Origin of the sequence: Burkholderia sp. BKH01, from assembly GCF_025685725.1 — a bacterium.
In the GTDB taxonomy this organism is placed as follows: domain Bacteria; phylum Pseudomonadota; class Gammaproteobacteria; order Burkholderiales; family Burkholderiaceae; genus Burkholderia; species Burkholderia pyrrocinia_C.
Window position 1 is genome coordinate 56,656 of record NZ_JAOTQT010000003.1, and the last position, 54,550, is coordinate 111,205.

Below are 54,550 nucleotides of genomic sequence, written 5' to 3' on the forward strand. Positions count from 1 at the left end.
CGGCGCCGGCCGTCGACGACGCGGCGAGCCCGGCCGTGCCGTTGCCGCCGCCGAGGAATTTGTCCGCAAAGATCAGCGGCACCCCCGTCACGACGATCACCGCGAGCCCGAGCGCGATGCCCGGCAGCCCGCTTTTCGCGATCACGTTGAGATCGATGCCGTTGCCGAGCGCGAAGCCGAAGAACGGAATCAGCGGATGCACGCAGCGCCCGAACAGCTCGCGCAGGTCCGCATCGAGATTGCCGAGCGTGAAGCCGATCAGGAACGGCAGCACCGCGCCGACGAACAGCCGCGTCTCGAACACCGCGACACCGGCCGCGCCGAGAATCAGCATGCTGACGAGCGGCCCCGATTCGATCGACATCAGCACGAACGCGCCGGCTTCCTCCTTGCTGCCGTACTGCTGCATCACGGCCGCATAGAGGCCGCCGTTGGTCATGTCCATCGACGTCGTGATCGCGAGCAGCGACAGGCCCGCGAACAGGCCAGTCCGGATGCCGTCGTCGGGGATGAACCGCGCGGCGATCAACGTCGCGAGCCACGCGACCACGATCTTGGTCGCGAGCAGCGTGCCCGATTTGCGCAGCACGACGCCCGTCGCGCGCAGGTTGATCGTCGCGCCCATGCAGAAGAACCACACGGCGAGGATCGGCACCGTGCCCGCGATCAGGCCGTTGGTGAACGAGCCGAAATACTTCCCGGCGTTCGGTGCGAACGTATGCACGCACGCGCCGAGCAGCATCGGGACCAGCATGAGCCCGCCGGGAATGCGGTCGATGGCCTGTTTCAGCTTCACGTCTCCTCCGTGGACGTCGATGCGTCCTGTTGTCGAATGATGTCTGCCGACTGACTATAGGACATGATTCGGAACGTCGGTCCGTTTTTATGATTTTGTCGGGTAGTCGTATACCCGTAACTTCATAAATTGCTGATCAGAATGGGATTAATGGTCCCGCAGCGCGATGCAAAGAATTCGGTTCGTCGTTCCGAATCTGAAAAATTTGTGCTTCAATTCATCGTATGACCACCGGCCGCACAGGCATCGGCGGCGTGTCCATCCCCCATGGAGAAGCGGCATGGAAGTGCGGCAAGGCATCCACAGCGAACACGCGAAAGCGCTCGACACCGCCGGCCTGCGCCGGCATTTCCTGGTGGAGAACGTATTCGTACCGGACGCGCTGTCGCTCACCTACAGCCATATCGACCGCATCATCGTCGGCGGCGCGTGGCCGGCCGCGCGGCCGGTCGAGGTGCCCGCATCGCTCGGCGCCGCGATGGGCGTGAGCCATCTGCTGGAGCGGCGCGAACTGGGCGCGATCAACATCGGCGGGCCCGGCTGGGTCGAGGTCGACGGGCAGCGTCACGTGGTAGGTACCGAGGAGGCGATCTACATCGGGCAAGGCGGGCAGGGCGTCGTGTTCGGCAGTGACGATCGCGCGCATCCCGCGAAGTTCTACGTGAACTGCGCGCCTGCACACACCGCCTATCCGACGCGCACCGTCACGCTCGCGCAGGCGTCGCCCGAAACGCTCGGCGATGCGTCGACGAGCAACCGCCGCACGATCTACAAGTTCATCGTGCCCGACGTGCTGCCCACGTGCCAGCTGTCGATGGGGATGACGAAGCTCGAGCCGGGCAGCTTGTGGAACACGATGCCGTGCCATACGCACGAGCGCCGGATGGAGGTGTATTTCTACTTCAACCTTGCCGACGATGCGGCCGTGTTCCACATGCTCGGCGAGCCGCAGGAAACGCGCCACGTGGTCGTGCACAACGAGCAGGCGGTGATCTCGCCGAGCTGGTCGATCCACTCGGGTGTCGGCACGAAGGCGTACACGTTCATCTGGGGGATGGTCGGCGAGAACCAGGTGTTCAAGGACATGGACCACATCGCCGTCGCCGATCTGCGCTGACACCATGAAACGCGACAACCCCGATCTTCCTTCCGCCGACGCGCGTTCCGCGCTCGCTGCCTTGTTCGACCTGACCGGCAAGGTCGCGATCGTCACCGGTTGCAACACGGGGCTCGGCGCGGCGATGGCTGTCGCGCTCGCGTCGGCCGGCTGCGACATCGTCGGCGCGAACCGCTCGGCGCCGGATGCGACGTCGGCACGTGTCGCCGCGGCCGGGCGGCGCTTCGTCGACGTGCGCGCGGACCTGTCGACGCTCGAGCCGGTCGAGCGGATCGTCGGCGGCGCGGTCGATGCGTTCGGTCACGTCGACATCCTCGTCAACAACGCGGGCATGATCCGCCGCTGCGATGCGCTCGACTTCACCGAGGCCGACTGGGATTCTGTCGTCGACGTGAACCTGAAGAGCGTGTTCTTCCTGTCGCAGGCGGTTGGGCGGCAAATGGTGCGGCAGGGGCGCGGCGGCAAGATCGTGAACATCGCGTCGATGCTGTCGTTCCAGGGCGGCATTCGTGTACCGTCGTACACGGCGTCGAAGAGTGGCGTGCTCGGCCTCACGCGCTTGCTCGCGAACGAATGGGCGGCGCGCGGCATCAACGTGAACGCGATCGCGCCCGGCTACATGGAGACCGACAACACCGCGCAGTTGCGCGAGGACACTCGGCGCAGCGACGAAATCCTCGGCCGCATCCCGGCCGGCCGCTGGGGCGTGCCCGACGATCTCGCGGGCGCGGCCGTGTTCCTCGCATCGCGTGCGTCGGACTACGTGCACGGCCACACGCTTGCCGTCGACGGCGGGTGGCTCGCGCGCTGACCGTATCGCGTGGCGGACGCGTTATGCTCTCCCGTTTCGCATCTCATGGGTTCACGGACATGACAGCAACGCCCAGGCAGCGCAAGCGCGATCAGGCGAACATGGCACCGCAGGCCGACCCGTCGGCGGCCGGCACCGCGGAGAAGGCCGATTCGGTCGCGGCCGTCGGGAAGGTCTTCACGATCCTCGCGGCGCTCGGCGATCGCCGCGAGATCGGCATCAGCGAGCTGTCGCAGCAGCTCGGCATGTCGAAGACGACGGTCCATCGCTTCCTGCAGACGCTCAAGACGCTCGGTTATGTCGCGCAGGAAGGCGAGACCGACCGCTACCGGCTGACGATCCGGCTGTTCGAGCTCGGCAGCAAGGCGCTGGAGAGCGTGGACCTCGTGCGCGAGGCCGATCTCGAGATGCGCCGCATCGGGCAGCTGACGCGCGAAGCCGTGCACCTCGGCGCGTTCGACGAGGACGCGATCATCTACATCCACAAGATCGACGCCGAATACGGGCTTCGCATGCAGTCGCGGATCGGCCGGCGCAATCCGCTCTACAGCACGGCGATCGGCAAGGTGCTGCTCGCGTGGATGTCGCCCGACGACGCGCGCGCGGTGCTGGCCGGCATCGAGTTCAGGAAGTCGACCGCGAAGACGCTGTCGTCGGCGGACGCGGTGATGAGCATCCTGCCGCACGTGCGGCAGCAGGGCTACGGCGAGGACAACGAAGAACAGGAGGACGGCCTGATGTGTCTCGCCGTGCCCGTGTTCGATCGTTTCGGCCGCGTGATCGCGGGGCTGTCGATTTCGTTTCCGACGATGCGCTGCGGCGCGGATACGAAGGCGCATTACATCGCACTGCTGAAGGGGGCCGGGCGAGCCCTTTCGGAACGACTCGGGCATCGCCCGGAAGCGGCCGACATCGAGCCGGCGGCGGTCGCGCGGGATTGAGCGTTCGAGGTGCGCGCGAGATGGCCGCACACCCCGGCGGCAACGCCGCTACACCCACGCGCAATCGCGCCTCAGGTTCTCTGCCCGCTGCGGCCACTGATACAGGTAGCCTTGCGCATACTGAATTCCGATCGCCTCCAGCGCGCAATGCTGCGCTTCGGTCTCCACGCCTTCGGCGATGATCTTCAAGCCGTAGTAATGCGCGACGGCGGCGATACCCTCGATCAGCCCTGCGCCGCCATCGCTCAGTCGGGCGATGAACTGGCGATCGATCTTCACGTAGTCGAACGGAAAGCGCGACAGCATGTCGAGATTGCTGTGATTGGTGCCGAAATCGTCGATCGCGAACTTCACGCCTTTCGACCGGAGTGCATGGAATATCGCGGTGGTCCGTGCGTTTTTTTCGAGCAGGACGCGCTCGGTGACTTCGAGCACCAGCGTAAAGCCGGGCGGCAGCGAACGGATTGCTTCGTCGACGACGGACACGAACCGCGTGCGTTCGAGATCCCTTGGCGAGACGTTCACGGCGATGCGCAGCGGCACGGACGGCGTCAGCGCGGTCAATTCGGACACGGCCGTGCGCAGCACGAATTCGGTCACCTTCGGCAGGATCGTGCTCGATTCCACCTGCGGGACGAACACGGCCGGACTGATTGGCCCCCATTTCGGATGGTGCCAGCGCAGCAATGCCTCGACGCCGACCGTCCTGCACGTCCGGACATCGACGATCGGCTGGTATACGACATGGAACTCGTTGCGCCTGAGCGCATGGCGAACGGCCTTCAGCAGCAGCCGCCGCGGCGCCATCGCCAGCAGGTAGGCGGCTATCACGAGGCCATCCGCGAGCAGCGCGATCGTCATGCAGATCAGCCAATAGCGGCGCTGAACCTGCGACGCGTATTGCGTCGACGCGGCGACCGACACCGCGAAAGGCCAGCGGTGCGATGCGATCGCGCTGCCGCCTGCGGGGCCCGGCTCCGATTCCGGCGTGAACCTCCCGTGCTCGTCGAGACGGCCCGAACCCGCGATCGACAGCGTGGCGGTTTCCGCGCCGAATCGGGCGCTGTGCGCGAGCGCGTCGGCCACGTAGTCGCCCTCGATCAGGTAGAGGACGCCCGCGCCGCGCGCGGTGGCGCGAAACACGGACAGCACTGGAATGCCGTGCTGAAACGGCGTCTGGCGCAGCAGCGTGACGATCGTCGATCCCGGCTCCGGCTCGCGCGTGTACGCGTCGAGCGGCACGTCGATCGCGCCGAGCGCCGACGAACACGTGACGCGGCCGTGGTTCACCAACCCGACGGCACGCAGGTAGCGCAGGCGAGTGCCCACTTCGGCCAGCGTCCGGAAGATCGTCGAGCATCGCCGCCCGACGAGCGCGGTCAGCTCGTCCGCGTGTCGCTGCTGAACGCCATCCAGGATGCGGTCCACCGATGCGACGATGTCGTTCGCGACGACGCGTTCATGCGCGGTGACGGCGTCGCGTGCATAGCGATCGGCGAGCACCATCGCGAATCCGGGCACGAGTACGCAAACGATTACCGCAACGAAAAAGGCAACCCGCGGCCACGCACCGCTGCGCTGGAAAACTGGCTTCGAGTCTGGCGTGAGCGCCGACATTCCCGCGGTTGCCTTTGGTGTTGTTCGCATGGAGAGGCAAGTCGAACCGGTCGATGCGCAAACGGCGAGCATGCGTCATGCCTGGTTCGGCAATACGGCGCGCGCGCCGATATCGCGATGCCAATCGATTCAACGGTCGCGACGGTCATGGGCGGCACCGTCGCGATCGGCCATTCATCCGGAGGCTCGCTTTCATAACATGTGCATGTTGCGCATGTATTTAGGCGTAGCACACCAAAAAAAACCCCAGCCGCAGGGTCGTGCGGCCGGGATGAAAGACACCTTCTCTTGGCACGAGGATGGTGCGCGGCAAGTATAAGGTGTGATGCTGGATTACGAAATATTGTTATTTAACGATTGGTGCAGTTTTGTGATTGCATCTCGACAGGAAATATTTTTGCAAGGTACCGCTTTCGGCGATTCGCGGCTGGTGCGCGGGCGGCCGCTGCACGGTCCGGTTGCACGTCATGCTGGAGTTTCGCGATGGAAGAAGAATCCGTGCCGACGGTCATCGTGATCGATGGCGCAGCGGTGGCTGACGGCGGCTCGCTGTGGATCCAGATTTCAGTGAACGGACAGATCTGCAACTACGGGCTCGATCGCGCACTCGCGTCGCGCGGCACGCCGCGCTATGACGCGATCAGCGGGGCAAACGGACTGCTTTCGAAAGGAGAACGACAGGAATTGCTGTCGCTGCTGGAGCGCATTACCGACTCCGGTGCGTGGGCCGGTATCGCGGGCACGTTCATGCAGGTGCTGAAGCAGTCTGCCGTTGAATGATCGATGTGGCGCCGATACGTCGCACCGGCCGCGATTCAGAAATCGTTGCGCATCTTGTGAAGCAGGTCGCCGGGCGACTGGTGCGTGTCGACCGCGTTGAGCACATCGGTCAGGAACCATGGCAGGTTCAGTTGCGTATCGGAATCGCCGACGCACACGCGGATCGGCGGCGCCTTTGACGGGGAGCGGGCGTCATGCGTGGCGTCCCGCGACGGGACGCAATTTTTCGCATGCGCTTGAACTGGAACCGGCGCGTCGGCGCCGGATGACGGTGCACCGGCGGCTGCCGGCAAGCTGACGGCGGCAAGCAGGGTCAGGACAGCGAAAGCGGCAACGCGTTTCATGGGAATCTCCGGCGATGCAGGTTCGACCGCGCGAGCGGGCGCGAGTTCGTTGATGCCATGGCGACTCATCCGCTCATCCGCCCGCGCCGGTTGCCGGTTGTGCCATTGCGGTGGCGGATTCTCCCGGCGGTTGATGGTTTGCGACGACGGCACGCGGCAACACGCATCCGGCGTCGGCCGGCGAAATCGGCCTGCTGACGTTCAAACGCAGGAACACCGGGAAGGGCAAGGAGCGGATCGAGGTGTTGCTGCTCGAGCCGCAAGCTGCCGGCAGGCATCCGGGCGCGCGGCTTGCGTGATCCGCGCCGCGCGTCACGTCACTGATACCCGTAACACCGCTTCAATCCCGCGTAGTCATAGAAGTGGCTCGCCGGCGCGATTTTCGCGCTGTCGCACGCAGCCTGGAAATCCGTCTCGCGCTCGTTGTACAGCATCTTCACGATGAGCCGCGACCCGTTGCGATAGACATCCCACTGCATGTTCGCGGCCATCGGCGACACCTGGTCGCCGCGCCACGGGTTGTTCGCATACGTGTAGGTCTGCGCCTGCGGCGTCGGCACGAACACGTTCTTCAGGTTCATGATCGACGCGAACGGAATCACGATCTCCGCATGCGTGAAGCGCAGCTTCGCGGCGCGGGTCAGGTCGCCGCGCGCGATCGCGTCGACTTCGCCGAAGAAGTCGTCCTGCAGCACTTTCGCCATCCGGTACGTGACGGGGTTCGCCTCCTGGATGCCGGGCCCCTTCTGATAGTAGTCCTCGGCATCCTGCAGGTAGGCCAGATACTGCGCCTGCTCCGCGCCGATGTATTTCTCCATCGTGACGCCGCCGGTTTCCGCCGTCATCGCGGGCGCGACCTGCAGCAGGTTGTACAGCACGTTCACCGCATCGACGGCCGTCGCGATCTTCGTCTTGCCGTCGCCCTTCAGCGTGTTGGTGAACTTGCCGTCCGCCGACGTGAACGCATAGGTTCCCGTGTTCGCGAACGTGTAGCCGTCGGCGCCGAGCTTCGCGATGAAGGCCGGCGACACGAGCGCGGACAGCACCGTTTGCGCGACGTCGGCCGTCTGCGGTGCGCCCTTGATTGCCTTCAGCTTCGCGGCCACCGTCGCGTCGTTCGCGTAGGCCTGGTAGGTTTGGCTCGCCTGATAGGTCGCGTAGTACGGATCGCTCGTATCGGTCACGAGATCGGTGGCCGGCTTCAGCGAATGGAAATACAGCAGGAAGCGGTTGGTGCCGGCCGGCTGTGCGGCCGGTGCGTTCGCCGGATAGCCGGACGGTGCGGCCGGCAGCGTGATCGCCGAGGCCACCGCCGGCTGCGCGGCGACGAGCGCCGCTGAGAAATATGTCGAGCTGTCGACCGCGCGATCCTGGCCCGAGTTGACGACGACGACCTGCCGGTTGCTCGCCGAGAACAGCGCGGGCAGCCGCTGTGCGAGCCGTGCGGCGAGCTGCTGATGCTCGCGGATGCCGGTTTGCGTGAGGTTGCCGTATCCGGGCGTCGAGATGCCAGGCACACCGTAACCGAGCAGTGCATTGGCTTTCATCATCGCGTACGTATCGGCCTTGAGCTGCGCGCCGAGCGCGGTCAGCGCACCGTCGGCCTCGGCCTTGACCAGCATCGCGTAGATTGCGCCGTCGTACTTGAAGCCCGACAGCCCGCGCGAGCCGTGGCGTGCGACGAGTTCGGCATAGACGGGTGTGTAGCCGGCAGGCGGCGCTTCGTACGTCGCGGCGTCCTGCTGCGGACGGTACGGCGTCTTCGTCTGGTAGTAGGTCGCGGGAGCTGGTGTCGGCGTAGGCTGAGGTTGCGGTTGCGGTGCGGGCGTCGAGCCGCTGTTGTCGGCCGACGTGGCGGGCGGCGTCGAGGTTTCCCCGCCGCAGGCGGCAAGCAGCAGGCAGGCGATCGCGAGGGCGGCGGTGTGGGTCGGGCGTGTCATCGTGGCGTGCAACGGGCGGAACGATGCGGTATCGCGTCGTCCCGCCTCCGGGAGAGATGGGTCAAGCCCGGAAGTGTTGCAAGCGACTTTGACAGCAGAATGTCAGGATTCGGTCGGGCATTCGTCGGAATGCGGCCCGATCGAGGCTGGCCGGCCGCCGCCGGCCCGCGTACCGGCGTTCAGTGCAGGCCGGCCGATGCGATCGAGCGCACCGTATCGGTGATGTTCACGCAGCGCGACAGGCCGAAATGCTCGGCTTCGCGGCGTTCCGGTTCGCTGCTTGCAATCGCCACTGCACGTTCGCGCGGCACGCCGAGCGCTTGAAGCGCAACGTCGAACGGATGCCGGTTTGATCCGGAGTCCTGCTGATTTGAGTCCGTGACCACGACCGAGAAGCGGTCGAGGTTCGCGCGGCCGAACTGGCCTTCGAACATGTCGCTGAGCCGTGCGGCCGGCAGCGTCGTGACGAGACCGAGCCGATATCCTTCTTCCGACGCACGGTCGAGCCACTGGATGATCGCGTCGCGCTGATGGCGCGCTTCGTGCGAATCCGGTGTTGCTTCGATCTGCGCGAATGCAGCGTCGAGACGTGTGACGATGGCTTCGATAACCACGGTGATTCCTCTTCAGAAACGTGATGATCCGTTCGCCGACGGGAATGCCACCCACCTTAGCGTCGATCCGGAAAACGCGACAAATTAATATTTTTATCAGACTCATACGATTCGACTAATGAATCGGGTTGTGAGCCAGCGTGGGCGCGGGATGCGTATCGCGCAATGTTTTTTTACGCAATGCATCGTATCGACGGCTTTCAATGTGATGCACCAAACTCGCGCACGTTGCGCATGCACCGATCATATGCATGTGAAAAAAACGGCGTATCGGGCGATGCGCGCCCGATACGCCGTCTTGCGACGCTGCGTGTCGGCCGTCGATCAGTGCAGCTTGATCGACGGCTGGTTGCGGCTTTGCAGCCAGTGGCTCAGCGACTGGAACAGCGCGCGCTTCACGCCGTACACGCTGAACAGGTGCTTGCGGTACAGGAACTTGTACAGGCCGATCGCGGCGAGCCCGTCGACGATCAGCGAGCGCGAACGCACGCCGAGGTCGGCCTGGTACACGGCACCGGTGTGCCCGAGCGACACGACGGTGCCCGCATCGCGGAACGTGAAGCCGGCCACCGGCTTGCCGGCGACGCGGCGCGCGAATGCGTGGACCAGATACACGGCCTGCTGGTGCGCGACCTGCGCGCGCGGCGGCAGGAAGCCGCTCGCACCGGCGGACGGGCACGCGGCGCAATCGCCGAACGCATACACGTGCGGATCGTCGGGCGTCTGCAGCGTGTCGGTCACGATCACCTGGTTCGAGCGATTGAGCGCGATGTCGCCGATCTCCCGCAGGATCGCGGGGCCCGCGACGCCGGCCGCCCAGATCGTGATGTCGCTCGCGAGCCGTTCGCCCGTCGCGGTCGTCACGGCATCGGCGCTCACTTCCGCCACGCGTGTATCGGTCAGCACGTCGACGTTCAGCGTGCGAAGCTGCGCATGCATCTTCGCGGACAGCCGCGCGTCGAGCGCCGGCAGGATGCGCGGACCGCCTTCGATCAGCCGGATGTGCACGTCGCGCGCGGACACCAGCGCCTTGAAGCGGTACGTCGTCAGTTGCTGGATCGCGTGCCGCAGCGCGGCGGCCAGCTCGACGCCCGTTGCGCCCGCACCGATCACGTTGATGCAGATCGGCGCCGCGCGCTTCGCCGGATGCTGCTCGGCCTGATGATTCGCCTTCGTGCAGGCTGCGAGAAACTTGCGGCGGAAATCCTCGGCCTGATCGAGGTTTTCGAGCGGCAGCGCATGGCGTGCCGCGCCCGGCACGTTGAAGAAGTTCGTCACGCTGCCGACCGCCAGCACGAGATCGTCATAACCGAGCTCGCGCTGCGGCAGGATTTCCGTGCCGTCCGCGTCCTGCACGGCGGCGATCGTCGCCGTGCGTGCGGCGCGGTCGACCTGCTGCAGCGCGCCCTGCACGAAGCGGAAGCCGTGGCGCTTCGCCTGCGCCGCGTATTCGATCGTGTGGGATGCCGGGTCGCGATGGCCCGACGCGGCTTCGTGAAGCAGCGGCTTCCAGAAGTGCGTCGGGTAGCGGTCGACGAGCACGACTTCGGCTTGCCCGCGCCGTCCGACCGTATCGCCGAGACGCGTGGCGAGCTGCAGGCCGCCGGCGCCGCCGCCGACGATCACGATGCGCGGCATGCGCGGCGCGCGGTCCGTTGCAAGGTTGGGCGTGATGTTGTCCATGTTGGGCTCCCGCTGATGACGATTCGGATGACATTGCTCAAGAACCGACGATATAGTTTCGAACCCACTCGAACAATTTAATGTTTATAAGCGACTCATATGTATTCACTTATAGGAAAGACCGCGACGTTCCGGCAGCTGAAGGCGCTGGACATGATTGCGCGGCTCGGCAGCGTGTCGCGCGCGGCCGAGGAGCTGAACCTGACGCAGCCGGCCGTGTCGCTGCAGGTTCGCCTGCTCGAGGAGGCCGTGGGCGCCGCGTTGCTGCAGCGAGTGGGGCGCGGCGTGCAGTTGACCGCGGCCGGCGAGATCGTGTCGCGCTATGCGCGCGAGATCCTGCATCTGTGGAGCGAGGCCGGCGACGAAGTGGCCGCGCTGACGGGCGATCTCGGCGGCACGCTGCGGATCGGCGCGATCACGACGGCCGAATACCTGATCCCGCCGCTGCTCGTCAAATTCACCGCGACGCGCCCGCATGTGAAGACGTATTTCAAGGTCGGCAACCGCGACGACATCATCCGTATGCTCGCGACACATGAAATCGATCTCGCGGTGATGGGCAGCGCGCCGAAGGAGCTGCGCACGCACGCGGTCGAGTTCGCGAAGCATCCGATGGTGTTCGTCGCGGCGCCCGGCCATCCGCTGATGCAGCGCAAGCGCGTCGCGCTGAAGGATCTCGAATCCGCGCACCTGCTTGTGCGCGAACGCGGCGCGGGCACGCGCTCGACCGTCGAGAGCCTGTTCAAGACGGCCGGCTTCCGCTTCCATGTGGGGTCCGAATTGTCGAGCAACGAGGCGATCAAGCAGATGGCCGAAGCGGGGCTCGGCATCGCGTTCCTGTCGTTGCACGCGTGTGCGCTCGAACTGCGCACGGGACTGCTCGGGCAGCTGCCGTTCCCCGGCAACCCGATCGAGCGCGAATGGTATGTCGTCACGCTCGCCGACCGGCGGATCTCGCAGGTGACGGGGCTGTTTCGCGACTTCCTGATCAAGCAGGGCGCGCCGGTGATCGACGGCGCGACGGCGGCGCCGCACGAGCGGCGGCGCAAGTAGGTGGATGACGTCGGCCGGGCGATTAGAGGAGCCCGAAGTCGTCGTTGCTGTCGGGAATCGACGCGAGCAGCCGTTCGAGCCGATACCAGCCGACGATGCGCAGGCACCACGCGGCGACGGTGATCCGGTCGTTGCGAGCGTCGGGGCGGGACGGAAGGCCGGCGGCGCGGGACGGCGAGCGGGCGACGAACGCCGCGCATTGCGGGCAGTAATGGGGCATGACGGGCTCCGTAGGTGTCGGATGGGGCGATCGTAAGCGGCGGGGTGCCCGCCGGCGCTCACGTAAGGATCGGCTTGAGCAGAAACGGATGATCTTTTTCTGTCGGCCCGGATACGGCCTCCGCAGGCCCGGCACGCCGCCCGAAAACGCGTCACAATGCGCGTTCGACACACGATCTGGTGGAGCCAAGCCATGAGCGATCCGATTCTCGCCGCGCCGCCGGACAACGGCGTGCCGGTCAGCCTGCGTTCCAGCCGCGGGCTCGGCTGGCGGGGTTTCGGCGCGGCGCTGCTCGACATTCGCGCCGGCACGTACCGGATTCCGGCGGCCGACCATCACCGCATCGGCGTGCATATCGGCGGCCCCGTTCGTGCGGACTGCGTGTGCGACGGCGAGCGCGTGTCGCGCATCCAGGCGCATGGCGACGTCGACGTGATTCCGGCCGGCCTGCCCGGCCAGTGGACCGACAGCGCCGACTGCCGGATCCTGCACATCATGCTCAGCGACACGTTCGTGCGGCGGACCTTCGAGCATCTGGAGCTGAAGCCGTCGCAGGCGCAGATCCGCCGCCGGCTGCAAGTGCGCGACCCGCGCCTGCAGCACATCGCGTGGGCGATGGCCGCGGAACTCGAAGCGGAAGACGCGTCGGATCCGCTTTATGCGGAAAGCCTGTGCACGGCGCTCGTCACGCGGCTGGTCGACAGCCAGCCGGCGTTCCGCGAGCGCCGGCGTACGCTCGCACCGAAGGCGGCAGCGCGCGTGATCGATTATGTCGAAGCGAACCTCGACCGACGCCTGACGCTTGCCGAACTCGCGGCGCTCGTCGCGATCAGCGTGCCGCATTTCAAGGTGCTGTTCCGCGAAACGCTCGGGATGCCTGTGCACCAGTACGTCGTGCGGCGCCGGGTCGAGCGTGCGAAGGCGCTGCTGCTCGAAGGCCGGCTCAGCATCAGCCAGATTGCGCTCGAAGCGGGGTTCGCGCACCAGAGCCACATGGCGAACTGGATGAACCGCGTGCTTGGTGCGACGCCGACGGAGATCGCGCGATCGGGGGCGCGTGGGGGGCTGCGGCTGGCTTTCGACGGCGACGGAAATCAGGCATAACGAAGCCGTTGAGCGCAGGCAAGGCGCTGCTCAGGCTGCTTCAATTCGAGCAGCGACACCAGGTTATGGCCCCGGGGCAATTGTCCAACTGCTTGTTGGACGATTGCCGCGTCCGGCCAGGCGTCGGCGAATGAGCGCATGGACATCAGGTCGGCGCGGGAAGATCCCTTCATACCCGGAAGGGCCGTCTTGAGCGCGTGCGCCAGTCGCTCGATAACCTTGCTCTGCCTGCCGCCACCGGCTGTCACGGCCGGTCTGCCAGTAGAGCAGTACCAGTTCGCGATTGATGGCCCGTGCGGCACGTTGCCGGGCACTAGTTGAATCGTTCATCCTTTCCTGTCCGAATCATCCGTCCGTGCGCGCCGTCACGGCCGCGCATGCCGACAATCACCACACCATCATCCCCCCAGGAGCAGATCGTGTTCGTGATCTTCGGTGCATCAGGCAACGTCGGCCTGTCGACCGTAACAACCTTGCGCAACGCAGGCCATCCCGTGCGCGCGGTGCTGCGCGACGCACGCCATCGTGAACGCTTCGCGCAGCTCGGGTGCGACGTGGCGATCGCGCCGCTGACGGACGCGAGCGCGATCGCGTCGGCGATCGACGGCGCGCGGGCCGTGCAGATCCTGTGCCCGGTGCCCGTCGCCGACCCCGATCCGGCCGCGACGATGGAGCGGACGATCGACGTCGCGACCGCCGCGCTCGCCGCGAACCCGCCGCCGGCGCTGCTCGCGCTGTCGGACTACGGCGCGGAGCTCGACGGCAATACGGGTATCACGCGTCTCTTTCATCACTTGGAGGAACGGCTCAAGACGATCCCGACGCAGCTGACGCTGCTGCGTTCGGCCGAGCATCTGCAGAACTGGATGCGGGTCCTGCCGGTCGCGCTCGGCACTGGTGTGCTGCCGAGCTTTCATCATCCGGTGGCCAAGGTGTTTCCGACGGTCTGGGCGCCCGATGTGGGCGTCGTCGCGGCGCGGCTGCTGCTCGATGCGCCCGAAGGCGGTAACGGGCCTCGCATCGTCAGCATCGAAGGGCCGCGGCGGGTGAGCGTGACGGCGATCGCGGATACGCTCGGCGCGGCGGCCGGCCGCGCGATCGTCGCGCACGAGCTGCCGCGCGACACGTGGAATGCGACGCTGCTGCGCGCGGGACTCAGCGAACGCCATGCACAATTGATCGTCGATCTGTATGACGTGCACAACGCCGGGCAGATCGACGTCGAGGCGGGTGTGTCGGAGCGGCTTTACGGCACCACGACGCTGGTGGACGCGCTCGCGCAACTGGTGCGCCAGCACGCGCGGTGATCGACGCGGCGGCGAGCGGTGTGCACGACGGGCGCAACGTGCATCACGCTTGCCGCCGCACCTTGTTCAGCATCGCATACGAAAGCGATCCGATCACGATCCCCCAGAACGCGGATCCGAGCCCGAGCCACGTCATCCCCGATGCGGTTGCGAGGAACGTGATCACCGATGCTTCGCGGTGGTTCTCGTCCTCGAAGATCCCGTGCACGTTCGCGCCGATCGCACCGATCAGCGCGAGCCCCGCGAGGATCGCGACGAACGCCTTCGGCAACGCGAAGAACACCGTGACGATCGTGCCCGCGAAGAGCCCGCCGATCAGGTAGAACGCGCCGTTCGCGAGCCCGGCGATGTATCGCCGGTCCGGATCCTCGTGCGCGTCCTTGCCCGTGCAGAGCGCCGCGGTGATCGCCGCGACGACGATCGTGATCCCGCCGAAGCATGCGACGACGAGCGACACCACGCTGGTCGCGGTGATGATCGGGCGCGCGGGCGTGTGGTATCCCGACACGCGCAGGATCGTCATCCCCGGCAGGAACTGGCCGGTGAGGCTGACGACGACGAGCGGCAGCGCGAGGCTGAGCGTCGTGCCGAGCGTCCATTCGGGCGCGATGAAGATCGGCTGCGCGATGCTCGGCGACACGTTGCCGAGATGCGTCATGCCGAGCAGCGTTGCGAGCGCGGCGCCGGTGAGCAGCACGAGCACGATGCTGTAGCGCGGCAGCAGGCGCTTGAAGATCACGTAGGCCGCGATCATCCCGAACGCGAGCGCGGGCTGCTCGGATGCCGCGGCGAACGCATGCGTGCCGAACGGCAGCAGGATGCCGGCCATCATCCCGCACGCGATGCCGCGCGGAATGTGGCGCACGAGCCGGTCGAAATAGCCGGTGACGCCGATCAGCAGGATGATCAGCGCGGCCGTGATGTACGCGCCGACGGCCTGGTTGAGCGTCAGTTGCGGAAACAGTCCGACGAGCAGCGCGGTGCCGGGCGCCGACCACGCGGTGATGACCGGCACCTTCAGCTTCCAGCTCGCGAACAGGCCCGATACGCCCGCGCCGATCGAGATCGCCCAGACCCACGACGACACCATCGCATTGGACGCGTGAGCCGCCTGCGCAGCCTGGAAGAAGATCGCGAGCGGGCCCGCGTAGGAAATCAGCACCGCGAGAAAGCCCGCGGTGATCGCGGAAACGGACCAGTCGTTGCCGATCGCGCGGATCGCGCCGGGCGGGGTGTTCGGTTGCATCGTCGTCGGAAAGTGGGGTGCCCGGCCACGGGCGGAGCCGGGGCGAATGGCTTGTTTTGCGAACCCCGGATGACCCGCCATTCTGGGCATTGCCTACGCGATTGGCAATTCGCCGACGCGCCTCTGCCTTGTCGGCATTTCGTAAGAAATCCGCGCCGACGCGAGCGGATCGGCATGGCGTGCGGCCTTGCGCCTGCATCGTCGAATCGGGCGGCTTCACGACAAAGTGCACCTTTGTCGAACGTTACGTGCTGATCTGCAGAACCTTGTCGACCACCGCCACCTTCACCCCGCCACCCGTCGACAGCGACGCCGTGCCCTGATCGAACGGATGCACGGGCGCATCGGTCGGCGTCCACGCATGGCGCGCCAGCAGCTCGCGATATCCGCCGCGGATCACGAAGCCGCCGCATTTCTCTGCATACGCGTCGCGCCGCATCCGGTACGCGCGCGGCAGGTCGTACCACGGCAGCTTCGGCAGATCGTGATGGACGAGATGGTAGTTGTTGTTCAGGTACAGCAGCCGCATCGCGAAGCCGGCTTCGTTGATCGCGATGCGCGCCTTCGGATGTCGCGCGACGCGGTGTTCGTACAGCGAGCGGATCATCGCGAGCGATAGCGCAGGCCACGTGACCGCGAGCAGGTAATACCACCACGGCACGCCGATCGCCCATTGCAGCCACGCGAGCAGCGCGGCCACGCATGCAGCGTGCGTCGCCCACATCGGCAAGTAGCGGAAGTCGCCGCGCCGGAACGCGGCGAACGCATCGGCGAACATCGCAGCGATGGCGAGCGGCGGCCCGACGACGATCCGACCGGCGACGGTCATGCGCGCGACCGTCAGCGCGCGACGCCAGCGCGGCAGCCGCGCCCAGCGTTCGCGCGATACGTAGTTCGTTTCGGGATCGACGCCGGGCACGGTCAGGTCTTCGTCGCGATGATGGTCGAGGTGCGTGTCGCGATACAGCGTGTATGGATACCAGACCGTTAGCGGCGGATAAGCGAGCAGCTTGTTCACGAACGCGGAACGTGTCGGATGGCCGTGCAGCAGCTCGTGCTGCAGCGACAGGTGCCACGCGCCGAGCAGGATCAGCGGCGGCGTCGCGGCCGCGAGCGACAGGTGCTGCGCGCGCACGAGCAGCAGCACGGCGAGCCCGCCGCCGTAGATCGCGGCGATCAGCAGCCAGGTCGGCCACTCGGTGCGGGCGGTGAAGCGCGCGTCGAGTGCGGCAATCGCGCGCGCGTGGTCGACGTCGAAGTATTCGGCCATGGTGCTGAAGCGGGATGGAACGGGGGGCGCAGAGCCGGCCCGGATGCTCGGGTGTCTCGCAGATCACGGTCGGCTTGCCCGGCATTCGCGCGGTAGCGATGCGTGAGCAGGCATGGGGACGTTACCGGGATGGCGCGGCACGACCAACCAATCGATTCGCATTTGCTTATCGTCGCGTGGTCGATAAGCTTTCAGGGCGCGGTGGCGCGTCCGGTACCCGTTTGGGTGCGATCGAACCGGGTTCCACCGCGCCGGCGCCGATGCGTAGAATGCGCGCATGACCCAATGGATCGCAGCACTCCCGATGTACAACGTGACGCCGCGCCACGCCGCGCTGTGGCGCGCGCTGCTGCGCGACGCGCTCGATGCGTTCGAGAACGCAGGCGGGCCGGCGCACGTCGCGCTGCCCGACGAGCCGTTCGACGACCTGCACGCGCTGTGGCGGCGCGACGATCTGCTGCTGTCGCAGACCTGCGGCTATCCGTATCGGATGCTCGGATTGCGCGAGACGGTGCATCTGATCGCGACACCCGTGTTCGATGCCGAAGGCTGCGATGGCGCGCGCTATCGCAGCGTGCTGATCGTGTCGGCGCGCGTGCATGCGGGCGGCGCGACGACGCTCGCCGCCTGTCGCGGACTGCGGGCCGCATTCAACGGCGGGGATTCGCACAGCGGAATGAACGCGTTACGGCATGCGGTTGCGCCGCACGCGCATAACGGAAGATTCTTCGGATCGGTCACGGCGTTCGGCTCGCACCTGAACGTGCTGCGTGCGCTGGCTTCCGGCGATGCCGATTGCGCGGCGATCGACTGCGTGACGTTCGCGTATGTGCGCGATGCGCTGCCCGACTTGCTGGAGGAGATCCGGATCATCGGCACGACGGCATCCGCGCCGGGGTTGCCGTTCATCGCCACGCGGGCGCTGGAAGAAACGCAGGTGGCCGCGTTGCGGGACGCGCTCGATCGCGCGGTCGCGGCCGATGCGGAACGCTCGCGCGTGCTGAGACTGAAGGGATTCGAACGGCTGTTGCCGGACGACTATGAAACGATTGCCCGGTTTGCGTGGAAAGCCGCTGCGCACGGGTATCCGGAACTGGCATGAGGTGCGGGTAGTACAGGGCGGCGCGAAACGGTGAGACCGTCCGCGCCGCTCCCCGTCACTCTTCGTCCATCAACCGGACCTTGACCCGCTTGCCCTTGATCTTCCCAGCATTGAGCTTGCGCAGCGCGTCGTGTGCGACGCCGCGTTCGATCGCGACATAGGTCGAGAACTCGGTCACGTTGATCTTGCCGATCTGCTTGCCGTCGAACCCTGCATCGCCGGTCAGCGCGCCGAGCACGTCGCCCGGGCGGATCTTGTCCTTGCGTCCGCCGAGGATCTGCAGCGTTTCCATCGGCGGCAGCAGCGTGTCGTCGCCGGCCGGCTTCAGCTCGGCGAGCGGATGCCATTCGACGTCGCGCTTCTGCGCCTGCTCGATCGCGCCGACGCGGCCCATCTCGTCCATGCTCGCGAGGCTCAGCGCCCAGCCGTCCTGATCGGCGCGGCCGGTGCGGCCGATGCGGTGCACGTGCACTTCCGGGTCGGGTGTCACGTCGACGTTGATCACCGCTTCGAGCTGCGCGATGTCGAGCCCGCGCGCGGCGACGTCGGTCGCCACCAGCACCGAGCAGCTGCGGTTCGCGAACTGGATCAGCACCTGGTCGCGCTCGCGCTGGTCGAGCTCGCCGTGCAGCGCGAGCGCGTGGAAGCCCTGCGCATGCAGCACGTCGAGCAGGTCGCGGCACTGCTGCTTGGTGTTGCAGAACGCGATCGTGCTCACGGGCCGGTAGTGGTTCAGCAACTGGCCGACCGCGTGCAGCCGCTCGTTCTCGGTCACTTCATAGAAGCGCTGGCGGATCTTGCTGTTGTCGTGACGCTCCTCGAGCTTCACTTCCTTCGGATTGCGCAGGAACTGCTGGCTCAGCTTCACGATGCCGTCCGGATAGGTCGCGGAGAACAGCAGCGTCTGGCGCGTCGCTGGGCACATCCGCGCGACCTTCGCGATGTCGTCGAAGAAGCCCATGTCGAGCATCCGGTCGGCTTCGTCGAGCACCAGCGTGTTCAGCGCGTCGAGCTTCAGGTTGCCGCGATCGAGGTGATCCATGATGCGGCCCGGCGTGCCGACGACGATGTGCGCGCCGTGCTCGAGGCTCTGCGCCTGCGGACGCATCGGCGTGCCGCCGCACAGCGTCAGCACCTTCACGTTTTCCTCGGCGCGCGCGAGGCGGCGGACTTCCTGCGCGACCTGGTCGGCGAGCTCGCGCGTCGGGCACAGGATCATCGCCTGCACGTCGAAGCGGCGCGCGTCGAGGCGCGACAGCAGCGCGAGCGAGAACGCGGCGGTCTTGCCGCTGCCCGTCTTCGCCTGCGCGATCAGGTCCTGGCCGGCCAGTGCGATCGGCAGGCTCGCGGCCTGGATCGGCGTCATGTCGACATAACCGAGCTGCGCGAGGTTGGCGAGCGTGGCAGGCGTCAGCGGCAGCGCGCTGAAGGGCGCTGCGGTCGGTTGGGTCATTCCAGGTCTCCGAGGTAAGGACGGCCTTCCATCTGCTCGTAGACGATCGTGCCGTCGTCGGCTTCGAAGCGTTCGAGATAGTTGCGCGCGCCGCACAGCGGGCAGCGGAACAGCAGCCCCTGGCCTTCGTCCTTGATGACGACGTCGGACGTTTCCCACTGCGTGCCGCAGCTCTGGTTTCTGCAGGTAAACACGGTCTTTCTCCAGCTGAATTCGGTTGGTGGCGCGCCCGGGCGGGCGCGGCAACGGTGTGCGGCGCTCGCGCGGCTCGGGCGCGGGCCGCACCGGCGGTCGCTTGGACTGCGTCGATGCGGATGATGGATCGGGCGGCGACGGGGTCGCGCGTGCCGCAATTCTAGCGGAAGCGGGCGACCGGCAGTGGGCGACGGCTGCGGGCGGCCGGGGTGGGCGACCGGCGTGGGCGACCGGCGTGGGCTGACGGCGTGGACGGCTGGCGCGGGCGTTGCCTCCGGCGCGCGCCATGAAAAATGGCCGCCCCGGAGGGCGGCCATGTCGTGCGGCGAAACGGCACCGCGCGGCGGTCGTACGCGTTACAGCGCCATGTCGGCCGACGCCTTCGCCGGGCGGGCCGGTGCGGCGCCCGTCGCCTGCGACGGCACGTTGACGTCGATCTTCGGCGGCGGCGAGAGCTGCAGCACGTCGCTCGTGTAGGTCCATTCCTCGACGACCTTCGCCGGGCTGTCGTTCAGCTTCGTGCCGTAGCTCGGCACGATCTGGCGGATCTTCTGCTGCCACTCGGGCGTCGCGACCTTGTCCTTGAACACCTTCTTCATCAGGTTCAGCATGATCGGCGCGGCCGTCGACGCGCCCGGCGACGCGCCGAGCAGGCCCGCGATGCTGCCGTCCTGCGAGCTGACGATCTCGGTGCCGAGCTTCAGCACGCCGCCCTTCACCGGGTCGCGCTTGATGATCTGCACGCGCTGGCCGGCCTGCCACAGGCGCCAGTCTTCCTTCTTCGCGTTCGGGAAGTATTCCTTCAGCGCGTTGTAGCGGTCGTCGTCGGTCAGCATCAGTTGGCCGGCGAGGTACTGGACGAGCGGGAATTCGTCGACGCCCACGCGCATCATCGGCGCGACGTTGTGCGTGTTGGTGCTCGTGAGCAGGTCGAAATACGAGCCGTTCTTCAGGAACTTGGTCGAGAACGTCGCGAACGGCCCGAACAGGATGATCTTCTTGCCGTCGATGATTCGCGTGTCGAGGTGCGGCACCGACATCGGCGGCGAGCCGACCGACGCCTTGCCGTATGCCTTCGCGAGGTGCTGCTTCACGACGTCGGGGTTGTCGGTCACGAGGAACGAGCCGCCGACCGGGAACGCGCCGTAGTCCTTCGCTTCGGGGATGCCCGACGCCTGCAGCAGGTGCAGCGCGCCGCCGCCCGCGCCGATGAACACGAACTTCGCGTCGACGGCTTGCGGCGGTTCATCCGAATGCAGCTTGACCCACGACACGTGCCACGTGCCGTCGGCGTTGCGCGAGATCTCGCGCACTTCGCTCGACAGCGACAGCGTGAAGTTCGGCTGCGTCTTCAGGTAGCCGACGAACTGGCGCGTGATCTCGCCGAAGTTCACGTCGGTGCCGATCGGCGTCCACGTCGCGGCAACCTTCTGCTTGCGGTCGCGGCCTTCCATCATCAGCGGCACCCACTGCTTGATCTGGTCGTAGTCTTCCGAATACTGCATGCCGCGGAACAGCGGGCTCGCCTGCAGCGCTTCGTAGCGCTTCTTCAGGAAGCGGACGTTGTCGTCGCCCCACACGAAGCTCATGTGCGGCGTCGAGTTGATGAACGAATGCGGGTTCTTCAGCACGCCCTGCCTGACCTGCCACGCCCAGAACTGGCGCGAGATCTGGAACGACTCGTTGATCTCGACGGCCTTCGAGATGTCGATCTTGCCGTCCGCCTTCTCCGGCGTGTAGTTCAGTTCGGCGAGCGCCGAGTGGCCGGTGCCGGCGTTGTTCCAGCCGTTCGAACTTTCCAGCGCGACGCCGTCGAGTCGCTCGACCATCGTCATCGACCAGTCAGGCTGAAGCTCGTGCAGCCAGACGCCGAGCGTCGAGCTCATGATGCCGCCGCCCACCAGCAGGACGTCGACCTTCTTCGTATCGGCCGCGTGCGCGGACGACGCGGCGACGCACAGCGCGAGCGCCGACAGTATTACCCGTAACGTTTTGATCACAGCAGATCCCTTCTTCAACTTGGATGCATCGGTTTGCCATGCCGCCCGACGAGCGTTTCGATCGCGGCCGATACGCGCATCCGGAGATCCGGATCGCGAATCCGGAATTCCGGATCGGCGCTGCCCGCCGTTGCATTTGCGCACGCGAAGCCGTTGAGGAGGACACCTTCGGATCGGCTTCTTGCGGGCGGGCAATCACCTGCGTCGCGGTGGCGCGCAACGCGCCCGGGCCCCTGCGGCAAGCCTGCGCGGACGACGCTTCAGGCTGCGTGGAAAGAGGCCGCGCGCGACGCGTGTGGCGGGAGCGGGGTGGCAAGGGGCGCGTAATATAACCGATGTCGATTGCCGTGTCGCACGCGAAAAATGTCCTTGTTTTTGTGGGGTTTTTCGCGTGTCCGGGTTTCCGGAATCGGGTTGCGCGACGCCGGAAAACCGGCGGAAATTTGATGGCGTGGCGCGCGCGATTGGCGCGTCGCGTGCCGATGTGAAACGTCGGAATGTCGGTATGTCGATGTGCCGATGCAATGCGCGAGCGCTCGCGCAGCGCTTCGCGCCGACACGTCATTGCATCGCGGCATTGCGCCGCGATCCGCTCACTTCGCCGAAGTGTTCCTGCAGAACTGCTCGTATGCCTGCGCCGAATTCGCGAAGCCCTGTTGCTTCGCAAGTTCCCACGGGCGCTCGCATTGCTGCGTCTGTTCGCACCATGCGTAGCCGGCCGAGCCGATGCAGCCGTGCGCATCGCGATCGCCGCCGACCATCGGCGGTGCGGCCGGCGCCGACGAATCGGCAGGCGCCGACGATTGCGCCGCACAGGCGCTCAATGCGAATGCGCATGCAAGCGCGGCGGCAACCGAGGCGGAGGAAGTGAAACGCTTCATAGGGTAGTGCTCCATGGGATGAGGTTGAGGAAACGGAATGATGGCCCGCGTATTCATCACGCCATTCACGCGTCCGGCACCGGCACGCGCGACGAGAACTTCACCTCGCGCAACGCGAGGCTCGACTGGATCGCCGACACGCCGGCCTGCTTCCTCAGCACACGCTCGACGAATTCCGCATACGCGTCGAGATCGGCCGCGACGACCTGCAGGATGTAGTCGGCCGCGCCGGTGATCTTGTGGCACGACAGCACCTCGTCATGCCGCCGCATCACATCCTCGAAGTGATCCGAATCCTGGCCCGAGTGCATGTTGAACGTCACTTGCACGAACGCGAACACGTTCATTCCGAGCGCGCGCCGGTCGAGATTCGCCTGGTAGCCGGTGATCACCCGTTCGTCCTCGAGCCGCTTGCGGCGGCGCCAGCACGGCGTGACGCTCAGCGACAGCTTTTCGCCGAGCGTCGCGTTCGACAGCGCGCCGTCTTCCTGCAGCAGGCGGAGCATCGCGCGATCGACGCCATCCAGTTCAACCGAAGCGCGATTTTTGCTCATATCCGTGATTCCGTAGACAGTTTTCTCAAAATTGTACGAAACGGGAATGCGAAAAGCAAAGTTATTGCCGGCCGGCGTCAATAGACTGTTGCCACCCCCTCACTGCCATCTCTGCAACGGTCAACCATGCTCACGGTCTACAGCAGCGATCACCACCTGCATCGCGGCGTCGAACTGAAGGACGGCGCGATCACCGAGTCCTTCGAAAACCCCCTGCGCGCCGAAACGGTGCTCGCGCAGGTCCGCGCGGCCGGCCTCGGCGACGTGATCGCGCCGCGCGCGTTCGACCGCGCCAGCTATGCCGGCGCGCACAGCGCGCGCTACGTCGAGTTCCTCGCCGGCGCATGGGGCGAATGGGCCGCGACCGGCCGCACCTGCCAGGCGCTGCCGCTCGTGTGGCCGGTGCGCGCGATGCCGGCGGCCGCGACGTTGCCCGATTTCATCGACGGCAAGCTCGGCTTTTTCGCGATGGACGCCGGCGCGCCGATCAATGCGGGCACGTGGGACGCGGTGAGCGCGAGCGCGAATTCGGCGCTGACCGGCGCCGACCTGCTGTCGAACGGCGGTGCGCGCGCGGCCTTCGCGCTGTGCCGCCCGCCCGGCCACCACGCGGGCCGCGAGTACATGGGCGGCTACTGCTACTTGAACAATGCGGCGATCGCGGCGCAGCACGGCATCGCGAGCGGCGCCGCGCGCGTCGCGGTGCTCGACGTCGATTTTCATCACGGCAACGGCACGCAGGACATCTTCTACGAACGCGCGGACGTGCTGTTCGCGTCGATCCACGGCGAGCCGCACGTGTCGTATCCGTACTTCTCCGGCTACGCGGACGAGCGCGGCGCGGGCGCCGGCGAAGGCTTCAACCTGAACCTGCCGCTGCCGAAGGGCACGCAATGGGACACCTACGCAACCGCGCTCGGCCATGCGGCGGCCGAGATCGTTGCGCATGCACCCGATCTGCTCGTCGTGTCGCTCGGCGTCGACACGTTCGAGCACGATCCGATCAGCCATTTCCGCCTTCGCTCGCCCGACTACCTGCGCATCGGCGAGGCGCTCGCGCGCCTGAACCTGCCGACGCTGTTCGTGATGGAAGGCGGCTACATGGTCGACGAGATCGGCATCAACGCGGTGAACGTACTGCTGGGTTTCGAAGGGCGCGCGTAAGCGCGTGGCATTGCCTTCAACGAACGACGTATCCGAATACGAACGAAGTGCGACAAGGAAGGAGACAAACCATGAATCGATATCACAAGACGGCATTTGCCGCTGCGGCTGCACTGACGTGCGCGGTTGCCGCGTTCCCCGCGCACGCGGACGAGATCGTGCGCATCGGCCACGTCGCGCCGCTGACCGGCGCGATCGCGCACCTCGGCAAGGACAGCGAGAACGGCGCGCGGCTCGCGGTCGAGGAAATCAACGCAAAGGGGCTCGTGATCGACGGCAGGAAAGTCACGCTGCGGCTCGACGCGCAGGACGACGCGGGCGATCCGCGCACCGCGACGCAGGTCGCGCAGCGGCTCGTCGACGACAAGGTCGTCGGCGTCGTCGGCCATCACAACTCGGGCACGTCGATTCCGGCGTCGCGCGTGTACCGCGACGGCGGCGTCGTGCAGATCTCGCAGGCGGCGACCAATCCGACGTACACGCAGCAGGGCTTCAAGACGACGTATCGCGTCGTCGCGACCGATGCGCAGCAGGGGCCGGCGCTCGCGATGTACGCGGCAAAGAACATGGGCATCAGGACGGTGGCCGTGGTCGACGATTCGACCGCGTACGGGCAGGGCCTCGCGACCGAGTTCGAGAAGGCCGCGAAGGCGGCCGGCATGAAGGTCGTGTCGCGCGATGCGACGAACGACAAGGCAATCGACTTTCGCGCGATCCTCACGAAGATCAAGGGCGCGAACCCGGACGCGATCATGTACGGCGGGATGGACGCGACGGGCGGGCCGCTCGCGAAGCAGGCGCGCCAGCTCGGCATGCGCGCGAAGATCCTCGCCGGCGACGGCGTGTGCTCGACCGACCTGCCGAAGCTCGCGGGCCCGGCGTCCGACAACGTCGTGTGCTCCGAAGCCGGCATCGCGCTCGAGAAAATGCCGGGCGGCGCGGCGTTCGCGAAGCGCTACGAAGCGCGTTACCACCAGCCGATGCAGGTGTATGCGCCGTTCTCGTACGACGCGGTGTACATCATCGTCGACGCGATGAAGCGCGCGAACTCGACCGATCCGGCGAAGGTGCTGGCCGCGATGCCGGCCACCGACTATCGCGGCGTGATTGGCGAAACGAGCTTCACGCCGCAGGGCGACTTGAAGCACGGCGCGATCTCGGTGTTCACGTACAGGAGCGGCAAGAAGGCGCTGCTCGATATCGTGAAGATGTGACGACGCAGCCGGGGCGCGCCGCGCGTGATGCGCGGCAACGCGCCCCGACGTCGTTCCGAGTTACGACGCCCGCACGCGCACGCTGTCCGCGCGACGTTCCGCGTCGTGCACGATGTGCAGCTCGCGCGTGCGGATCGGCAGTGCGCAGTCCGCATCGGCGAGCGCCTTGCGCACCTGGCGCGCGAGACGCCAGCGCATCGCCCAGAACTTGTCGGTATGCGTCCAGACACGCATGTTCGCGACGGCCGTGCTGTCGTCGAAGCGCATCACCATCACGTCCGGCGCCGGATCCTGCAGCACGTCGGGATCGGCTTCGGCCAGCGCGCGCAGCGCGTCGAGCGCGCGATCGATATCGTCATGCACGGACACTTCCACTTCGAGATCGAGGCGGCGCGTCGGATTGCGCGTGTAGTTGCGGATCGAGCTGCCCCACAGTGCGCTGTTCGGCACGTATTCGCAGATGCCGTCCGGCTTCGTCAGCCGCGTCATGAACAGGCCGACCTCGTCGACGGTGCCCGCGACGCCCGTGCCGCCGTCGATATAGTCGCCGACCTTGAACGGCCGCAGCAGCAGAAGCATGATGCCGGCCGCGATGTTCTGCATCGTGCCCTGCAGCGCGAGACCGATCGCGAGGCCGGCCGCGCCGAGCACCGCGACGATGCTCGCGGTTTCGATGCCGAGCTGCGACAGCGCGCCGACGATCGCGACGATGCGGACGCCCCACACGGCGACGTCGCAGAGAATCGGCCGCAGCGTGTCGTCGACGCGCTCCTTGTTCGAGAGCAGCCGGTTCAGCCAGTTGCCGATGCGTTTCGACAGCCACCAACCCGCGACGAGTAGCGCAAGGCCCGCGCACAGCTTGATGGAAAGGGTGGACAGCGCGTTCCACAGGAACGTCCAGCGTTCTGGATGAAGATGATCGAGAAACATGACGGGATTCCGGGTTGAAGACACATGGCGCGAGCGCGCCCGCCGTTGTCGGGCAGACTCGCGCTCGCGCCGGCAACCCTCGACTGTACACGGCATGCGATGTTTCGCGCGAATGCATGGGGGCGGACTGCCCCGCGGTCGGACGGTGAAATCGAGATTTCGTTCTAGTACTAATAGGCGCTTCAATAAAATAGGACGTGTCCTATTCAGCCGTTTCAAGCACGCCGATACAATCGGTTTCACGTTGCCGGATCGCGACGCTAGTTCCTCCGCGATACCCGGTTTTTTCCCGATTTTTCATAGATAGCGAGTGACGACGTCATGCGGTTGAACCTGCGTTTCCGTCTCGCACGCGAACAAGGTCAACCCGCCCGACGCGGCGTTCGCTGTTTCCCGATTCGCCGCGCGCTGCTGCGCGGCGTCGTTGCGGCGGCCTGTGCGGCCGGTACGCAGGGTGCGACAGCGCACGCGTTTCACGACGCCGCGCCGTTTACGCCCGTGATGCCGGAAACGGCAGACCTTGTCGACGTGCCTTTTTTCAGTTCCGCCCGGACGACGTGGGGCGGCTTGCGTGCATCGGCGGCAGCGCCGCTCGACGTTGCGTATGCATCGCATGCGTCGAACGTGCCGATGGGCACGGATCGCGACGATCCCGTTACCCGTTTCGGCGCATGCGTGGCTTACCGCGTGCTCTGCGACGCGGCGCGCGGTGCGATCGAACGTGGCTACGCGACGCGGTTCGCCTACGGCATTGCATCGCCGTTGCCGTCGATCGGCGCACAGCCGGCATTCGAGCGGAGCGCCGTCGATCTGGCGTCGGCCGAGCCGTTCATGCTCGCGCAGCCGGATCGCGGCACGCGCGCCGGTGCAATTGCCGGCAGCCTGCGTGCGTCGCTGGCGCGCGCCGAATTGCCGGCCGGCGTCGCGGCGCAGGTCATCCGCCTGCTGGCCGGGCGCATCGACCCGAAGCAGCGCGGCGAGATCGGCGATACCTTCCGCGTGGCATTCGAACCGGACGGCGACGCGGCGCTGCCGAACGGCGTGCGCGTGACGGCGCTCGATATCCGCTTTCGTGGCCAGCAGGTGGCGGGCGTGTGGTTCGCGCCCGACACAGGCTCGCCGGGCGCGTACTACGACCTCGACGGCGTGCCGCTCTTCGGTGCGCGATTCTCGATGCCAGTCGCCGCGACGCGGATCAGCTCGCAGTTCGGCGCGCGCGTGCATCCGGTGACAGGGGTGCGCCACGTGCATTCCGGCGTCGATCTCGCCGCGCCGACCGGGCGCGCCGTTCATGCATCGGAGCGCGGCGTCGTGTCGTTCATCGGCACCGAGCCGAGCGGCTACGGCAAGTATGTGGTGATTCGTCACGACGGCGGCTATGCGTCGTACTACGCGCACCTGTCGGCGTTCGAGCCGACGCTGCGAACCGGCGCGCGCGTCGAGCGCGGCCAGCGTGTCGGTGCCGTCGGCAGTACGGGGACCGCGACCGGCCCGCATCTGCACTTCGAGGTCCGGCGGCAGAACCGTATCGTCGATCCGGTCGCGCTTGTGCAGGCGGCCAAGGCGGCGACGCTGAAGGGTGACCGGCGTGTGGCGTTCAACCGCGTGGCCGTTGACGCGCGTACGCGCCTGGCGTCGGCTGCCTGGTCGCAGCCGGTCGCTATTGCGACGCCCGTCGCGCCGCATGCCGGCTGACCGCTGACCGGATGCCGGCCACGCCGGCCGGCATCGTTGCAGGCGCGCATCGTCGCGGCCGATCGGCATACGCATAGGCAACTAACTCACGCGGATTTTTCTACAGGCAACCAGATTTCAAGCACCCCGGTACCCGCAACCGGATCGTAGTCCTCGCTGTAGCGTTCGAACTCGGGTGCGTCCACCGCGCTGAACCCCGACGTCGGCAGCCAGCCGTTCCAGATGCTGTAGAAGGTCTGGTGAAGCGTGGAGATGTGTCCGCTGTGTTCGAAGACCGCATAACGTTGCGGTTCAAGTTCGATGCAACGAAATGGAGCGGGCAACCGGTCGCGGCTCTCGACCTCCACGCCCGCGATGTATTCGAAGCTGCCGTCCGCATCCGGGTTGCAGCACACGCCATAAGTCACGTCGCCGACCTGGCCGGGGATGTTGCCGATGTACGGGATAAAGGCTTGCCAGAGCGCCGGAATCCCTTCGTTGGTTTCGAAGGTATACCGGCTGCTCATACCAGCGATTAGCTGCCTTTCGGCGACTTCGAAGCGTGATGGCGTAACGGCGATGATTTTCAGCTCTTTCATGCGAAGCGGCTCCACAAGAGACAACCCGTCGAGAGTGCGCCGTGCCCGCACTTCCTCCGGCGTGACGCCGAAGAGATCGCGGAAGGCGCGCGTAAACGCCTCATGGGAGCCATATCCGGCATCGAGCGCCACGTGAAGGATGTCCGGCGCGCCTTGCGCCAATGCTCGCGCCGCACGCGTCAGCCGCCTCGACCGGACATAGCGCATCGCCGGCCAACCGGTATTCATCGAGAACAGGCGCGAAAAACCGAAGCGCGTCATGTCGCAACCGGCGGAAATGCGGTCGAGTGTCAGTTCCCTGTCCAGTTCGGTTTCGATCAACCAGAGTGCTTTTCCAACCGGGTTCATAGCAAGCCAATGAGGGTGTCGGGCGGACTATATGGTATCGGTGGCGGGGGCATTTGATCGTTCTTGCGACAAGCGGCCTGGCCTGGCGGCTGCGCCAAAGCAAATCGCCACGCCGGGCGGCGTGGCGAGGGGCGGAGGGATTGCGCTGCTTAACCGAGCGGCCAGTTCAGGAACACGATGCCGTCGTTGTAATCGTCGTCCGTGCCGTCTTCCGACCCGACGATCCCGAAGAACGATTTCTTGAAGATGTCGACCTGTCGCGAGCCGAGCCGCGACGGCTTGCCGTTCACCGTCACGATCACGCGCACGCGACCCTTGCCGGAGTCGAGCACCTTCGTGCCGAGGTTCTGGTCCTGCACGCCCGCACCCTTGAACGTGGCGGCCGGTTTCGGGTTGTCGTCGATGTAGATGTCGATCGTCTGGTCGTTCGACGCGTTGGTGAGCGCGGTGACGCCGAACTTGATGTTGGCCGGGAGATTGAACGTGCCGTCGCGTTCGCCGCCGCCGCCGATGTTGCCGGCACCGCCGGTTCCGCCGCCCTGATTCCCGCCGGATTGCGACGACGATTGCGCAGCCGTTTCACCGATCGCGGAAAGGCTCGCGAACGAATCGATATGCATTGCGCTGCCGCGCACGCTTTTCCACTGGCCTTTCACGAACGTGTGGCCGTCGGCGACGTCGATGGCGACGACGAGCGTGAACGGCGTGCGGCTGGGATTCTCCGGCACTTTGGAGAAATACGAGAAGGCGCCGTCCGCGACGATCCCCTTGTTGGTCGTAATGACGAAGTAGATGCCGGGGAAATTGTTGCCGGTTGCGTACGGCGTCGGCACGTTGAGCGTGACCAGCAGCTTGCCGTCGCGAATGTTTTCTTTCGCGAGATCGAGATAGAGGCCGGGGATGTCGACGTAAGTCTCGGACGTGACGACGGGCGCGCTGTTGATCGATGCCGAAATGATGGGCATGGCAGTTTCCTGAAGGCGAAACGGGGTTGGATTGAGTTGCTTCGCGTTTTCGATGCAGAACCGCCGGGCCTCCTTGCAGTCGGCCCGGCGGTCATCGGTCAATCGGCGGGCGGTTGATCAGCCGATCGGCCACTGCAGCACGACGATGCCGTCGTTGTAGTCGCTGTCGTGCCCGTCTTCCGACACGACGATCCCGAAGTTGACCGTGAACGGCGAGCCGTCCGACTTCTTGCCGTTGATCGGTGCGAGGCGTGCGTCGGTGGCCGACGGCTTGCCGTTTACCGACACCTCGAAACGGATCTTGCCGTTGCCGGAATTCAGCGTGGTTTCGCGCGGGCCGTCGCGCGTGGTCAGCTTGTGATAAGCGGCGGGTTCCTTGCTGTCGCCGATAAACAGCTTGATGTGCTGTTGTTCGGCGGCATTCGCGAAGAAAATCGCGCGAAAATCGGTATTCGGCGGAATCGAAAATTCGCCGGCGCGATTGGATGACGTTTGAGAATCGGCCATGCTTTCCTCCTGAAGAACAGTGGTAAGGCGTCTCGCCGCGTCGTGCAAACGTTTTATGTTTGAAACGCGGTTTTGAAAGCATGTCGAAAAATAAATAAAAAAATATTCCGCGCGCAATGGTTATTGTTCAGAAAATCGAAAATGAGCGAGATTTGATTTAATGGGATGGATTTAATTGGCGATGTTTCGATATATTCTGGAAATTATATCGACGCATGTATCGTTTTTCTGAACGGTGCGCGATCGCACGGGCAGAACGAGAGAGGCGGGGAGGCAATCGGGCTTCGGGGCGGGCGCTCGGTGTTCGCATATGGCAGCGTTCGTTTCAACATCAGCATCTCTGTCATGGCCGCGCCCACCGGCCACCACCGAACGCCCACGCCGAAGCCCGATCGCAAAGGGAAGGGGTGCGGCGACCGGCGAAGAGGATGGACCGACTCACTCCGAACATGAATAGGACCTCACCGGCGCCGCACCCGTGAAGCATAGCGACGGGCGCGGCCGCCGCCTATCGGACAGGACTGATTTTGCAGGCACAATAGCCGAGCGATTCGCGAGCGCCCCGTTGACAGCCCCCTCCGCCTTGTGATCTGATTCCGGCCATGCAAGCCGCCCAGCCCCTCTTCTCGCTACGACTACTAGCCCGTTGTTCCGGGCTGGGTCTGCGGCTGCGCGCTTTCCATCTGCTTCGTTCCTGAAGCGCCAGATTTCCCCCGTATCACCGACCTGGCCCCGGTTGTCGACCGGCGCCTGAGCTCGTCTTTTTTCCGTTTCGCTCCGCTCCGTCCCGGTCGCCCAACCGCCAAGGCTGTCGTTCGCCGTACCGCTTTGCCGTTGTGCCGATTTTTTACCGCTTTCACCGCTGCGCGTGCAGCCGGCCTCCAAGGCCGATGGCCGCCGCACCGCGGTTTCCCGACAAACCGACCGAGGACCGAACATCATGATGCTGAAGAACCCTGCGACGAAGTACCGGCCGTTCACGCCCGTCAACCTGCCGAACCGCACGTGGCCGTCGCGCACGATCACGCGCGCGCCGATCTGGATGAGCACCGACCTGCGCGACGGCAACCAGGCGCTGTTCGAGCCGATGGACGCGGCGCGCAAGATGCGGATGTTCAAGACGCTGGTCGCGATCGGTTTCAAGGAGATCGAGGTGGCGTTCCCGTCCGCGTCGGAGACCGACTTCAACTTCGTGCGCGAACTGATCGAAGGCGGCCACATTCCCGACGACGTGACGATCGAGGTACTGACGCAGGCGCGCGACGACCTGATCGAGCGCACCTTCGAATCGCTGCGCGGCGCGAAGCGCGCGATCGTGCACCTGTACAACGCGACCGCGCCGGAATTCCGCAAGATCGTGTTCGGGCTCGACCGCGACGGCGTGAAACGGCTCGCGGTGAATGCGGCGCGCACGATCAAGCGCTGCGCCGATGCCGCGACCGATACGCAGTTCACGCTGCAATACAGCCCCGAAACCTTCACGGCGACCGAGCTCGACTTCGCGAAGGAAGTCTGCGACGCGGTATTCGACGTATGGCAACCGACACCCGAGCGCAAGGCGATCGTGAACCTGCCGGCCACCGTCGAAGTCGGCACGCCGAACTTCTATGCGGACCAGATCGAATGGATGCACCGCAACCTCGCGCGTCGCGACGCGCTGATCCTGTCCGTGCATCCGCACAACGACCGCGGCACCGCGGTCGCGGCGGCCGAGCTCGCGGTGATGGCCGGCGCGGACCGCATCGAGGGCTGCCTGTTCGGCAACGGCGAGCGCACCGGCAACGTCGATCTCGTGACGCTCGCGCTGAACCTGTACACGCAGGGCGTCGATCCGGGCCTCGATTTCTCGCAGATCAACGAAGTGGCGCGCACGGCCGAGGAATGCACGCAGCTGCCGATCCATCCGCGTCATCCGTATGTCGGCGACCTGGTGTTCACCGCGTTCTCCGGCTCGCACCAGGACGCGATCAAGAAGGGCTTCGCGGTGCAGCGCGCCGACGCCGTGTGGGAAATACCGTATCTGCCGATCGATCCGAGCGACCTCGGCCGCACGTACGATTCGATCATTCGCGTGAACAGCCAGTCGGGCAAGGGCGGCATCGCGTACCTGCTCGAACAGGGTTATGGCGTCGCGCTGCCGCGTCGCCTGCAGGTCGATTTCAGCGCGGCCGTGCAGCGCCTGACCGACGACAGCGGGCACGAGGTGACGAGCGCGCAGATCTGGTCGCTGTTCCAGCAGGAATACGTGGAAGGCGACGCGCCGCTGCGTTATGTCGGCCATGAACTTAGCGAACGCGACGGCCGCGAGACGATCGTGCTGACCGCCGACGTGCACGGCGAGCGCCGCGTGCTGCGCGGCGAAGGCAACGGCCCGCTCGACGCGCTGATGCATGCGCTGCGCACGCCGCTGCGGATCCAGCACTACGAGGAACGCGCGTTGTCGCAGGGCGCCGACGCGAAGGCGATCGCGATTGCGGAACTGGCCGGTTCGGGCGTGCGCGGCAGCGCGTTCGGCGTGGGCATCGACGCGAACCTGACGACCGCGTCGATCCGCGCGGTGATCAGCGGCGTCAACCGCGCGTATGCGCGGGCCGATGAAGCGGCGCAGGCGACGTTTTTCGACGTGCGGCACGCGGTGAAGGCTGTCGCGTAAGCGGGGCGATGGCGGCCGCGCCGGCGGCGCGGCCTGACAAACCTGACAGGCGATCACTTCGCACAACGGGCGTATCGTGCTAGCGGCGCGCGCGGGGCCATTTTCCCGCGCCCATCACCATGAGGAATGCGTCATGTCGAAGCTCGATGCCCTGCGGGGCGACATCAAGGGGCAGGCCCGGGAAGCGGATCGCCACAACCTGGTTCGGCCGGACGTGAACGGTGCGCTGTGGGCGCGCGGCCTGACGACGAAGCGGGTCGCCGACCTGTTCCTGACCCTGCCGGGTTTGCCGGGTCACTGGATGCAGCTGCAGAACGAAGTCAATGCCGGGAATCGCCATTTCTACGGCGGCATCCAGAACGGCAGCGTGACGACCGAGGAAGGGAAGGCGCTGATCCGCTGGATCGCCGATGCGGTCGTGAGCGCCGCCGAGAAGGCCTCGTTCGACTTCCCGCTGCAGCAACTGCGCTTTACCGCCGACATGGGCTGGCTCAAGGTGCAGCGCGTGTCGGGGCGCGTGATGGTGTTCTCGCGGCCGTGAAGCCGTGCGTCGAGCCCGATGCTGACGGCCGAGTAGTACATGGGGAAGCGCATCGGGAAGCGCGCGACGCGTAGTTGAAGGCCGGGCTGTCGCCGGGCGCAGGGTTCGTCCGCTGGCGCAGTCGTTTTGTGTGTCACCGTTTGTTGGCCACCGCTTCATCTCGAGGGGTGGCTTCTCGGAATTCGATATTTCGACTATTATTGAAAAATGGAAACGAACCAGACCATCGCCGCCCTGTCGGCCCTCGCGCACGAATCCCGGCTCGCCGTCTTCCGCGCGCTCGTGCAGGCGGGGCCGCAGGGCCTGCCTGCCGGGCAGATCGCCACGCTGCTGGATGTGCCGCCTTCATCGCTGTCCTTCCATCTGAAGGAGCTGGCGCATGCGGCGCTCGTCACGAGCCGGCAGGAGGGCCGCTTCGTCATCTATGGCGCGAACTTCGCGACGATGAACGGGCTGCTGGCCTATCTCACGGAGAACTGCTGCGGCGGCAATCCGTGCTCGCCGGTGTCCGCGTGTTCGACGACCGGCCCGCAACCTTCCTGAAGCGCCTTCGCATACCTCGCCCATGACCACGAACGTCCTGATCCTCTGCACCCACAACTCCGCGCGCAGCGTGCTCGCGGAGGGCATGCTCAATCATTGGGCCGCGAAGCTCGGCAAGGACGTGCGCGCGTACAGCGCCGGCAGTGCGCCGAGCGGCCGGCTCAATCCGTTCGCGCTGGAAGCGTTGACGGGCGCCGGTGTCGACGTAAGCGGCTACCGCAGCAAGAGCTGGGACGAATTCACGGGCGATGGCGCGCCTGAAATACGCATTGTCATCACGGTGTGCGACAGCGCGGCCGCGGAGACGTGCCCGTACTGGCCCGGCAGCCCGGTCAAAGTGCATTGGGGTTATGCCGATCCGTCGAACGCGGTGGGCGGCGACGAAGGCAAGCGGCTCGCGTTCGAACTCACGCGCCAGGCGATCGGCTATCGGATGGTGCAGTTGCTGGCGCTGCCGCTCGATCGCATGAGCAACGCCGAACTCCAGGCGGCACTGACCGAGATTTCCCGGAGCTGATCGTTCGCATGGCGGCCGGGCGAATCCACCGGCCGCCGGCGACTTCGAGACCGACACCCATCCAATGAACACGTCCAACGCCGCTCCGCCGAAACAGGCTGTCGCCAAGCCTTCCATCAATTTCTTCGAACGTTATCTGACCGTCTGGGTCGCGCTGTGCATCGTCGCCGGCATCGCGCTCGGCCAGGTGCTGCCCGGCCTGTTCCAGCAGATCGGCCGGATGGAATACGCACAGGTCAATCTGCCGGTCGGGCTGCTGATCTGGGTGATGATCATCCCGATGCTCGTCAAGGTCGACTTCGGCGCGTTGCATGAAGTGCGTCAGCACGTGAAAGGCATCGGCGTCACGCTCGTCGTGAACTGGCTCGTCAAACCGTTTTCGATGGCGTTCCTCGGCTGGCTGTTCATCCGGCATCTGTTCGCGCCGCTGCTGCCGGCCGAGCAACTCGACAGCTACATCGCCGGCCTGATCCTCTTGGCCGCCGCGCCGTGCACGGCGATGGTATTCGTGTGGAGCCGGCTGACGGGCGGCGATCCGCTGTTCACGCTGTCGCAGGTCGCGCTGAACGACAGCATCATGGTGATCGCGTTCGCGCCGCTGGTCGGCCTGCTGCTGGGGATGTCGGCGATTACGGTGCCGTGGGCGACGCTGCTTACGTCGGTCGTGCTCTACATCGTGATTCCGGTGATCCTCGCGCAGCTCTGGCGCAAGCGGCTGCTCGCGAACGGGCAGGCGGCGTTCGATGCCGCGATGGCGAAAATCGGCCCGTGGTCGATCGCGGCATTGCTGGCCACGCTCGTGCTGCTGTTCGCGTTCCAGGGCGAAGCGATCCTGATGCAGCCGCTGGTGATCGCGCTGCTCGCGGTGCCGATCCTGATCCAGGTGTTTTTCAACTCGGCGCTCGCTTACTGGCTCAATCGCGCCGTGGGCGAGAAGCACAACATCGCGTGCCCGTCGGCGCTGATCGGCGCGTCCAATTTCTTCGAGCTGGCGGTCGCGGCCGCGATCAGCCTGTTCGGTTTTCATTCCGGCGCGGCGCTGGCCACCGTCGTCGGCGTGCTGATCGAAGTGCCGGTCATGCTGCTGGTGGTGCGCATCGTCAACCGGTCGAAGGGCTGGTACGAACGTGCTTGAGCAAACAGGAGAACCTATCTGCATGACCCACGTTACGACTCATCGCAACCACGCGGAGGGCGCGCATGTCTGACCGTCCGGATGACCTGCCGCAACTCGACATCGAATCGTTCCGCGTGCCGGATGCCGGCCAGTTGCGGCCGGCGGTGCCGTCGATGCATCCGCCCCGGTTCCTGCTGCTGTACGGCTCGCTGCGCGAGCGCTCGTTCAGCCGACTGCTGATCGAGGAAGCCGCGCGCCTGCTCATGGCGATGGGCGCCGAAGTGCGCGTATTCAATCCGAGCGGCCTGCCGCTGCCGGACGATGCGCCCGAGAGTCATCCGAAGGTCGTCGAGTTGCGCGAGCTCGTGCAGTGGTCGGAAGGCATGGTGTGGTGCTCGCCGGAGCGGCATGGCGCGATGACCGGCATCATGAAAGCGCAGATCGACTGGATTCCGCTGTCGATCGGCGCCGTTCGGCCGACGCAGGGCAAGACGCTCGCCGTGATGCAGGTCAGCGGCGGATCGCAATCGTTCAATGCGGTGAACCAGATGCGCGTGCTCGGGCGCTGGATGCGCATGCTGACCATTCCGAACCAGTCGTCGGTGGCGAAGGCGTTCGCGGAATTCGACGAGGCCGGGCGGATGAAGCCGTCGGCTTATTTCGATCGTGTCGTGGATGTGCTGGAAGAACTGGTCAAGTTCACGTTGCTGACGCGGGATGTCGGACCTTATCTCGTCGATCGATATAGCGAGCGGAAGGAGAGCGCGGAGGAACTGTCGAAGCGCGTCAATCAGCGCAGTATCTGACGTGCCTCGGTGCGACATGTCGGCCACCGGCACCTCGATCCAGGCCATACGCGCCCGCGAATCGCTGCCGACTGCAAAGCTTCCACCCTCCGACGAGCGACGCCATGCAACTTCGCGCTGCCGCAGTATCCGATCTGATCGTGGCTGGTGCGATGCTGCCGATCGCCTGACGCCGGCACGTGCTCACGCGCACGATCGGCGTGCCGGCGGGTTGATCTGATCGGGAAGGGCGGGCGCAAGCCCGGGGTTCGATCACCGTGCAAATCACCCGCCATCGACGCTTGCCGGCATGTCCGCGTCGTGTTCCGCCAGCGATACTCCAGAACCTCAACGGCTGAAGCGGGTATTCACCGTGTCCTTGAGCCGCGCGGCGGTGATCTCGCCCATGTGCGACTCGACCAGCTTGCCTCTTTCGTCGAAGAACAGCGTCGTCGGCAACCCGCGCGAACCGTAGGTCCGCATCGCGCCGAGCGAGCGATCGAGCAGCACGTGGTCGAAGCGCAGCCCTTCGCGTTCCAGAAACGCGCGCACGGTCTGCACATCCTCGCCTTGATTGATCATCAGGAAACTGACGCCCGGGTAATCCTGCTGCGCCTGCGCCAGGATCGGCATTTCGCGTTGGCACGGCGGGCACCAGGTTGCCCACAGGTTCACGACGACGGGTTTGCCCGCGTAGCTGTTCGGTGCGACGGGCGTCGCATCGAGCGTCTCCACCCGCAGCGCGGACAACGGCGCCGCCGTGCGGTCGAACGTCGCCAGCACACCCTGCGCCGCGCCCCATGCCAGCATGCCGGCGGCGATGCCGGCGAGCGCGGGGCGCGCCAGCCCGGGCAGGCGGCGCGAGCGCCAGCCGATATAGGCGAGCGCGACCGGCAACCCGATCCACCAGGTAAATCCGCCGTCGCCGAGCGCGACGATGGATTTCGGCGCGGCGAAGTAGTCGGACCACCAGCGTGCGATATAGCCGACGCGCGCGGCGATCAGCCCGATCAGCAGCGCGTCGAGCAGCAGGCTGGCGGATGTCTTGTGCTGGCCAGCGGGCCGGTTGCGCTGCGCGAAGCGTGCGACGAGCCACGCGATCAGGGCGGCGATCGCTACGGCCACGACCCTTACGGAAAAGGGGCCGATGCTCAGCATGAGAAAGCGTTCATTGTCGTTAATCGAGTGACGAATGCGTTGATGATTGGCGGTCGGGCGTGCGCTGCGTTGCTCCGGCGGTCGCATCGTCGCGTTGCTTCGATGTACACGCGCCGCAATGCGGACAGACCGTTGCACCGGCGTCGCCGGACGATGCCTGCTGCGCCCGTCCGCGTTCGAGCGCGGACGCGACGAGTTCGGCACCCATGATACCGGTCGGGAACGCGATGATGCCGTAACCGAGCAGGATCGCGCACGACGTAATCAGCCGGCCGAGCGGCGTGTGCGGCGTCAAGTCGCCGTAGCCGGTCGTGCTCATCGTCACGGCGGCCCAGTACACGCCCACCGGAATGCTCGTGATGCCGTTCTCGGGGCCTTCGACGAGAAAGATCACCGTGCCGAGGATCACGACGATCACGAACATCCCGCCGATGAACACGAAGATCTTGCGGCGTGCGCGCGTGAGCGCGCGGATCAGCATCTGGCCTTCCTCCAGGTAGATCGCGAGCCCGAGAATGCGGAACACGCGCAGCAGCCTGAGCAGGCGCACGTCGATCAGCGCATGCAGGCCGGGGAAGAAAAACGCGAGATAGGTCGGCAGGATCGACACGAGATCGACAATGCCGAAGAAGCTGCGCGCATAGGCGGCGGGCTTGCGCGCGGTGAACAGCCGCACCGCGTATTCGGCGGTGAACAGCAGCGTGAACGCCCATTCGGCCGCGTACAGCGCGTTGCCGTACTGCGCGTGCAATTCCTGCACGCTGTCGATCATCACGACGAAGACGCTCGCGACGATCAGCGCGAGCACCGCGATGTCGAGGCTGCGGAGGAAGCGGGGGCGACGGATCGCGTCGCGGATCGTATGGGCGAGGGGGGAGGTCGAGAGGTTCACGGGGCGGAGTTTACGATCCGCTCGATGCCAATCCTATCGGACCTGTCTGAATTCTCGGAGGGCTTTCTTGCACTCGAAAATCAGACCGGGCTGATTCCCGGATGCGGGGCACTCGTCAACAATGGATCTACCGGACGGCGTGGTGGCCGGACGGTGTCTCCGTGCGAACACGGAAGACCTCTCCTTTACGGCTGCTTCAGGGCGGCGGTTTTTTGCCGCCTTGCGTACGACGCCGACCGCCGGCACAACGAAGACACGGACGGGCGCATGTCGAATCAGAATGCGGCAATCGAAGCCGCGACGCGTGCCTGTTGCTGAGGGGCATGCTCAAAGGAGAATCTGCTCGATGAGGATCGTTGCGGTCGCGACCCGCAGCCTAGCCGTTGGGTGAGCGCGGCGGCTGCCGCCCGACGGCCGTGAATCCGCGGTCCATCGGGCGTCGGACATTACAGCTTCTTCGCGTGATTCGCGTCCGCTTGTTGCGCGTCGGCCGACGGGTCGAGCGTCGACAGCGTCTTCTCGGTGAATTTCTCGTACAGCCAGTCCATACGTGTCCCGTCCATACCGGCGATGCCGCCGAGTGCGTACGATGCCGACACCTTGAAGCGGTCGAGCTGACGATTGTCGGTGCCGACGAGCGTCACGGTGCCGTCGACATAATCGCTGCCCGCCATGAAGCCGAACATGACCGCGGAGAAACTCGAGCGCACCCGAATGCCGGTCACTTCAACGTTCAGTTGCATCGCATCGGTTGAATCGGCCTTTGCCAGAAGCTTGCGTGCGTCCAGCGCGTTTTCGATTTGCTCCTGCAGTTTCTTGGGGCTGAACTTCAGATTGTCTTTCAACGCTTCCTGGGCAGCCGCGTCCAGCGTAACTTTCACGATAACCGGCTTGGTGCCGAATTTGGACGTCGACGCAGTCGCGGTGGCCCCCGCCTGATTGCCTGCGTCGCGTGTCACGCTGCTTGCGCAGCCCGACAGGAAGCCGATCGTCACCAGTGCCAGAGCGGCATGACGGATAACAGATTTCATGATTTGGTCTATGGATTGAGGTTATTTGAGATGGCTCTGTGGCCGGGGGAAATCTATCACGGGGCGATCTGATTCAAATGGTCGAATTGATAGAAAACACCCCGGCATTTATTCGCCACGGACTTTTCCGCGGATCGAGGATATGAGCACGCCGTGCGGCGATCCCGTTTCGTTCTACCCGAACCCGAACGAGGAGAAGCGGTGATGCAGGCGTGGTAAACAGGCATCCGCTGCCGCGCCGCCGATCATTTGCGTACGGTCACTGGCCGTTGCCGGATGCCGCACCGCCGAGCCTGTAGGCCGTGAAGAATTCGTACCACGGCGACCCTTCCGCGATCGGTACGCCGAGCGCCGATGTGCGTTGTTTCAGTGCCGTGAATACGTCGTTGATGCGTGCAGCCTGCGCGGCATCGTTGAACGGATAAGGTCTCGACCGTCCCGCCGCGAACGCGCCATACGCGATCGCGAGCAGGCGTGCGCTGTCGTCGGTACCCGCGATCGCCGCGTCGATCGCTTCGACGAAGCGCGGCCGGTCTTCGGCGCGCGACCCTGACAGGCACAGGAACACGATTGCCGACAGTTCATGCAGGTCGTTCACCTGCAGCAAGGCGGGCAGCCGCGCGACGATCCGTTCCACCGGCTCTTCACGCAGCGCGTCGCCGAAGTCGAGCACGGCGGCCATCGGATTCCTGTCGCGCTGTATGCGATCGAGCGCCGACGCATCGGCCGGCCCGGTCGACCGGGTGCTGTTCCCGGACGCGGACCCGAGCACATCCACCACGTGCTGCGTCCACTCCGGAAAAATCATCCTGACCGCGCCGAACTGCTCGCCGCCTTCGGCCGCCGGATTCCATCGATAAACGATCGTGCCGCCGCGAATGAACGGCGAATACAGGTGCTCGGGCGTTTGCGGCAGCGGCCGCCGGTTGATCGGCAGCCACGCGAGCGTCAGCCAGTCGTAGTGGCCGGTCGCGGGCACCGACGGGCTCGAACTCGCGACGACCTGCCACGTGCCGCGATTCGCATAACGGCGGCGTGCGTCGGGCACCGGGACGGTCCGGCCTTTCGCGGTGTCGAAATAGGTCGAGCCGGTCACGTTCGCGCCGCTGTCCGCGGCCGGCGTGACGATCGAGATGACCCACGACGAACCGTCCGCCGAACGGTAGTCGGACGGCTTCAGCGTGGCGACGTCGTGAACCATGCGCGTTTCCGCCGCGACGGGGCTCGGGGGGAGATTGGCGGGAGCGGCGACGATACTCGGCATGGGCTTTCCTCGGAATCGGGAGCGTATCGTCGAACGGGACGACGCACGGCGGCGCAGGTTGTTTTCTGTAACTGTAGAACGTCGCCGCAGGAAACGGAAACCGCCGGATGGGGCGCAACCTGCCCATGCCTTCCTCCGCTTCGGCCTACCATGCGTAACCCGAGCCACGGATGACGAACCCCGATCCGGAGCGCTCATGACCGACACGAAACCCACCGCCGTCCACTGGACACAGATGGCCGGCCAATGGAACGACTGGGCCGGCAGGCCCGGCCACGATGCCTTCTGGAAATACCGCACGGGGCTCGCGGCCTACATCGGCCGCGGGCTGGCCGCGGCCACTCAGTTGACCACCCGCCCCGCCGCGCTCAGCGCGGCAACACCTTTCTATAAACCACGCCCCCCGTTTTTCCCGCGACGGTGTCGTAGAGCCGCATCGCCGTGTGATTCGTTTCGTGCGTCTGCCAGTACACGCGTTCGGCACGATGCCGGCGCGCGGCGTCGTATACGGCCTCGATCAGCGCGCGGCCGACGCCCTTGCCGCGCTCGCCGTCCAGCGTGAACAGATCCTGCAGATAGCAGCTCGGCCCGGCGTGCGTCGTGCTGCGGTGATACAGGAAATGCACGAGCCCGACGAGCCTGCCGTCACGTTCCGCGACGAAGGCATGCACGGGTTCGTAGCCGTCGAAGAAGCGCGACCATGTGAGCTGCGTAATCTCCAGCGGCAGCGCAGTGTCGTCGAAGCGGCCGTAGAAGCGGTTATAGCCGTCCCACAGCGGCAGCCAGTGGTCATAGTCGTCTTCCCGGACCGCGCGTACGGTCAGGTCGGCGTCAGCAGCGTTCATGTTTGCGAACCCTTTCGATGAGGAGTGGATGTGTTGCCGGCTCGGCCGACAACGACGCAGACCTACACGATAGGAAGTTCGCGGCGCGCCGGGTAGACCCATGACGGTCGCGGTTTCTGGTGCCACGGCGTGTGGTGTCGTGCCGACCTGCCAACTGCCGTCGCGCCGGGTCGGCCGTCGCCGCTTACCCGCGCATCGGCGGATTGAGCCGCGCGAACGCCTGTTGCCGGCGATACGGGAAGTACGGATACGGCGCTTCCACCGCGCTCGCCGCGTCGAGTTTCGCGACCTGCGCATCGGTCAGCGACCAGCCGACCGCGCCGAGGTTCTGGCGCAGTTGTTCCTCGTTGCGCGCGCCGATGATCACCGACGACACGGTCGGCCGCTGCAGCAGCCAGTTCAGCGCGATCTGCGGCACGGTCTTGCCGGTTTCCTCTGCGATCGCGTCGAGCGCATCGACCACGTCGTACAGGCGTGCGTCGTCGACCGGCGGCCCGTAGCTGGCCGTTTCATGCAGGCGGCTGCCTTCTGGCAGCGGCGCGTTGCGACGGATCTTGCCGGTGAGCCGGCCCCAGCCGAGCGGGCTCCACACGAGCGCGCCGAGGCCCTGGTCCGCGCCGAGCGGCATCAGGTCCCACTCGTAGTCGCGGCCGACGAGCGAGTAGTAGACCTGGTTCGCCACGTAGCGCGACCAGCCGTAGCGATCGGCTGCCGCGAGCGACTTCATGATCTGCCAGCCGGCGAAATTCGATACGCCGATATAGCGCAGCTTGCCCGCGCGCACGAGATCGTCCAGCGTCGACATCACTTCCTCGACCGGCGTGCCCGCATCGAACGCATGCAGTTGCAGCAGGTCGATGTAGTCGGTGTCGAGGCGGCGCAGCGCGTCGTCGACGGCGCGCACGAGCCGGGCGCGCGACGTGCCCGCATCGTTCGGGCCGTCGCCGGTCGGCAGGCCCGTCTTCGTCGAGATCAGCACGCGGTCGCGACGTCCGTTGATCGCCGCGCCGAGCACGCGTTCGGATTCGCCGTCCGAATACACGTCGGCGGTGTCGAACAGGTTGACGCCGGCTTCCAGGCAGATGTCGACCAGGCGGCGCGCTTCGTCGACGCCCGTGTTGCCCCATGCGCCGAACAACGGGCCGGTGCCGCCGAACGTGCCGGCACCGAAGCTCAGGACGGGGACCTTGAGGCCGGAGCGGCCGAGCGTACGGAATTCCATGTGCATTTCCTTTGAATGGTCGATGCCCGGCGCGTGCCGGACGGGCGCTCGTCGGCGGACTCACACTGTATCGCTTGCGGGTATTTCAGATAATTGGGCAGACTTCGAAAATATCCTTCGGAGGAAGCGAATAATGCTGCTCGATAACCTCGCGCTGTTCCTGCGCATCGTGGAAAAGGGCGGGCTGGCCGCGGCCGGTCGGGAGGTCGGCCTGTCGCCGGCCACGGTGTCCGAGCGGCTGGCGGCGCTCGAGCGCCACTACGGCGCGGCGCTGCTCACGCGCACGACGCGCGCGATCAGCCTGACCGACGAGGGCCGCACGCTCGTCGTCGGCGCGCGGCGCCTGCTGGCCGAGGCCGACGAACTCGAAAGCCGCGTGCGGGTGGGGACGCAGACGCTGTCGGGGCCCGTGCGCCTGAGCGCGCCGGCCGATCTCGGGCGCGAGCGTGTCGTGCCCGTCGTCGACGCGTTCCTGGCCGAGCACCCGGGTGTCACGGTCGACCTGCATCTCGGCGACGGTTATGTCGATCTCGTCGGGCAGGGGCTCGATTTCGCGATCCGCCGCGGCACGCTGGCGGACAGTTCGCTGCACAGCCGTTCGCTCGGCCGTGCACGGCGCGTAGTGTGCGCGTCGCCCGCGTATCTCGCCGCGCACGGCACGCCACGGCATCCGGACGATCTCGCCGTGCACGACTGCATCGTGATGCGTTTCGGGCCGGACCTGTATGCCGAATGGCCGTTCCGCATCGATGGCGAACTGACGCGCGTGATGGTGCGTGGCCGGCGCGTAGCCAATGATGGCGCGCTCGTCCGTGCGTGGTGTGTCGCGGGGCACGGCGTCGCGCTGAAGTCGCTGGTCGACGTCGAACGGGATCTGGCGTCCGGCTCGCTCGTCGAGGTCCTGCATGACTTCTCGCCGGGCGACGTCGATTTGCAGATCGTCTACCCGGGCAGCGCCGTGCAGCCGCGGCGCGTGCGCGCGCTGATCGAGCGGCTGGCACAGGCATTGGCGGCGGTGTAACGGCGCGTTGCTCACGCTGCCTGCCGGACGTTGTGGCAGCTAGCTGTGTTGCCGCGATCGCATCGAATGCCGATGTCGCGATCCCGAACGTGACATGACAGCCTGAAATCGAATCTTGAGCAGATTGCCCACGTTTCGTCATTTAGCTAATATGCGAAACGTTAATCGAAGGCTTCCAACCCCATGGACGACGTCACCCGCATCAGCGCACTGGCCAACGAAAGCCGCTTGGCCGTGATGCGCTGGCTCAAGCAGCCGCGCAAGCATTTCCCGCCGCAGCCGCACGGCGATTTCGACGAACTCGGCGTGTGCTGCACGTACATCACCGAGAAGCTCGGCATCGCACCGGCCACGACCACGCGCCACATGCGCATCCTCGCGGATGCCGGGCTGGTGCGTGCGACGCGCGTCGGCAAGTTCACGTACTACAAGCGGATCGATGGCGCGCTGCAGCAGCTCGGCCGCGATCTCTCGCAACTCTGATTCGACCGATCTCCACCGATCCCCTCCGAGGCAACCGACATGGACGAACTCGCATTGCTGGCCGACGCCGACCGCCGCGCGCACGCGTATCTCGCAACGACGAACGAACGGCGCGCGTTTCCCGACGCGGCCGCGCTGGCCGGCCTCGCCGCATTCGACGAGCCGCTGCCCGATAAGGGCCGCCCGGCCGGCGATGTGCTGCGCCTGCTCGACGAGCGGGGCTCGCCGGCGACCGTCGCGTCGAACGGTCCGAACTACTTCGGCTTCGTGATCGGCGCCGCGCTGCCGGCCGCGGCGGCGGCCGAGCGGCTGATGCTCGCGTGGGACCAGTGCGCGTCGTCATACGCGAATTCGCCGGTGGCCGCGACGCTCGAGCGCCAGGCCGCGCGCTGGGTCGTCGACGCGCTTGCGCTGCCCGAAGGCAGCGCGGTCGGTTTCGGCACGAGCGCGACGGCCTGCACGCTGGTCGCGCTGGTGGCCGCGCGGCGCGCGCTGCTTGCGCACAAGGGCTGGGACGTCGACGAGGACGGCCTGATCGGCGCGCCCGAGGTGAAGGTCGTGATCTCCGAACTCGCGCACATCACGGTGAAGAAGGCGCTGCGCGTGCTCGGCTTCGGGATGAAGCGCATCGTCGTCGCGCCGGTCGATGCGCACGGCCGCATCGACCCCGCGCAGTTGCCGCCGCTCGACGACATGACGATCCTCTGCGTGCAGGCCGGCGAAGTGAACACCGGCGAATTCGATCCGTTCGCGGCGCTGATTCCGCCCGCGAAGGCGGCCGGCGCATGGGTGCACGTGGACGGTGCGTTCGGCCTGTGGGCGCGCGCGTCGTCGAAACGCGCGCTGACGGATGGCATCGACGGCGCGGATAGCTGGACGACCGACGGCCACAAGTGGCTCAACACGCCGTACGACGGCGCGATGGTGATCTGCCGCGATGCGGACGCGCTCGCGACCGCGATGAACAGCGACGCCGTCTACCTGAGCGGCGCGAAGGACGCGCAGAAGAACCTGAACCTCGAGTTCTCTCGGCGCGCGCGCGGCATTCCCGTGTGGGCCGCGCTGCGCTCGCTCGGCCGCGCCGGGCTGGCGACGATGGTCGAGCGGCATTGTGCGCAGGCGTCGCGTGTCGCGGACGGCCTGCGTGCGGCCGGCTACGACGTGCTGAACCGCGTCGTGCTGAACCAGGTGCTGGTGCGCGCCGGCACCGACGACGAGACTGTCGCGATCCGCGAGGCCGCGCAGGATTCGGGCGACGTGTGGTTCGGCGCGACCGTGTGGCAGGGGCGTCCGGCGTTCCGGATCAGCGTGTCGTCGTGGCGCACGGAAGACGCGCATATCGATCGGCTCGTGGCGCTGCTGACCGGACTGCGCGGCACGCCCGTGCGCTGAATGGTGGCGGAGGCCGGAGCGGAGGCGAACCGACGTCGCGATGCGATGCCGTGTCTCCACGCGGCCGGAAATGTCGGACAATGCCGGGGCGCGCCCATGCGCCGCGTCGCCCGTTCGCCGGCTGTCCGTTCGCCGGCCCCGGGTGGCGCGTCCAACCGATGCAGTCACGCTAACGAGAGCCCCCCATGTCGATCACCCCTCCCCGGGAATTGCTGAAGGCCGCCGATATCGCGAAGATGGAACCGACGCGCGCCGTGCATTCGCTGAATCCCAATGCCGTTCGTCTCAAAAGACCGCTCAGCGACCTGGCCGGCCTGACGCAGTTCGGCTTCCACCTGCTCACGCTGATGCCCGGTCACGAATCGGCCGAATACCACCGTCACCTGTACGAGGAAGAATGCGTGTACGTGCTGTCCGGCACGGGCACGGTCACGATCGGCGAACGCCCGTACGACGTCGGGCCCGGCGATTTCCTCGGCTTTGCGCGCGGCGGCGAAGCGCACACGCTGCAGAACACGGGTGACGTGCCGCTCGAACTGATCGTCGCCGGGCAGCGTCTCGAGCACGACGTGTGCGAATACCCGAGGATCGGCAAGCGGCTGTACGTGGCCGGCGAGCTCGAGGATTTTGTCGATCTGCCGAAGCAGCGCTGAGCCGATTCGCGATGCCCTGATGCAGGCTGCAGGTCATCGCGCCCGGCGATCGCTGGGCCAAGCGGTCGAGACGCACAGCGCGCTCGATTTCGTGATGGGTTCGACGCCGAACGATGTATGGGTCAACCAGTGGAACGGGCAGGGTCCCAATAGCGCGCTCGCGCCGTCGTCGCTGGCGTTGGCCGGCAAGTAGCGGCAAGCCGCCGCAAGCGGCCCGCTTCGATGCGGCCGAACATCCCCTTACTCCGCAGCGTCGGTCTCGACCGCGAGGCCGGCCGCTTTCCACTCCGGAAACCCGTCTTCCAGCCGCGCGGCCTTGAAACCGCGCGCGCGCAATGCGGCCACGGCCTCGAACGCGAGCACGCAGTAAGGGCCGCGGCAATACGCGACGATCTCCGTGTCGGCCGGCAGCTCGCCGAGGCGCGCTTCGAGGTTGCCCAGCGGAATGTTCACCGCGCCGGGCAGGTGCCCGAGCGCGAATTCGTCGTGCGGACGCACGTCCAGCAGCGTGACGAGCCCGTCGGCCAACCGCGCGGTCAACTCGTCGCGCGACACCGGCTCCAGCGCATCGCGCGCATGGAAATAATCGCCCAGCACCTGGTTGACCTCGGCGACATTGCGCTCGCCGACGCGGCCGAGTGCCTTCATCAGCACGACGACCTCGCTGTCGCCGGCGAGGCGGTACACGATGTGCTTGCCGCGCCGCTCGGTATCGACGAGGCGCGCGCGCCGCAGGATCTGCAGGTGCCGCGACGTGTTCGCGAACGTCATCCCCGACAGCGCCGTCAGTTCCTCGACCGACCGCTCGCGCTGCGCGAGGTGTTCGAGCAACTCGAGCCGGTTCGGGTGGCCGATCGCCTGCGCGACCTCCGCGAGGCTCGCATAGATCGCTTGCTTGGGTCCCGTGCTTGACACGTGGCCTCTCCTTGATCAATCATTCATCAAATTGATTGAATGTTACCGCATTCGCGGGACGGGAGCAATCCGATGATCCTCAGACAATTCCTGCATCCCGATACGGGGGGCATTTCATACCTGTTCGGCTGCGGCGGCAAGGCGACCGGCGCGGTCGTCGACCCGGTCGACGATCCGGCCGACTACCTGCGCGCGGCCGAGGCAGCCGGCATGAAGATCGCGTACGTGATCGATACGCATGTCCATGCGGACCATCTGTCGACCGGCCGTGCGCTGGCCGACGCGGCCGGGGCGTCGTATGTGCTGTCCGCGCGGGCCGAGGTCGCGCTGCCGTTTTCCGGCGTAGAGGATGGCGACCGGATCGCGCTCGGCAACGTCGTCGTCGACGTGCTGCACACGCCGGGCCACACACCCGAGCACGTCAGCCTGCTGGTGACGGACCGCACGCGCTCCGACGAACCGTGGTTCGTGCTGACCGGCCACACGCTGATGATCGGGGACGTCGGCCGCACCGAGCTGGCCGTCAGCGCCGAAGCGGGCGCGCGCGACCTGTTCCGCAGCGTCCGGCGGCTCGCCGCGCTGCCCGATCATGTCGAAGTGCTGCCCGGCGCGTTCTCGGGTTCCGTGTGCGGACGCGGACTCAGCGGGAAGCCGGCGTCGACGATCGGCTTCGAGAAGCGCTACAACGCGGCGCTGCGCATCGACCGCGAAGACGCATTCGTCCGCTTCATGCTGACCGACGTGCCGCCCGTGCCGCCGGCCGCCGCGCAACTGCGCGCGGCCAACGCGGGGCACGATGCGGCGGGAGGCTAGCGCGATGGCGAACCCGGCAGTGGCGCGCGGCGAACGCGCGGTGACGCTCGGCCTGCGCGCGAACTGGCGGCAGTTCGCGCTGCTCGTGCTGGTCAACGCGTTCGTCGGCGGGATGGTCGGCATCGAGCGCACCGTCGTGCCGCTGATCGGTTCCGAACAGTTCCATCTCGAATCGACCGCGCTCATCACGTCGTTCATCGTCAGCTTCGGGCTGGTCAAGGCGTTCGCGAATCTCGTGTCGGGCCAACTGGCCGACACGTGGGGGCGCAAGCGCGTGCTCGTCGTCGGCTGGCTGCTGGGCCTGCCCGTGCCGTTCATGATCATCGCGGCGCCGAACTGGGGATGGGTGATCGCCGCGAACGTGCTGCTCGGGCTGAGCCAGGGGTTCGCGTGGTCGATGACGGTGATCATGAAGGTCGATCTCGTCGGGCCGAAGAGCCGCGGCCTCGCGGTCGGCCTCAACGAATTCGCCGGCTATTTCGCGGTGGGCGTGACCGCGTTCCTGACAGGCTACCTCGCGAGCCGCTACGGGCTGCGGCCGACGCCGATCTATCTCGGCGTGTTCTACGCGATCGCAGGCCTGCTGCTGTCGATCCTCGTCGTGCGCGACACGCGCGAGCATGTGCGGCTGGAAAGCGGCAGGCCGGCCGGCGCGTCCGCGCTGTCCTTCCGCGAAGTATTCATGCTGACGTCGTTCCGGGATCGCAACCTCTTCGCGGCGTCGCAGGCCGGCATGATCAACAACCTCAACGACGGGATGAGCTGGGGCATCTTCCCGTTGTTCTTCACGACGCTCGGGCTCGGCATCGAGCGGATCGGTATCCTGAAGGCCGTCTATCCGATCGTGTGGGGAGGCTGTCAGATCGTCACCGGGCCGTTGAGCGATCGCTGGGGGCGCAAGGGGCTGATCGTCGCCGGGATGTGGGTGCAGGCGGCCGGGCTCGTGCTGACCGCGCTGACCGGACAGTTCCGCTGGTGGCTCGTCGCGAGTGTGCTGCTCGGCCTCGGCACGGCGATGGTCTATCCGAGCCTGATCGCGGCCGTGTCCGATGCGTCCGAGCCCGGCTGGCGCGCGCGTTCGCTGAGCGTGTACCGGTTCTGGCGCGATCTCGGCTATGCGATCGGCGCGCTGTCGGCCGGCCTCATGGCCGACCGTTTCGGCTTTGCCGATGCAATTCTGGCGGTGGCCGGCGTCACGTTCGCGTCCGGGTGCGTCGTCGCGCTTATGATGCAGGAACGCCACTGACAGGGTTCCCCGATATGGACGCGCCGCTCCCGCCGATGCATGCCCCGATTTCCGAAACGGAACCTGAAACCGAAGCCGCCGCCGAACCGCGCACGTCGCGCCTGCATCGGCCTGTCGCGCTCGTCACCGGCTCGACGTCGGGGATCGGCGCGGCCATCGCGCGCCGCCTGACGGCGGACGGCTATGCGGTGATCCTGCATTCCCGCAGTTCGGCCGACACCGGGCGCGCGATGGCGCGCGAACTCGGCGCGGCCTACGTGCAGGCCGATCTCGCCGACGATGCCGAGCGCGTGCGGCTGATCCGCGACGCGCTCGCCGTGCACGGGCGGCTCGACGTGCTCGTCAACAATGCGGGGATCAGCCACGTGATTCCGCATGAGGACCTCGCGGCGGCGACGCCCGACGTGTGGCGCGAGATACACGAGATCAACGTGATCGCGCCGTTCCGGCTCGTCGCCGAAGCGCAGCCCGCGCTGCTCGAGGCGGCGTCGCGCGGGCGGGCCGGATGCGTCGTGAACGTCAGCTCGCATGCGGGCGTGCGGCCGAAAGGCGCGTCGATTCCGTATGCGGCGGCGAAGGCCGCGCTCAATCACACGACGCGGCTGCTGGCGCGCACGCTCGCGCCGGCGATTCGCGTCAATGCGGTCGCGCCGGGGCTGGTCGATACGCCGCTGACCGCCGACTGGACCGAAGCGCAGCAGCTCTGGCGCGAACGCGCGCCGATGCGCCGCGCGGCGACGCCGGACGACATCGCGCAGACGGTCGCGATGCTCGTCGCGTCCGATTACGTGACGGGCGAGATCGTGATGCTCGACGGGGGATTGAACCTGACTTGATGCAGTGCGGGCGGTTACGCGCGATATTGCGCGCCGACGCGACCGGGCAATCGGGCCGCCGCGCGCAGGCGCCGAAGCTGCCGCCCGACCAACCCGGCCAACCCGGCCAACCCGGCCAACCCGGCCAACCCGGCCAACCCGGCCAACCCGTTCAACCCGGCCAACTCGGCCAACTCGGCCAACTCGGTCAATCCGGCCAACCCGTTCAACCCGCTCAACCCGCTCAACCCGCTCAACCGAGATTCGACCGCAGCCGCGCGAGCGCGCCGTCGTGCGTGCGCTCGAACTTCAGCGGCGTGACGGCGATATACCTTTCGCCGAGCGCGACCGTTTCCGAATCCGCATCGTCGTCGCGCGGCGCGCGTGCGAGCTTCAGCCAGTGATAGTCGATCTCGCGCGGATCGCGGCCCGATACGATCTCGACGCCCTGCAGCGTGCCGGCGCCCTGGTTCGTCACCTTCAGCCCGCGCACGTCCTGCGCGGGGCAGGCGGGAAAATTCACGTTGAGGCACGCGTCGCTGTCCCAGCCGGCGGCGGCGAGCCTGCGAATGACGTTCGGCGCATGCGCGAGCGCCGTGTTCCACGGCACCGCGTTGCGATCGGTGAACGCCTGGCTCAGCGCGATGGCCGGCACGCCGACCAGCATGCTCGTCATCGCGGCGCCGACCGTGCCGGAAAACACCGTTTCGGTGCCGAGATTCGCACCGCGGTTCACGCCGGACAGCACGACGTCGGGCCGCGCGTCCTTCATCAGGTGGCTGACCGCGATCGCGACGCAATCGCCGGGCGTGCCGCGCACCGCGAAGCGGCGTTCGCCCTTGCGATGCACGCGCAGCGGTTCGTGCAGGCTCAGCGAATGCGACGTGCCGCTCTGGTCTTCCGCCGGCGCGACGATCCACACTTCGCGCGCCAGTTGCATGGCGACCTGTTCGAGTACTTCAAGTCCGGGGGCGTCGAATCCGTCGTCGTTGGTCAGCAGGACGCGGTCGAAAAGCGGGCGGGTTTCTTGCATCGGGACGATCCTCGCGGAGATGGGCGATGAGGGGGAAGGGCGGCGTGGCGCAAGCCACAAGGCTAGCATCCCGGCGCGAGAATCGTCGTATTGCGCCGTCGGTGCAGGTCGGCGCGGAAGTGAAAACGGGCGCATCTCGCGCCCGTTCGTCGGTGGAGGTGCCGCGTACGCGGCGAGTCGGAACCTGGAGCCTGTTCCCGCTATCAGCGGGAACAGGCCCTATCCGATCAGGTGCCGCAGCAGCCCCGCCGACACGACGCCGACGATGACGGTCGGCAGGATCGACAGGCGCGTTGCCGCGAGCAGCGTGATCGCGAGCGCGAGCAGGTCGGCCGGGCGCGTCGACACGAAGGCCGGCGCGATCACCGAGATCAGCACGCAGCCGGGCACGTTCTCCATTACCGATGCCATCCGCGGGCTGAGCGTGCGGTTGCGCAGCAGCACGTAGCCGAGGATGCGCGACAGGTAGGTCGTCGAGGCCATCAGCACGATCGTCGCGACGGTGCTGAAATCCGGAAGCTCAGGCATCGCGCGGCTCCCACAGCAGTGCGGCGATCAGCCCCGCGCACGCACCGGCCGCGACGTACCACGCACCGGGCACGGCCAGGTGCGTGGCCGCCGCGACGACGAGGCTCACGAACCACGGGCGGCTCGCGCGCATCCCTTTCCACATCCCGCGCAGCAGCACCAGGAATACCGCCGTGAACGCCATGTCGAAGCCGTACTGCTCGACGTTGCCGATCGTCGGGCCGACCGCCGCGCCGAGCGTGGTCATCGAGATCCACGTGAGGTAGAGCCCCGCGCAGATGCCTGCGTAATAGGGGACGCTGATGTGCGTGGCCGAGCGCGAGCGCGCGTCGGCGAGCGACATCGCCCAGCTCTCGTCGCACATGAAGAACAACGCGACGAACGCGCGGCGGCGCGGCAGGCGCCGGATATACGGCTCGAACGCCGCGCCCATCAGGATATGGCGCGAATTCACGAGGAACGACATCGCGACGATCAGCGCGATGTGCGGCGGCGAGGTCCACAGGTGGATCGCCGCGAATTCGGACCCGCCGCCGAAGTTCAGGCCCGTCATCATCGGCACTTCGAACAGGCTCAGCCCTTTCTGCGCGGCCTGCGCGCCCAGCACGAGCGCGAACGGCACGAAACCCAGCATGACGGGCAGCGCCGCGCGCAATCCGCGACCCATCTCGGCGACATAGGCGGGCTTGTCGCGAAGCCCGGACGACGTTGAAACACTACTGCTCATTACTCCTCCTTCGGGGGAGGAATTGTCTGCTTTTTTGACTCGAATCGGGTTGCGTTGTGGCCATAAATTTCAGAGAATTTGGCATTGAACGCGTGATTCGAGAAATTTTTGGAATCGGATGCCAAATGAAACTGGATGCCATCGACCGGCGGATCCTGAGCGCGCTCCAGCGCGACGGCCGCATGCAGAACGTGGAACTCGCGCACGAGGTCGGGCTGTCGCCGTCGCCGTGCCTGCGGCGCGTGCGGCTTCTCGAGGAAGCGGGCGTGATCGAGAAATACGTGGCCGTGCTGAATCCCGCGAAGGTCGGCAAGGGGCTGACGATCTTCACTCGCGTGTGGCTGAAGGGGCAGGACGCGGAATCCGTGAACCGCTTCGCCGATGCCGTCCAGCAGATGCCGGAAGTCGTCGAATGCCATCTGATGGCCGGCGATTGCGATTTCCTGCTGCGCGTCGTCGCGGCCGACATCGACGACTACCGTCGCTTCCAGATGGAAACCCTCACGCGCATTCCCGGCGTGCTGAGCGTGAAGACCGACATTCCGATGCAGAAGGTCAAGCTCACGTCGGCGCTGCCGACCTAGTGCCGAGCGGATGCGAGGCGATGACTCGACGAACGGTCACGGCTCGGTGACAATCGCCCGGTAATCTGGCGAGTCACGCCGGTTCGAACGTATTGCTCGCACTGCCGTGCGACGTTCGATGCGCAAGCAACTAACGGTCAATGTCGACGCGATCGGGCAGGCGGCGCTGCGCGCCGGGTCATGCGCCGGCGCGGATGCGTTTCTTCTTGTCGGGCCATTCATGCAGCCATTCAACAATCCGTGGAATTCGCTGGAAATCGTCAAGCTCGTGCTCGGCGTGCTGACGCCGCTGTCGGTCGCATGCCTCGGCTGGCTCGTCGCGCGTCGGCTGAAGCGGCTCGAACTCGTGCAGTGGACCAACCAGCGGCTGATCGAGAAGCGCCTCGCGCTGTACGACGCGGTCGCGCCGCAGCTCAATGCGCTGCTGTGCTTCTACACGTGGATCGGCTATTGGAAAGACATCTCGCCGGACGACGTGATCCGCGCGAAGCGCGAGCTCGACCGCACGTTCCACATCTACCGCTACCTGTTCGACGACGACGTGTACGACGCGTATCACACGTACATTCACGCACTGTTCGACATGCACACGGGCCCGGGCCGCGACGCGCGGATTCGTTCGCTGATCCAGGCGCCCGACGGTGACCGCAGCGTGCACGGCTCGTATGAATGGAAGCCGGCGTGGTCCGATCGTTTCGCGACCTCGAATGTCGTGTCCAAGGACGACGTGCTGCGGCATTACACGCAGTTGATGGAACGGCTGCGCGTGGCGCTGGGCGCGACGCGCTGATCGCCCGGTATCGCGCGTCGCGCTTCTCGCCGGTATCGAAATCCGCCACCCGGCGGCACGGATTCGCACCCTCGTGCAAGAAGCGGATGCGGTGTGCGGTAGCTGCTGACATGCTCTTTCGCGTGTTCACTTGCGCGAGGCCCCTATGTCAGTCACTACCGGTTGCCGGCCGCTGACGAGCCGCTTGCTCGGCGTCGGCCGGCGGCGTCTCCTTACCGTCGATTCCGCCGAGCCGCATGACATGCCGTTGCCGGTCGAGCCGGAGATCGGCGACATCGTGTTCATCCGCGTGACGGTGCGGCCGTTTCTCGAAGTGGCGAGCGCAACGCGCTCGTGGACGAATCACGTCGGGATCGTCGTTGGCGAGCGCGGCGGCGAGCCGCTGGTCGCGGAGAGTACGTTTCCGCTGTCGCGCGTTACGACGATGTCGCGGTTTCTCGCGCGCTCCGATCGTGGCGCATGCGTGATCGCACGGCTGAAGCAGCCGCTCGATGCCGAGCAGCGAAGCCGGCTCGTCGACGCGGCGATGCGCCGGGTCGGCGTGGTCTACGAC

At 66.4% G+C, this 54,550-nt stretch carries 57 protein-coding genes and 1 pseudogene (2 of these 58 running past the window's edge); 29 read left to right on the forward strand and 29 right to left on the reverse strand.

Translation table 11 applies throughout. From position 1 onward, the window contains the following. Positions 1-796, reverse strand: the 5' portion of a protein-coding gene (gene kdgT, locus OEJ37_RS05860; protein WP_263343501.1) for a 2-keto-3-deoxygluconate transporter. 224 nt of this gene lie to the left of the window's left edge; the window shows 796 of its 1,020 coding nt (coding positions 1-796); its start codon is at positions 794-796; its stop codon lies off the left edge, out of view. A 280-nt stretch (positions 797-1,076) separates the two neighbouring features. On the opposite strand from kdgT, the gene kduI reads away from it, so the two are divergent. From kduI to kdgR, 3 genes are read left to right on the forward strand one after another with little or no spacing between them, the layout of a single operon-like run. Further along, positions 1,077-1,913 (forward strand): 5-dehydro-4-deoxy-D-glucuronate isomerase, encoded by an 837-nt coding sequence (gene kduI, locus OEJ37_RS05865; RefSeq protein ID WP_263343502.1) that lies wholly within the window; start codon positions 1,077-1,079, stop codon positions 1,911-1,913. A gap of 4 nt (positions 1,914-1,917) precedes the next feature. Next, complete coding sequence (kduD, locus tag OEJ37_RS05870) at positions 1,918-2,724, forward strand: 2-dehydro-3-deoxy-D-gluconate 5-dehydrogenase KduD (RefSeq protein WP_174416805.1); 807 nt, start codon at positions 1,918-1,920, stop codon at positions 2,722-2,724. Positions 2,725-2,783: 59 nt separating this feature from the next. Then, complete coding sequence (gene kdgR / locus OEJ37_RS05875) at positions 2,784-3,665, forward strand: DNA-binding transcriptional regulator KdgR (RefSeq protein ID WP_263343503.1); 882 nt, start codon at positions 2,784-2,786, stop codon at positions 3,663-3,665. Between the two features lie 48 nt (positions 3,666-3,713). On the opposite strand, the gene OEJ37_RS05880 is transcribed toward kdgR, so the two are convergent. After that, positions 3,714-5,312, reverse strand: a complete 1,599-nt coding sequence (locus tag OEJ37_RS05880) for an EAL domain-containing protein (RefSeq protein WP_263343505.1) — start codon at positions 5,310-5,312, stop codon at positions 3,714-3,716. 453 nt (positions 5,313-5,765) lie between these two features. Between OEJ37_RS05880 and OEJ37_RS05885 the strand changes: the two genes are divergently transcribed. Continuing rightward, complete coding sequence (locus OEJ37_RS05885) at positions 5,766-6,062, forward strand: hypothetical protein (protein ID WP_263343506.1); 297 nt, start codon at positions 5,766-5,768, stop codon at positions 6,060-6,062. Between the two features lie 35 nt (positions 6,063-6,097). Here the strand turns inward: OEJ37_RS05885 and OEJ37_RS05890 are convergent, their stop codons facing one another. The 4 genes from OEJ37_RS05890 to OEJ37_RS05905 all read right to left on the reverse strand — a co-directional run bounded on the left by OEJ37_RS05890 (position 6,098) and on the right by OEJ37_RS05905 (position 10,643). Then, positions 6,098-6,406, reverse strand: a complete 309-nt coding sequence (locus OEJ37_RS05890) for a hypothetical protein (RefSeq protein ID WP_174416966.1) — start codon at positions 6,404-6,406, stop codon at positions 6,098-6,100. Between the two features lie 317 nt (positions 6,407-6,723). Continuing rightward, positions 6,724-8,346, reverse strand: coding sequence for a histidine-type phosphatase (locus tag OEJ37_RS05895; protein ID WP_263343508.1), 1,623 nt, complete (start codon positions 8,344-8,346; stop codon positions 6,724-6,726). Positions 8,347-8,525: 179 nt separating this feature from the next. Then, positions 8,526-8,960: a phosphatase gene (locus OEJ37_RS05900; RefSeq protein WP_174416800.1), complete on the reverse strand. Its 435-nt coding sequence runs from the start codon at positions 8,958-8,960 to the stop codon at positions 8,526-8,528. A 324-nt stretch (positions 8,961-9,284) separates the two neighbouring features. Then, positions 9,285-10,643 (reverse strand): NAD(P)/FAD-dependent oxidoreductase, encoded by a 1,359-nt coding sequence (locus tag OEJ37_RS05905; protein ID WP_263343509.1) that lies wholly within the window; start codon positions 10,641-10,643, stop codon positions 9,285-9,287. 99 nt (positions 10,644-10,742) lie between these two features. On the opposite strand from OEJ37_RS05905, the gene OEJ37_RS05910 reads away from it, so the two are divergent. After that, positions 10,743-11,696, forward strand: coding sequence for a LysR family transcriptional regulator (locus OEJ37_RS05910; protein ID WP_174416798.1), 954 nt, complete (start codon positions 10,743-10,745; stop codon positions 11,694-11,696). A 22-nt stretch (positions 11,697-11,718) separates the two neighbouring features. Here OEJ37_RS05910 and OEJ37_RS05915 read toward each other — a convergent pair whose 3' ends face one another. After that, entirely contained in the window at positions 11,719-11,916 is a 198-nt protein-coding gene (locus OEJ37_RS05915; RefSeq protein WP_263343510.1) for a hypothetical protein, read from the reverse strand. A 192-nt stretch (positions 11,917-12,108) separates the two neighbouring features. On the opposite strand from OEJ37_RS05915, the gene OEJ37_RS05920 reads away from it, so the two are divergent. Continuing rightward, positions 12,109-13,020, forward strand: coding sequence for a helix-turn-helix domain-containing protein (locus tag OEJ37_RS05920; protein ID WP_263343512.1), 912 nt, complete (start codon positions 12,109-12,111; stop codon positions 13,018-13,020). Here OEJ37_RS05920 and OEJ37_RS05925 read toward each other — a convergent pair. Further along, on the reverse strand, positions 13,011-13,334 hold the full coding sequence (locus tag OEJ37_RS05925; protein WP_317891518.1) for a DUF1016 N-terminal domain-containing protein: 324 nt from the start codon (positions 13,332-13,334) through the stop codon (positions 13,011-13,013). The genes OEJ37_RS05920 and OEJ37_RS05925 overlap by 10 nt on opposite strands. 105 nt (positions 13,335-13,439) lie before the next feature. Between OEJ37_RS05925 and OEJ37_RS05930 the strand changes: the two genes are divergently transcribed. Beyond that, complete coding sequence (locus tag OEJ37_RS05930; protein ID WP_263343514.1) at positions 13,440-14,327, forward strand: NAD(P)H-binding protein; 888 nt, start codon at positions 13,440-13,442, stop codon at positions 14,325-14,327. Between the two features lie 43 nt (positions 14,328-14,370). Here OEJ37_RS05930 and OEJ37_RS05935 read toward each other — a convergent pair whose 3' ends face one another. Both OEJ37_RS05935 and OEJ37_RS05940 read right to left on the reverse strand, forming a co-directional pair. Continuing rightward, positions 14,371-15,573, reverse strand: coding sequence for a benzoate/H(+) symporter BenE family transporter (locus tag OEJ37_RS05935; protein WP_263343515.1), 1,203 nt, complete (start codon positions 15,571-15,573; stop codon positions 14,371-14,373). A 244-nt stretch (positions 15,574-15,817) separates the two neighbouring features. After that, on the reverse strand, positions 15,818-16,843 hold the full coding sequence (locus tag OEJ37_RS05940; protein ID WP_263343516.1) for a fatty acid desaturase: 1,026 nt from the start codon (positions 16,841-16,843) through the stop codon (positions 15,818-15,820). A 277-nt stretch (positions 16,844-17,120) separates the two neighbouring features. Here OEJ37_RS05940 and OEJ37_RS05945 point away from each other — a divergent pair, with 277 nt between their 5' ends. Beyond that, positions 17,121-17,945 carry a phosphate/phosphite/phosphonate ABC transporter substrate-binding protein gene (locus OEJ37_RS05945; RefSeq protein ID WP_263343517.1) on the forward strand — a complete coding sequence of 275 codons (825 nt, stop codon included), beginning with the start codon at positions 17,121-17,123 and terminating at the stop codon, positions 17,943-17,945. A 55-nt stretch (positions 17,946-18,000) separates the two neighbouring features. Here OEJ37_RS05945 and dbpA read toward each other — a convergent pair whose 3' ends face one another. The 5 genes from dbpA to OEJ37_RS05970 all read right to left on the reverse strand — a co-directional run bounded on the left by dbpA (position 18,001) and on the right by OEJ37_RS05970 (position 23,028). Then, entirely contained in the window at positions 18,001-19,398 is a 1,398-nt protein-coding gene (gene dbpA / locus OEJ37_RS05950) for an ATP-dependent RNA helicase DbpA (protein WP_175942688.1), read from the reverse strand. Beyond that, the gene (locus tag OEJ37_RS05955; protein WP_072438116.1) at positions 19,395-19,592 is read right to left on the reverse strand and encodes a hypothetical protein; all 198 of its coding nucleotides are present in this window, start codon (positions 19,590-19,592) and stop codon (positions 19,395-19,397) included. Before OEJ37_RS05955 ends, dbpA begins: the two co-directional genes overlap by 4 nt. A 357-nt stretch (positions 19,593-19,949) precedes the next feature. Further along, positions 19,950-21,611 carry a malate dehydrogenase (quinone) gene (gene mqo / locus OEJ37_RS05960; protein WP_175917305.1) on the reverse strand — a complete coding sequence of 554 codons (1,662 nt, stop codon included), beginning with the start codon at positions 21,609-21,611 and terminating at the stop codon, positions 19,950-19,952. Positions 21,612-22,186: 575 nt separating this feature from the next. Further along, positions 22,187-22,474: a hypothetical protein gene (locus OEJ37_RS05965; protein WP_263343519.1), complete on the reverse strand. Its 288-nt coding sequence runs from the start codon at positions 22,472-22,474 to the stop codon at positions 22,187-22,189. Positions 22,475-22,539: 65 nt separating this feature from the next. Further along, positions 22,540-23,028 carry an Lrp/AsnC family transcriptional regulator gene (locus OEJ37_RS05970; RefSeq protein WP_174416789.1) on the reverse strand — a complete coding sequence of 163 codons (489 nt, stop codon included), beginning with the start codon at positions 23,026-23,028 and terminating at the stop codon, positions 22,540-22,542. A gap of 126 nt (positions 23,029-23,154) precedes the next feature. Here OEJ37_RS05970 and OEJ37_RS05975 point away from each other — a divergent pair, with 126 nt between their 5' ends. Both OEJ37_RS05975 and OEJ37_RS05980 read left to right on the forward strand, forming a co-directional pair. Further along, complete coding sequence (locus OEJ37_RS05975) at positions 23,155-24,192, forward strand: histone deacetylase family protein (RefSeq protein ID WP_263343520.1); 1,038 nt, start codon at positions 23,155-23,157, stop codon at positions 24,190-24,192. A gap of 71 nt (positions 24,193-24,263) precedes the next feature. Further along, on the forward strand, positions 24,264-25,406 hold the full coding sequence (locus tag OEJ37_RS05980; protein WP_263343521.1) for a branched-chain amino acid ABC transporter substrate-binding protein: 1,143 nt from the start codon (positions 24,264-24,266) through the stop codon (positions 25,404-25,406). 60 nt (positions 25,407-25,466) lie between these two features. Here OEJ37_RS05980 and OEJ37_RS05985 read toward each other — a convergent pair whose 3' ends face one another. Beyond that, positions 25,467-26,336, reverse strand: coding sequence for a mechanosensitive ion channel family protein (locus tag OEJ37_RS05985; protein WP_174416786.1), 870 nt, complete (start codon positions 26,334-26,336; stop codon positions 25,467-25,469). Positions 26,337-26,657: 321 nt separating this feature from the next. On the opposite strand from OEJ37_RS05985, the gene OEJ37_RS05990 reads away from it, so the two are divergent. Then, positions 26,658-28,031 (forward strand): M23 family metallopeptidase, encoded by a 1,374-nt coding sequence (locus OEJ37_RS05990; protein WP_263343522.1) that lies wholly within the window; start codon positions 26,658-26,660, stop codon positions 28,029-28,031. Between the two features lie 86 nt (positions 28,032-28,117). On the opposite strand, the gene OEJ37_RS05995 is transcribed toward OEJ37_RS05990, so the two are convergent. The 3 genes from OEJ37_RS05995 to OEJ37_RS06005 form a co-directional block, all read right to left on the reverse strand. Continuing rightward, entirely contained in the window at positions 28,118-28,957 is an 840-nt protein-coding gene (locus tag OEJ37_RS05995; RefSeq protein WP_175917310.1) for an AraC family transcriptional regulator, read from the reverse strand. Positions 28,958-29,106: 149 nt separating this feature from the next. Continuing rightward, positions 29,107-29,922, reverse strand: coding sequence for a fucose-binding lectin II (locus OEJ37_RS06000; protein WP_263343524.1), 816 nt, complete (start codon positions 29,920-29,922; stop codon positions 29,107-29,109). A gap of 117 nt (positions 29,923-30,039) precedes the next feature. Continuing rightward, on the reverse strand, positions 30,040-30,429 hold the full coding sequence (locus OEJ37_RS06005; protein WP_034181081.1) for a fucose-binding lectin II: 390 nt from the start codon (positions 30,427-30,429) through the stop codon (positions 30,040-30,042). 943 nt (positions 30,430-31,372) lie between these two features. Between OEJ37_RS06005 and leuA the strand changes: the two genes are divergently transcribed. From leuA to arsH, 6 genes are all read left to right on the forward strand, one after another. Then, positions 31,373-33,082, forward strand: a complete 1,710-nt coding sequence (gene leuA, locus OEJ37_RS06010) for a 2-isopropylmalate synthase (RefSeq protein ID WP_263343848.1) — start codon at positions 31,373-31,375, stop codon at positions 33,080-33,082. Positions 33,083-33,215: 133 nt separating this feature from the next. After that, a complete protein-coding gene (locus OEJ37_RS06015) occupies positions 33,216-33,623 on the forward strand; it encodes a peptide ABC transporter ATPase (RefSeq protein WP_263343525.1) in 408 nt (135 codons plus the stop codon). A gap of 207 nt (positions 33,624-33,830) precedes the next feature. Beyond that, a complete protein-coding gene (locus OEJ37_RS06020) occupies positions 33,831-34,166 on the forward strand; it encodes an ArsR/SmtB family transcription factor (protein ID WP_175917312.1) in 336 nt (111 codons plus the stop codon). A gap of 22 nt (positions 34,167-34,188) precedes the next feature. Further along, on the forward strand, positions 34,189-34,683 hold the full coding sequence (locus OEJ37_RS06025) for an arsenate reductase ArsC (RefSeq protein WP_263343526.1): 495 nt from the start codon (positions 34,189-34,191) through the stop codon (positions 34,681-34,683). A 64-nt stretch (positions 34,684-34,747) separates the two neighbouring features. Beyond that, a complete protein-coding gene (gene arsB, locus OEJ37_RS06030; RefSeq protein WP_174416780.1) occupies positions 34,748-35,818 on the forward strand; it encodes an ACR3 family arsenite efflux transporter in 1,071 nt (356 codons plus the stop codon). A 65-nt stretch (positions 35,819-35,883) separates the two neighbouring features. Continuing rightward, positions 35,884-36,606 carry an arsenical resistance protein ArsH gene (gene arsH, locus OEJ37_RS06035; RefSeq protein ID WP_263343527.1) on the forward strand — a complete coding sequence of 241 codons (723 nt, stop codon included), beginning with the start codon at positions 35,884-35,886 and terminating at the stop codon, positions 36,604-36,606. A gap of 327 nt (positions 36,607-36,933) precedes the next feature. On the opposite strand, the gene OEJ37_RS06040 is transcribed toward arsH, so the two are convergent. The 4 genes from OEJ37_RS06040 to OEJ37_RS06055 all read right to left on the reverse strand — a co-directional run bounded on the left by OEJ37_RS06040 (position 36,934) and on the right by OEJ37_RS06055 (position 40,930). Beyond that, positions 36,934-37,743 carry a TlpA family protein disulfide reductase gene (locus OEJ37_RS06040; RefSeq protein WP_263343528.1) on the reverse strand — a complete coding sequence of 270 codons (810 nt, stop codon included), beginning with the start codon at positions 37,741-37,743 and terminating at the stop codon, positions 36,934-36,936. A 19-nt stretch (positions 37,744-37,762) separates the two neighbouring features. Next, positions 37,763-38,635 carry an ion transporter gene (locus OEJ37_RS06045; RefSeq protein WP_263343529.1) on the reverse strand — a complete coding sequence of 291 codons (873 nt, stop codon included), beginning with the start codon at positions 38,633-38,635 and terminating at the stop codon, positions 37,763-37,765. A 446-nt stretch (positions 38,636-39,081) separates the two neighbouring features. Next, entirely contained in the window at positions 39,082-39,666 is a 585-nt protein-coding gene (locus OEJ37_RS06050) for a DUF4410 domain-containing protein (RefSeq protein WP_263343530.1), read from the reverse strand. Between the two features lie 259 nt (positions 39,667-39,925). Next, the gene (locus OEJ37_RS06055; protein WP_175943128.1) at positions 39,926-40,930 is read right to left on the reverse strand and encodes a hypothetical protein; all 1,005 of its coding nucleotides are present in this window, start codon (positions 40,928-40,930) and stop codon (positions 39,926-39,928) included. A 196-nt stretch (positions 40,931-41,126) separates the two neighbouring features. On the opposite strand from OEJ37_RS06055, the pseudogene OEJ37_RS06060 reads away from it, so the two are divergent. Next, positions 41,127-41,279: pseudogene (locus OEJ37_RS06060) on the forward strand (class I SAM-dependent methyltransferase); the annotation flags it as partial. Positions 41,280-41,298: 19 nt separating this feature from the next. On the opposite strand, the gene OEJ37_RS06065 reads toward OEJ37_RS06060, so the two are convergent. Further along, the gene (locus tag OEJ37_RS06065) at positions 41,299-41,775 is read right to left on the reverse strand and encodes a GNAT family N-acetyltransferase (RefSeq protein WP_263343532.1); all 477 of its coding nucleotides are present in this window, start codon (positions 41,773-41,775) and stop codon (positions 41,299-41,301) included. Between the two features lie 184 nt (positions 41,776-41,959). Then, complete coding sequence (locus OEJ37_RS06070) at positions 41,960-42,997, reverse strand: aldo/keto reductase (RefSeq protein ID WP_263343533.1); 1,038 nt, start codon at positions 42,995-42,997, stop codon at positions 41,960-41,962. Positions 42,998-43,130: 133 nt separating this feature from the next. Between OEJ37_RS06070 and OEJ37_RS06075 the strand changes: the two genes are divergently transcribed. From OEJ37_RS06075 to OEJ37_RS06095, 5 genes are all read left to right on the forward strand, one after another. After that, the gene (locus OEJ37_RS06075; protein ID WP_263343534.1) at positions 43,131-44,018 is read left to right on the forward strand and encodes a LysR family transcriptional regulator; all 888 of its coding nucleotides are present in this window, start codon (positions 43,131-43,133) and stop codon (positions 44,016-44,018) included. Between the two features lie 183 nt (positions 44,019-44,201). After that, positions 44,202-44,501 (forward strand): ArsR/SmtB family transcription factor, encoded by a 300-nt coding sequence (locus OEJ37_RS06080; protein WP_069273897.1) that lies wholly within the window; start codon positions 44,202-44,204, stop codon positions 44,499-44,501. 39 nt (positions 44,502-44,540) lie between these two features. Then, the gene (locus OEJ37_RS06085; protein WP_263343535.1) at positions 44,541-45,893 is read left to right on the forward strand and encodes a pyridoxal phosphate-dependent decarboxylase family protein; all 1,353 of its coding nucleotides are present in this window, start codon (positions 44,541-44,543) and stop codon (positions 45,891-45,893) included. Positions 45,894-46,078: 185 nt separating this feature from the next. Then, the gene (locus tag OEJ37_RS06090; RefSeq protein WP_175917320.1) at positions 46,079-46,546 is read left to right on the forward strand and encodes a cupin domain-containing protein; all 468 of its coding nucleotides are present in this window, start codon (positions 46,079-46,081) and stop codon (positions 46,544-46,546) included. Positions 46,547-46,565: 19 nt separating this feature from the next. Further along, complete coding sequence (locus tag OEJ37_RS06095) at positions 46,566-46,739, forward strand: hypothetical protein (RefSeq protein WP_263343536.1); 174 nt, start codon at positions 46,566-46,568, stop codon at positions 46,737-46,739. 47 nt (positions 46,740-46,786) lie between these two features. Here OEJ37_RS06095 and OEJ37_RS06100 read toward each other — a convergent pair whose 3' ends face one another. Beyond that, a complete protein-coding gene (locus OEJ37_RS06100; RefSeq protein WP_174416769.1) occupies positions 46,787-47,461 on the reverse strand; it encodes an ArsR/SmtB family transcription factor in 675 nt (224 codons plus the stop codon). A gap of 72 nt (positions 47,462-47,533) precedes the next feature. On the opposite strand from OEJ37_RS06100, the gene OEJ37_RS06105 reads away from it, so the two are divergent. The 3 genes from OEJ37_RS06105 to OEJ37_RS06115 are packed head-to-tail and all read left to right on the forward strand — an operon-like array spanning position 47,534 to position 50,356. Next, a complete protein-coding gene (locus OEJ37_RS06105; RefSeq protein ID WP_175917321.1) occupies positions 47,534-48,274 on the forward strand; it encodes an MBL fold metallo-hydrolase in 741 nt (246 codons plus the stop codon). A gap of 4 nt (positions 48,275-48,278) precedes the next feature. Beyond that, complete coding sequence (locus OEJ37_RS06110) at positions 48,279-49,520, forward strand: MFS transporter (RefSeq protein ID WP_174416767.1); 1,242 nt, start codon at positions 48,279-48,281, stop codon at positions 49,518-49,520. 14 nt (positions 49,521-49,534) lie between these two features. Further along, positions 49,535-50,356 carry an SDR family NAD(P)-dependent oxidoreductase gene (locus OEJ37_RS06115; RefSeq protein WP_175917322.1) on the forward strand — a complete coding sequence of 274 codons (822 nt, stop codon included), beginning with the start codon at positions 49,535-49,537 and terminating at the stop codon, positions 50,354-50,356. A gap of 232 nt (positions 50,357-50,588) precedes the next feature. Here the strand turns inward: OEJ37_RS06115 and surE are convergent, their stop codons facing one another. From surE to OEJ37_RS06130, 3 genes are all read right to left on the reverse strand, one after another. Continuing rightward, the gene (gene surE / locus OEJ37_RS06120; protein ID WP_263343537.1) at positions 50,589-51,368 is read right to left on the reverse strand and encodes a 5'/3'-nucleotidase SurE; all 780 of its coding nucleotides are present in this window, start codon (positions 51,366-51,368) and stop codon (positions 50,589-50,591) included. A 219-nt stretch (positions 51,369-51,587) separates the two neighbouring features. Continuing rightward, complete coding sequence (locus OEJ37_RS06125) at positions 51,588-51,896, reverse strand: AzlD family protein (protein ID WP_034181866.1); 309 nt, start codon at positions 51,894-51,896, stop codon at positions 51,588-51,590. Next, the gene (locus tag OEJ37_RS06130; RefSeq protein WP_175917325.1) at positions 51,889-52,623 is read right to left on the reverse strand and encodes an AzlC family ABC transporter permease; all 735 of its coding nucleotides are present in this window, start codon (positions 52,621-52,623) and stop codon (positions 51,889-51,891) included. Before OEJ37_RS06130 ends, OEJ37_RS06125 begins: the two co-directional genes overlap by 8 nt. A 125-nt stretch (positions 52,624-52,748) precedes the next feature. Here OEJ37_RS06130 and OEJ37_RS06135 point away from each other — a divergent pair, with 125 nt between their 5' ends. The 3 genes from OEJ37_RS06135 to OEJ37_RS06145 all read left to right on the forward strand — a co-directional run. Next, the gene (locus OEJ37_RS06135; protein WP_006749370.1) at positions 52,749-53,207 is read left to right on the forward strand and encodes an Lrp/AsnC family transcriptional regulator; all 459 of its coding nucleotides are present in this window, start codon (positions 52,749-52,751) and stop codon (positions 53,205-53,207) included. A gap of 220 nt (positions 53,208-53,427) precedes the next feature. Beyond that, on the forward strand, positions 53,428-53,997 hold the full coding sequence (locus OEJ37_RS06140; RefSeq protein ID WP_174416963.1) for a hypothetical protein: 570 nt from the start codon (positions 53,428-53,430) through the stop codon (positions 53,995-53,997). Positions 53,998-54,142: 145 nt separating this feature from the next. After that, on the forward strand, positions 54,143-54,550 hold the 5' portion of the coding sequence (locus tag OEJ37_RS06145) for a YebB family permuted papain-like enzyme (RefSeq protein ID WP_175917326.1). The gene runs 282 nt beyond the window's last position; 408 of the gene's 690 nt are visible here — the first part of the coding sequence; its start codon is at positions 54,143-54,145; the stop codon falls past the right edge of the window.

Bases quoted from the DNA above. Each gene is read 5' to 3' on its own strand.
- OEJ37_RS05970 (WP_174416789.1), bottom strand. From the start codon at position 23,028: ATGAGCAAAAATCGCGCTTCGGTTGAACTGGATGGCGTCGATCGCGCG.
- OEJ37_RS06005 (WP_034181081.1), bottom strand. From the start codon at position 30,429: ATGGCCGATTCTCAAACGTCATCCAATCGCGCCGGCGAATTTTCGATT.
- OEJ37_RS06115 (WP_175917322.1), top strand. From the start codon at position 49,535: ATGGACGCGCCGCTCCCGCCGATGCATGCCCCGATTTCCGAAACGGAA.
- OEJ37_RS05995 (WP_175917310.1), bottom strand. From the start codon at position 28,957: ATGAACCCGGTTGGAAAAGCACTCTGGTTGATCGAAACCGAACTGGAC.
- OEJ37_RS06135 (WP_006749370.1), top strand. From the start codon at position 52,749: ATGAAACTGGATGCCATCGACCGGCGGATCCTGAGCGCGCTCCAGCGC.
- surE (WP_263343537.1), bottom strand. From the start codon at position 51,368: ATGCAAGAAACCCGCCCGCTTTTCGACCGCGTCCTGCTGACCAACGAC.
- OEJ37_RS05890 (WP_174416966.1), bottom strand. From the start codon at position 6,406: ATGAAACGCGTTGCCGCTTTCGCTGTCCTGACCCTGCTTGCCGCCGTC.
- OEJ37_RS05885 (WP_263343506.1), top strand. From the start codon at position 5,766: ATGGAAGAAGAATCCGTGCCGACGGTCATCGTGATCGATGGCGCAGCG.
- OEJ37_RS06020 (WP_175917312.1), top strand. From the start codon at position 33,831: ATGGAAACGAACCAGACCATCGCCGCCCTGTCGGCCCTCGCGCACGAA.
- OEJ37_RS06055 (WP_175943128.1), bottom strand. From the start codon at position 40,930: ATGCCGAGTATCGTCGCCGCTCCCGCCAATCTCCCCCCGAGCCCCGTC.
- kduI (WP_263343502.1), top strand. From the start codon at position 1,077: ATGGAAGTGCGGCAAGGCATCCACAGCGAACACGCGAAAGCGCTCGAC.
- arsB (WP_174416780.1), top strand. From the start codon at position 34,748: ATGAACACGTCCAACGCCGCTCCGCCGAAACAGGCTGTCGCCAAGCCT.
- leuA (WP_263343848.1), top strand. From the start codon at position 31,373: ATGCTGAAGAACCCTGCGACGAAGTACCGGCCGTTCACGCCCGTCAAC.
- OEJ37_RS05905 (WP_263343509.1), bottom strand. From the start codon at position 10,643: ATGGACAACATCACGCCCAACCTTGCAACGGACCGCGCGCCGCGCATG.
- OEJ37_RS06040 (WP_263343528.1), bottom strand. From the start codon at position 37,743: ATGCTGAGCATCGGCCCCTTTTCCGTAAGGGTCGTGGCCGTAGCGATC.
- OEJ37_RS05935 (WP_263343515.1), bottom strand. From the start codon at position 15,573: ATGCAACCGAACACCCCGCCCGGCGCGATCCGCGCGATCGGCAACGAC.
- OEJ37_RS05975 (WP_263343520.1), top strand. From the start codon at position 23,155: ATGCTCACGGTCTACAGCAGCGATCACCACCTGCATCGCGGCGTCGAA.
- OEJ37_RS06110 (WP_174416767.1), top strand. From the start codon at position 48,279: ATGGCGAACCCGGCAGTGGCGCGCGGCGAACGCGCGGTGACGCTCGGC.
- OEJ37_RS06090 (WP_175917320.1), top strand. From the start codon at position 46,079: ATGTCGATCACCCCTCCCCGGGAATTGCTGAAGGCCGCCGATATCGCG.
- OEJ37_RS06015 (WP_263343525.1), top strand. From the start codon at position 33,216: ATGTCGAAGCTCGATGCCCTGCGGGGCGACATCAAGGGGCAGGCCCGG.
- OEJ37_RS06125 (WP_034181866.1), bottom strand. From the start codon at position 51,896: ATGCCTGAGCTTCCGGATTTCAGCACCGTCGCGACGATCGTGCTGATG.
- OEJ37_RS06025 (WP_263343526.1), top strand. From the start codon at position 34,189: ATGACCACGAACGTCCTGATCCTCTGCACCCACAACTCCGCGCGCAGC.
- OEJ37_RS05940 (WP_263343516.1), bottom strand. From the start codon at position 16,843: ATGGCCGAATACTTCGACGTCGACCACGCGCGCGCGATTGCCGCACTC.
- OEJ37_RS05985 (WP_174416786.1), bottom strand. From the start codon at position 26,336: ATGTTTCTCGATCATCTTCATCCAGAACGCTGGACGTTCCTGTGGAAC.
- OEJ37_RS06095 (WP_263343536.1), top strand. From the start codon at position 46,566: ATGCAGGCTGCAGGTCATCGCGCCCGGCGATCGCTGGGCCAAGCGGTC.
- kdgR (WP_263343503.1), top strand. From the start codon at position 2,784: ATGACAGCAACGCCCAGGCAGCGCAAGCGCGATCAGGCGAACATGGCA.
- OEJ37_RS05880 (WP_263343505.1), bottom strand. From the start codon at position 5,312: ATGCGAACAACACCAAAGGCAACCGCGGGAATGTCGGCGCTCACGCCA.
- OEJ37_RS06105 (WP_175917321.1), top strand. From the start codon at position 47,534: ATGATCCTCAGACAATTCCTGCATCCCGATACGGGGGGCATTTCATAC.
- OEJ37_RS05990 (WP_263343522.1), top strand. From the start codon at position 26,658: ATGCGGTTGAACCTGCGTTTCCGTCTCGCACGCGAACAAGGTCAACCC.
- OEJ37_RS06085 (WP_263343535.1), top strand. From the start codon at position 44,541: ATGGACGAACTCGCATTGCTGGCCGACGCCGACCGCCGCGCGCACGCG.
- dbpA (WP_175942688.1), bottom strand. From the start codon at position 19,398: ATGACCCAACCGACCGCAGCGCCCTTCAGCGCGCTGCCGCTGACGCCT.
- OEJ37_RS06050 (WP_263343530.1), bottom strand. From the start codon at position 39,666: ATGAAATCTGTTATCCGTCATGCCGCTCTGGCACTGGTGACGATCGGC.
- OEJ37_RS05945 (WP_263343517.1), top strand. From the start codon at position 17,121: ATGACCCAATGGATCGCAGCACTCCCGATGTACAACGTGACGCCGCGC.
- kduD (WP_174416805.1), top strand. From the start codon at position 1,918: ATGAAACGCGACAACCCCGATCTTCCTTCCGCCGACGCGCGTTCCGCG.
- OEJ37_RS05895 (WP_263343508.1), bottom strand. From the start codon at position 8,346: ATGACACGCCCGACCCACACCGCCGCCCTCGCGATCGCCTGCCTGCTG.
- OEJ37_RS05920 (WP_263343512.1), top strand. From the start codon at position 12,109: ATGAGCGATCCGATTCTCGCCGCGCCGCCGGACAACGGCGTGCCGGTC.
- OEJ37_RS05910 (WP_174416798.1), top strand. From the start codon at position 10,743: ATGTATTCACTTATAGGAAAGACCGCGACGTTCCGGCAGCTGAAGGCG.
- OEJ37_RS06065 (WP_263343532.1), bottom strand. From the start codon at position 41,775: ATGAACGCTGCTGACGCCGACCTGACCGTACGCGCGGTCCGGGAAGAC.
- OEJ37_RS06070 (WP_263343533.1), bottom strand. From the start codon at position 42,997: ATGGAATTCCGTACGCTCGGCCGCTCCGGCCTCAAGGTCCCCGTCCTG.
- OEJ37_RS06140 (WP_174416963.1), top strand. From the start codon at position 53,428: ATGCAGCCATTCAACAATCCGTGGAATTCGCTGGAAATCGTCAAGCTC.
- OEJ37_RS06075 (WP_263343534.1), top strand. From the start codon at position 43,131: ATGCTGCTCGATAACCTCGCGCTGTTCCTGCGCATCGTGGAAAAGGGC.
- arsH (WP_263343527.1), top strand. From the start codon at position 35,884: ATGTCTGACCGTCCGGATGACCTGCCGCAACTCGACATCGAATCGTTC.
- OEJ37_RS05965 (WP_263343519.1), bottom strand. From the start codon at position 22,474: ATGAAGCGTTTCACTTCCTCCGCCTCGGTTGCCGCCGCGCTTGCATGC.
- OEJ37_RS06080 (WP_069273897.1), top strand. From the start codon at position 44,202: ATGGACGACGTCACCCGCATCAGCGCACTGGCCAACGAAAGCCGCTTG.
- OEJ37_RS06130 (WP_175917325.1), bottom strand. From the start codon at position 52,623: ATGAGCAGTAGTGTTTCAACGTCGTCCGGGCTTCGCGACAAGCCCGCC.
- OEJ37_RS06000 (WP_263343524.1), bottom strand. From the start codon at position 29,922: ATGCCCATCATTTCGGCATCGATCAACAGCGCGCCCGTCGTCACGTCC.
- OEJ37_RS05915 (WP_263343510.1), bottom strand. From the start codon at position 11,916: ATGCCCCATTACTGCCCGCAATGCGCGGCGTTCGTCGCCCGCTCGCCG.
- OEJ37_RS05980 (WP_263343521.1), top strand. From the start codon at position 24,264: ATGAATCGATATCACAAGACGGCATTTGCCGCTGCGGCTGCACTGACG.